Here is a 57,081-nt window from a genome sequence, read left to right as displayed (position 1 = left end):
CGGTGAGGTCCGGTGTCTCGAACGTACGGATTCGGGGTGTGCGGGGGCCATGAGGGGGGCTGCCGGATCGGGGCGGGGGAAAACCCCACCCCGGATCCGGGACGAGGCTCGGGGGTGCTCGTCCTCAGAGGGCGGACGGGCTGACGACGGCGCCCTCGCGGCAGATCAGCAGGAGGGCCCGGTCGTCGTTGACGTCCCTCGCGACCGCCTCGATGAGGTGCCAGGCGGCGCCGTGGAAGCCGCCGGCGACATAGCGGTCGGCTTCGCCGGTGAGGCGGTCGATGCCCTCGACGATGTCGCGCTCGGAGGTCTCGACGAGGCCGTCGGTGAAGAGCATGAGGACGTCACCCGGGCGCAGGGAGCCCTTGACGGGGTCGAACTGGGCGCCGTCGTACACACCGAGGAGCGGGCCCTCGGCCGTCTTCTCCTCCCAGCGGCCGGTGCCCGCGCTGAGCTGGAGGCCCGGCGGGTGGCCTGCGGAGAAGATCTCGTAGTCGCCGGAGTCCAGGTCGAGGACGAGGTGGATGGAGGTCGCGAAGCCCTCGTCCCAGTCCTGGCGCAGGAGGTAGCCGTTGGCGGCGGGCAGGAACGCGTGCGGGGGCAGCGAGCCGAGGAGACCGCCGAAGGCGCCGGACAGCAGCAGGGCGCGCGAGCCCGCGTCCATGCCCTTGCCCGACACGTCGGTGAGGACGACTTCGAGGGTGCGGCCGCCGTTGGTCCGGGCGGCCACCACGAAGTCACCGGAGAAGGACTGCCCGCCCGCGGGGCGCAGCGCCATCTCCCGGTGCCAGCCCAGCGGCAGTTTCGGCAGCTTGCTCTGGACCCGGATGCGTTCGCGCAGGTCGAAGAGCATGGTGCCGCCGCGCCGCCAGGGGACGCCCACCCGGCTGCGGAACTGGGCGATCAGCAGCCCGAAGAAGCCGCAGGCCGCGACCACCAGGACCACGCCCGGCGTGACCCGGGCCGGGCCCTCCGTGTACGGGCCGAGCTTCACCGACTCCACGATCAGCGCGGTCGCCGCGGCGGCGTAGAGACCGAGCAGGCTGGCGGGGCGCAGGAGCAGGCCGCCCGCGACGATCGGCAGGACCAGGGCGGAGGGCGCGCACCAGACGGAATTGACGAGCGTGGTGGCCGCGATCAGCGGAATCGTCAGCAGCAGACCGGCCAGTGCGATCCAGTCCGAGCCGTCCCCGCGGAAGTAGTCGACGGCGGATCTGCGCAGGCCGGTGCGGGCCCGGTGCCACTGCTTCTTCAACCGGGCCGTGAACGTCTCGGCCGCCGCGCGCCGCTCTCGTCCTGCTGCCATTGTTGGGGACCCTATCCATCGGACCAGGTGCTTGGCACGGGAGGTCCCACTTGTCCCCCGTCCGAGCGCTCAACTTCACAGAGAACCTCACGCAGGGCGCGCTCGGGCGGCCGTGGGGAAATTCCCTGGCTCGTACCGCATTGCCCTGGTAGGCATGGCGCATGGCGACTGAGTTGCGGGTTCTGCGGCAGGCCGACTGGAACGCTTGGTACGACATCCTGATCCGTGCTTTCGGCGGGGTGCCGGAACCGTCCGAGGAGCGCGAACTGTGGGATGCGCTCACAGAGTACGACCGTTCCCTGGGTGCCTGGGACGGCGATCAGTGCGTGGGCACCGCCGGCGCGTTCACGTTCAAGGTCACCGTGCCGGGCGGCGCCTCGGTGCCCGCGGCGGGCATCACGATGGTGAGCGTGTCGGGTACGCACCGGCGGCGCGGCCTGCTGACCGCGATGATGCGGCGCCAGTTGGACGACGTCCGCGGCTGGGGCGAGCCGCTGGCGGTGCTGACGGCGTCGGAGCCGGAGATCTACGGGCGGTTCGGGTACGGCATCGGGACGCACCAGCTCCATGCGGAGATCGACACGAGCCGCGTGCGACTGTCCGTGCCGCCCGGCACCGATGACGTACGTCTGCGGTACGCCGCCCCGGCGGACGTCCTGGACGCCTGCGAGGCGGTCTACGCGCGCGTGGTGCCGAGCCGCCCGGGCATGCTGGCGCGCCGGCCCGGCTGGGAGCGCTTGGGGGTGCTCGATCCGGAGAGCGGGCGGGACGGGGCCTCGCCGTTGCAGTGCGTGGTCGCCGAGCGGGGCACGGAGACGGTCGGTTACGCGCGGTTCCGGGTCAAGCCGGAGTGGGGGCCGGCCGGGCACAACGGGTCTGTGGTCGTTGAGGACTTGGAGGGCCTCGATCCGGCGGCGCGGGCCGCGCTGTGGCGGTTCCTCTTCGACCTGGACCTGACGTCCACGCTGCGCACGCGCGGCCGGCCCGCGGACGAGGGCCTGCTCCACATGGTGTCCGACATCCGCCGCTGCGCCGTGCGGATGAAGGACGGGCTGCACGTGCGTCTCGTCGAGGTCGGCGCCGCGCTGGAGGCTCGGACGTATCAGGCGCCGGTGGACGTCGTGTTCGAGGTGGAGGACGACTTCTGCCCCTGGAACGCGGGGCGTTGGCGGCTCACCGGGGACGCCAAGGGCGCGTCGTGCGTGCGGACCGAGGACGCGTCCGATCTGGCCCTGTCCGTACGGGAGTTGGGGTCGGCGTATCTCGGCGGCACGTCTCTCGTGGCGCTCGCGGCGGCCGGGCGGGTGCGGGAGCTGCGCCAGGGCGCGCTGGCGGAGGCGTCGTTGGCGTTCACCTCGGCGGTCGCGCCCTGGCTGCCGCACGGGTTCTAGACGGCCGGTCGGACAACTGGTCCCGGAGCTACGGGTTCCGGAGGCGGCGCCCGGTCACCGCTGCTGGCAGGACGGGCACCAGAAGAGGTTGCGGGCGGCGAGATCGGCGGTGCGGATCTCGCCGCCACAGATGTGGCAGGGCAGGTTCGCCCTGCGGTACACGTACACCTCGCCGCCGTGGTCGTCCTTGCGCGGCGGGCGGCCCATCGCCTCCGGCTCGTGCTCGGGGCGGACGGTGTCGATGCGGTTGTTGCGGACACCCTCGCGCATCAGGGCCACGAGGTCGGCCCAGATCGCGTCCCACTCGGCGCGGCTGATGTCCTTGCCCGCACGGTACGGGTCGATGCCGTGCCGGAAGAGGACCTCGGCGCGGTAGACGTTGCCGACGCCCGCGATGACCTTCTGGTCCATCAGCAGGGCGGCGATCGTCGTACGGCTGCGGGAGATCCGGTGGTACGCCGTCGCCGGGTCCGCGTCCGGGCGCAGCGGATCGGGGCCGAGGCGGGCGTGTATGGCCTGCTTCTCGGCGTCCGTGATCAGGGCGCAGGTGGTGGGGCCGCGCAGGTCGACGTATGCGGTGGGGTTCGCGAGGCGGAGGCGGACGGTGTCCGTGGGGGGCGGGGGCGGAGCCGCGCCGAAGTTCACCTTGCCGAAGAGGCCGAGGTGGATGTGGACCCAGTCGCTCTCGCGGAAGCCGAGGAAGAGGTGCTTGCCGTGGGCGTCGGCGGCGGCCAGTGGGGCGCCGTCCAGGAGGGCTGCGGCGTCCGCGAACTTGCCCTGCGGGCTGGTGACGCGGGTGGGTGTGCCGGTGAACCCGGCGGCGTAGTCCTTGGCCAGGCGGTGAATCGTGTGCCCCTCGGGCACGGGGTCCTCCTGTGCGGTTCGGTGGGCGGAGCGGACTTTTTTCGCCCCCTCCGCCCCTGCCCTTCCCGTTGTCCTGGGGGCTGCGCCCCCTCTCCCCCTGCATCGCGCTTCGCGCTCGTCCTCAAACGCCGGACGGGCTGAAACCCCCGCGGCTGGCGGAATCGGTCTCGAACGCCGGGCGCGGGCTACTGCGCCTGCTGCGGGTGGTGCGCCGGGATCGGCGGGAGGTCGCCTGTCGTCTCGTACGCCGCGAGCATGTCGATGCGGCGGATGTGGCGCTCGTCACCGGAGAACGGGGTGGCGAGGAAGGTCTCGACGAACTTGGTCGCCTCGTCCTCGGTGTGCATACGGGCGCCCACGGCGACGACGTTGGCGTTGTTGTGCTGGCGGCCGAGGGACGCGGTCTCCTCGCTCCAGGCGAGGGCGGCACGGACGCCCTTCACCTTGTTCGCGGCGATCTGCTCGCCGTTGCCGGAGCCGCCGATCACGATGCCCAGAGCCTCGGGATCGGCCGCCGTCCGCTCCGCGGCGCGGAGGCAGAACGGCGGGTAGTCGTCCTGGGCGTCATAGATGTGGGGCCCGCAGTCGACGGGCTCGTGGCCGGCGGCCTTGAGCCACTCGACGAGGTGGTTCTTGAGTTCGAGACCGGCATGATCGGAGCCGAGATACACGCGCATGGGATGAGTGTGACACGGCTGTTTCGGGGCAGCAGCGCCGGGGGCGCGAGGCGAAAACTCTGAGCAATCCTACAGAACCTCAGGAAAACCTCAAGTAACGATCTGGAATCAAAGGTTCACGAATTCCTTTGCCTCCGATTCACTGGTCCGACCCGTACGCCGCCCGTACGGGAGACCGCTCACCCGGCGCAAAGGAATCCCCTCATGACTTCGCAGCCGACCCCGACCAAAGCCGGGGAACCCGGCTCCGGTCTCCAGGCCGGACTCAAGAACCGTCACCTCTCGATGATCGCCATCGGCGGGGTGATCGGAGCCGGACTCTTCGTCGGTTCCAGCACCGGTATCGCCACCGCGGGCCCCGGCATCCTCCTTTCGTACGCCCTCGTCGGCACGCTCGTGGTGCTGGTGATGCGGATGCTCGGTGAGATGTCCGCCGCGAACCCGACCTCGGGCTCCTTCTCGGCACACGCCGACCGCGCGCTCGGCCGCTGGGCCGGGTTCTCCATCGGCTGGCTCTACTGGTTCTTCTGGGTCGTCGTACTCGCCGTGGAGGCGACCGCCGGCGCCAAGATCCTCGAAGGGTGGATCCCCGCCGTTCCCCAGTGGGGCTGGGCCCTCATCGTGATGATCGTCCTCACCGCCACCAACCTCGTCTCCGTCGGCTCCTACGGCGAGTTCGAGTTCTGGTTCGCCGGGATCAAGGTCGTGGCGATCGGCGCGTTCATCGTCATCGGCGGGCTCGCCATCTTCGGCGTGCTCCCGGGCGTCGACGCCGAGAAGGCCAGTTTCAGCAACCTGACGGACCACGGCGGCTTCCTCCCCAACGGCCCCGGCGCGATCCTCACCGGTGTGCTCCTGGTCGTCTTCTCCTTCATGGGCAGCGAGATCGCCACGCTCGCGGCAGGCGAGTCCGAGAACCCGCAGCGCGCCGTCACCAAGTCGACCAACAGCATCATCTGGCGCATCGGGATCTTCTACCTCGGCTCGATCCTCGTCGTGGTCTCGCTGCTGCCGTGGGACGACAAGGCGATCGCGAAGGACGGCTCGTACGTCGCCGCCCTCGGCTCCCTCGGCATCCCGCACGCCGACCAGATCATGAAGTTCATCGTGCTGACGTCCGTGCTGTCCTGTCTCAACTCCGGGCTCTACACGGCCTCCCGCATGGCCTTCTCGCTCGGGGAGCGCGGGGACGCGCCCAAGTCGTTCTCCAGGACCACCTCGCGGGGTGTGCCGATGGCCGCCATCCTCGCCTCGGTCGTCTTCGGCTTCGTCGCCGTCTTCCTCAACTACCTGTCCCCGGACAAGATCTTCCTCTTCCTCGTCAACTCCTCCGGTGCGGTGGCCCTGTTCGTGTGGCTGGTCATCTGCTTCTCGCAGCTGCGGATGCGGAAGATCATCCAGCGCGAGTCGCCGGAGAAGCTGATCGTGAAGATGTGGCTGTACCCGTATCTGACCTGGGCGACGGCCGCGCTGATCGTCTTCGTCCTCGGCTACATGCTGACCGACACCGAGGGCTCGAGCAGCGGCCGGACGACCGTCCTGCTGTCGCTGCTGGTCGCCGGGGTCGTGCTGGTGATCGCCTTCGTACGCCAGCGGTACGGCAGCGACCAGACGGCCGTGCAAGGCGATGCGGTCGCGCCGCGCGACGAGGTGCAGGCCGAGGTCGGCGCCTGAGCGGTGACCTGATGTGAGATGACCCGAGGGGCCCGGTGGCAGTCGCCGCCGGGCCCCTCGGCGCGTCACAGGGGCGTGAACGTCTTCTTGACCTGCTCGTAGACCGGAAGCGCGGTGGCCTCCGTGTCCGGGCGGTACCAGGTGCTGATCTCGTACGACGTGCTGCCGCTTCGGAAGCCCAGCAGGCGGGCGTGCCAGTACTTGCCCTTGGCCGTGACGTAGTACTCCCAGACGACCGCCGGAGCACCGCGGAACGTCGTGTTCTCCAGGCGGACCCGCTGGTAGTCGAGCCCCTTGCTGGTCTGGTTCCTCTCCTTTATCTGCCACTGCTCCAGCAGGTCACCGCTGGCCTCGTTCGCGTTGGCCAGGATCTCCTGCTTGCGGTCGGGCGAGGCGTAGTGCACCTCGACGGCGCTGACCATGTTCCGCGTCCAGCCCTTGGGCGGGACCCAGGCGTACATCCCGCCCTCCTTGCGCGATCCCGGCGGTGCACTGACCAGGGTGCTGGGCGGACGCGAGGTCCCTTCGACGGTGGGCGAGGGGGACCCCGAGCCGCCGGTCCGCCCGGTCGAGGCGGACGCCGACGAGCCCGAGGACGAGGAGGAGTTGTCCTTGTCGTCGGGCGATCCGCCCGTCGCGGCGATCACGACCCAGACGAGGGCTCCGGCGACGACCACTCCCCCGGCGGCGGCGAAGCCCCTGCGGCGCCGGCTCCCACGGGGGCCGGACGGCACGGCGGGGCCCAGGACGTCGTCCGGGGGGCGGGGCCGGGGCGACGACAGCAAGGGTTCGGTCGGCACGTCCGCCCTGGGGAGGGGGGAAGGCGTCTCGGAACGGACTTCGAGGCTCCGCTCAGGGGCGACCTCGGTGGACGCGTTGGCGGCCTCGGCGGGGGGTGCGACCACGCCTTCGGGGGTGGGGGCGTGGTGGTTGCTCTCGGGGGTGAAGGTGGGGATGGGCGCGGGATTCTGTTCGGAGGCAGGTGCTTCTGGTGCCGGTTCTTCGGTGACCGGTGGGTGCCACCAGGTCGGCGTGCGCTGAGGCGGTGCGGCGTCGTGTGCCGGTTCCGAGCGCCTCGGGTCCACGGCGCCGACCCGGCCGTTCGGGGTCGTGGGGGCCTCGGGAGGGGGCGGCGGCACGTGTTGTTGCCCGGGGAGGCGCGCGGCGCGTACGAGGGGGGCGTCCAGGAGGGCGGGAGTGGGGAACGGTTCGTGCTGCGCTCCTCCGGGCTCGGAATTCGGTGGTCCCAGGTACTCCGGTTCCGGTTCCGGCGCCGGTGGGGGCGGGGGTGTCGGCGTCGGTGGGGGCGCCGGGAACGCGATCGGCTCCAGGGCTGTGGCCACCTCCGGCAGGCCGGGGCGGGCCGCCGGTTCCTTCTCCAGCAGGGCGGCCAGGATGTCGTGCAGCTCGCCTGCCTCGGCCGGTAGTTCGGGCTCCTCGTACAGCACGGCGTGCAACGTCGCGAGCGTCGTGTCGCGGGAGAACGGGGAGCGTCCGCCGAGAGCCGCGCACAGGGTCGCGCCCAGGGACCAGACGTCGGACGGCGGGCCCTGCGGGCGGCCCGAGATCCGCTCCGGCGCCATGTAGTCGGGCGAGCCGACGAGCATGCCGACCATGGTGAGGGCCTTCGCGTCCTGGATCGCGGCGATGCCGAAGTCGGTGAGGACGACGCGGTGGCCGCCCCTTTCGACCAGGACGTTGCCCGGCTTGATGTCACGGTGCAGTACGCCCCCGGCGTGCACCTGGCGCAGCGCGGCGACGAGTCCGAGCCCGATGCGCGCCGCCTCACGGATGCCGAGCGGACCGTCCTCGATGACGACCTGTTCGAGCGAACGTCCGGCGACCAGCTCCATGACGATCCACAGCCGCTCGCCCTCGTCCACGACGTCGTACACCCGCACGACGTTGGGGTGGTCGATCCGGGCGGTGGCCCTGGCCTCGCGCAGCGTGCGTTCCCGGCGCGTGCGGGTGTCCTCCGGGTCCAGCCCGTCTATCCGCATTTCCTTGACGGCCACCTGGCGGTCGAGCATGTGATCGGTGGCTCGCCACACCCGTCCCATTCCCCCCTGACCGATGCTTTCGTCCAGCCGATAGCGACCCGTCACCAGTAATCCTGGAACACCGCCATGCGTACTTCCCGGCAATCCCCTGCACCCCCTCAACTGCCGTCACACCAGAAACACCTGATCGAATTTCACGTTGTACCAGCTCAGAAACACTTGGTCACACTTCATGCCGTACCAGCATAGTGCGGAGAAATCTTGTGGTACCTCTTCAAGTACTGCGAATTCAGGCGCAGTCCAGGGGGACGCAAGGGGGACGAACATGAGTTCTCGTCATACGACGGCCGTCGCGGGTTCACTGCTCGCGGCATCCTTCTCGATGGTGATGATCCTTCCCTTCACCGCCGCGGCGGATGACCAGGGACCGGGAAGCAGCAAGGGGGGAAAGGTCATTGACGAGGCACCGGACGGCGTCAAGCTGACCACTCTGCTGCCCGAGAAGATCTCGGTCGACAACGGTTCGAAGGAAACGTCGATCACCGCCACGGTAAAGAACGAAGGGACGAAGGACAGCGGAAAGATCAGGCTTGTCGTCGCCGGTTTCGACGGCCTGACGGTCAAGAGCGTCGAGGGCTGCTCCGCGATTGCGAAAAAGGATCTGCCCAAGGGCTCGAACAGCGCTTTCAGTTGTGACGTCGGAAACCTTGCGGCCGGCAAGTCGAAGTCGTACGACATCGGCGCGACCTTCGACCTGAGCAAGACCGGAAAGATCTGTCTTCCGGTCCAGGACAGTGACGGTAAGAAGACGTTCTGGCAGCAGGGCCCGGTTCCCTTCGGCACGAACAAGCCGACGCCGAACGCGCCCACCACACCGCTGCTGCTCGGCACGGACAACGAGCCGGTCGGCCCCGTCGGCGACGAACTGCCCAAGACCGGTGTCGGGAGCCGGCTCCTGCCGTTCGGCGCGGCCGGGGCGACGCTGATCTCCGCGGGAGCGGTGGGCCTGTGGTGGACCCGCCGGAACCCTCAGCAGAAGGCCTCGTAAGAGGTACGGCAGCCAGGCGACGCCTCCGCGGCTCTCACCGCGGGGGCGTCGCCGTGTGTGCGCCAGGCGGTGGCGCCCAGGCCGGGCGACAATGAAAAGCTGACGGGGGACGTCAGGTTTGGTGCGCAGGATGGGCGTCATGAACAGCATGGAGAACCTTGCGGAGAACGATCCCGAGAGCGCTGCCACGATTGTCCTGCGGCCCGGCGACAGCGGGTACGAGGAGGAACTCGCCGGGTTCCAGACCGGTTTCACGCAGCGGCCCGCAGCGGTCTTCGCCGCCTCGTCGACGGACGACGTGGCACGGGCGGTGGCATACGCGGCCGCCGAGGGCCTGCCCGTCGGCGTCCAGGCGACCGGGCACGGGCTGCCGGGCTCCGCGGAGGGCGGTGTCCTGATCACGACACGGCGGATGGACGGGGTCACGGTCGACGCCGAGGCCCGTACCGTCCGCGTCCAGGCGGGCGTCCGCTGGGGACAGGTCGTCGAGGCGGCGGCGCCCCACGGGCTCGCCCCGCTGAACGGTTCGGCGCCCGGCGTCGGCGCCGTCTCGTACACGCTGAGCGGCGGACTCGGCATCCTGGCCAGGGAGTTCGGGTACGCCGCCGACCATGTGCGCTCCCTCGACGTCGTCACCGCGGACGGGCGGCCTCGCCGGGTGACCCGGGAGTCGGACCCCGACCTGTACTGGGCGCTGCTCGGCGGCGGTCACAACTTCGGGGTCGTGACCGAGCTGGAGATCGGTCTGGTGCCGGTGGCCCGGCTGTACGGCGGATCGCTCGCCTTCGACGGGCGCGAGATCGACCCGGTGGATGTGCTCAGGGCGTACGAGCGCTGGACCCGGACCGTGCCGGACGGGCTGACCTCGTCGTTCGCGGCCGTGCCCTACCCTGACGCCCCCGGGATGCCGCCGCACCTGCGGGGCCGGTACGTCATCTCCGTGCGTGTCGCGTACACGGGCACTGCCGAGGAGGGCGAGCAACTCGTCGCCCCGCTGCGGAGGATCGGGCCCGCGCTCTCGGACTCGCTGCGCGAGATGCCGTACACCGAAAGCCACACCATCCACAGCGACCCGGACTTCCCGCACCCCTACTACGGCGACAGCGCGGTGCTGCGGGAACTGGACGTCGAGGCCGCGGCCCAGGTCCTCGCCCGGACCGGGCCGGACGCCCCGACCATGTGCGTCCTGCAGATCAACCACCTGGGCGGGGCGCTGGCGACCGAGGCGCCGAACTCCGTACCGCACCGTGAAGGGCGCTTCCTCGTACGGCTGTTGGCGATCATCTCCCCCGGTGCGGGCCAGGAGGGCCGGGAGGCGGCACGGGCGGTCCTGGACCCGGCGTTCGGGGTTCTCGCGCCGTGGACGATCGGGCGTGTGCTCAACTTCGCGTTCGGGGCCGGGGACCGCCCGGAAGGGCTGTACGACGCCGCGACGCACAAGAGGCTCGCCGGGCTGAAGTCGACGTACGACCCGGCGAACCTCTTTCGCAGGAACTACAACATCGCTTGAGCTGCGACGCGTGGCCTGAGCTGCGGCCTCGCGGCCGGCTCTCGCGCAGCTCTCGCCGTCGGTTCCAGCGGTCAGTTCTCGCGGTTGAGGAACTTCCAGGCGGTGGGCAGCACGCCCATCGCCAGGGCCGCCTTCAGCGCGTCGCCGATCAGGAACGGGGTGAGGCCCGCCGCGATCGCGGCGGACATCGAGAGGCCGGCGGCGGACGCCAGGTACGGGACGCCCACCGCGTAGATGATCGCCTCGCCCAGCAGCATCGTGCCCGCCGTGCGCAGCACCGAGCGGTCGGCGCCGCGGCGGGCCAGGGCGCCCACGGCGGCGGACGCGAGGACCATGCCGAGGATGTAGCCGAAGGAGACGGCGACACCCGAGGTGCCGTCGGCGAAGCACGGCACACCCGCGACGCCGGCCACCGCGTACAGCGCGAGCGCGAGGAAGCCGCGGCTCGTGCCGAGTGCGGTGCCGACGAGCAGGGCCGCGAAGGTCTGGCCCGTCACCGGTACCGGGGTGCCCGGGACGGGGACGGAGATCTGGGCGGCGAGCCCGGTGAGCGCGGCGCCGCCGACGACGAGGGCCACGTCCCTCACACGGGAGGCGGGGAGGAGGTCGGCGAGGACCTGGGCCGGGCGTGCGGATGCTGCGGCGGTGGCGGTGCTCATGGGGTCTCCGCGGGTGAGGGCAGTTCGGGACACGGTGACGCTATCCCAGGGCGGTTGAGGCGATCACCGTCAGCGCTCGACAAAGGGTGGATCGTGGGTGTGGTGGACTTCCGACAAAGGGTGGTGGATACATCCGGTGCGGCGTGACTTCGGTCACTGAGGTGGGGGCGGTTGTCCTGGGGGTGGCGGTGCGCTTCGGCTGTGGGGTTCCACCAAAGGCCTTTGGTCGCCTTCTCCGCCGAGGACTTGCCCCCTGGCCTGATCGGCCCTCCCCGCATACCCTTTCAGCCATGGTTGCCCAGGCCGAGAACCTCACGTCGCGTCGCTATGTCGACCTGCGACGGCAAGGTACGGCCACCTGTCTTCTCGGGTAGCGGCGGGCGGAGTTGATCCGGCTCGTCGCACTCAGCGGCGCAGTGTCGGACCCGCTCCCGAGGAAGACTCCCCATGTCCCGTACCGCGGCACCACTCCTTCCGTCCCCTCTCTCCCCTCCCGCTCCCCCGCCCGCCATCGTCCGGCGGGCCGCCGACTCTGCGCGGCGCCGCACCAGCGCGAGCCTCATCCTGCGGTCCGTGCTGGAGCACGGGCCGGTCGCGCGCAGTACCGTCGCCCGGTTGACCGGGCTGTCCGCGGCCTCGGTGACCGAGTACTGCGCACGCTTCGCCGAGCTCGGGCTGATCCGTGAGGCCGCCGCGCCCCGGCAGTCCAACGGGGTCGGCCGCCCGCATGTGCCCGTCGACCTGGACGACGGGCGGTTCGTGGTCGGCGGGGTGCACGTGGCGGTGCCGTACACCACTGTCGCGGTGCTCGATCTGCGCGGACGCGTGGTCGCCGAGCGGCGGCTGTCGCATGCCGGGCGCACCGATCCGGGCCAGGTGCTGGCGCGGGCCGCCGACGGCCTGAACTCGCTGCTGGCGGACGTCGCCGGCCGGCATACGGCGCTGGGTGTCGGGGTGGCCGCCGGGGGCTGGGTCGACCGGGACTCCGGGACCGTCGTTGAGCACCCCCTGCTGGGCTGGCGCGAGGTGCCGGTGCGCGACGTGCTCGGGGCGCGCACCGGGCTGCCGGTGCATGTGGACGGACATGCGCGGGCGTTGGTCGACGCGGAGCGGCTGTTCGGGCGGGCGCGGGGCAGCCGGAGCATGCTGCACCTCTTCGTCGGCAACGTGGTCGACGCCGCGTTCGCCACCCACGACGAGGTGCACCACGGCCCCCGCTCGCAGTCCGGGTCGATCGCCCATCTGCCGCTGGGGGCCGGTACGGAGCCGTGCGACTGCGGGCGCATCGGCTGCCTCCAGGTCGAGCTGAGCGAGCGGACGTTGTGCCGTCGGGCGCGGGAGGCGGGCGTCACCGACGGCGTGGACCCGATGGACGTGGTCGCCGCGGCGGCCGACGACGACCCCGTTGCCGTACGGCTGCTCGTGGAGCGGGCCCGGATGATCGGACGGGCGGCGGGGCTGCTGCTCGACGTGCTCAATCCCGACACCGTCGTCGTCACCGACATCGGGGTCGTCCACCGGGAGGACTGCCTCGCCGCCCTGCGCGCGGAGGTCGGGCCGGAGCGGGCCGCGTCCGTGTCTGCGACGAGTTTTCCGGACTCGGTGCTCGCGGTGGCGGGCGGCGCGGTGGCCCTGGACGTGCTCTACCGGGATCCGCTGGGTGCCGCGCCGGACATCTCCGGGCTCCTCACCTGAGCGGACTTAATTCAGAAACTCCGAATGTTGACAGGCCTTGCCGAAGACCGGGAACATCGTATTCATGCTGCTCACGAGTTGTCGCACCCTCTGTTGCTGACACGCTGACGCGCTGACCATCCGTCAGCGCCCCTGATGCATGGTGAGTACTTGCACGCGCCCGCTGCGCGCGTTTCCCTCGTGCACCTTTCACTGTCACCGTTTTCCTTTGGGGTTCCCGTACTTCCCTTTCGGGTCCCCCAATTCCCGCTTCCCGTTTGCCTTTTCCGGTTCCCCCTGCCCGGAAATTCCGCGCATTCCCGTCACCTGAGTTCACGGAGCTTCCCATGCCACCAGCGCACCCGTCCCTGTCCGGCGTCGACCGGCGACTGTTCCTCACCTCGCTGCTCGGCGCCACGGCCGCCGTCGCCGGGCTCAGCGGCTGCGCGGACAGCAGTGCCGCTGCCGGGACCAAGAGCGCCTCGACCGCGCCGCTGGCCGACAAGGTGCCCTCCGGTACGAGCCTGAAGATCTCCTCGTACCAAGGCGTGCAGCAGCTTCAGTTCAAGCTCGCCAAATTCGGTCGACTGCCTTTCACGGTGGCCGACTGGCCGAACATCGGCGCCGGTCCCGATGTCATCAACGCCTTCCGCGCAAAGTCCCTGGACGTCGCCAACAACGCGGGAATCCCGCCGATTCAGGCGCACTTCCAGGGATACGACGCGAAGATCGTCGCGATCAACGTCACCCGCAAGCCCAACTATCTCTTCGCCACCAAACCCGGCAGCGACATCCGCACCGTCGAGGACTTCAAGGGAAAGAAGCTCGCCTTCTCCCAGGGGCAGGCGCAGGGAGTCGTACTGCTGCGGGCGCTGAAGAAGGCCGGGCTGAAGTACGACGACGTGAACCTGGTGCCGCTGACCAGCAACCAGTTCCTCACCGCCCTCCAGGCCGGCCAGGTGGACATCGCCCCGCTCGCCAACCAGCAGGCACCGGCGTACCTGAAGCAGTACGAGTCCAAGGGCGCCCACGCCATCACCACCGACGTGGTCGACCTGCTCAACCTGCTGTGGGCGCCCGCCTCCGTGCTGGCCGACGAGGCGAAGGCCGCCGCGGTCGCCGCGTACATCCCGTACTGGGCGAAGGGCCAGGTCTGGCAGTACGAGCACCCGGACGTCTGGAACAGGGAGTTCTACGTCAAGACCCAGAACCTGACCCTCGCGCAGGCCGAGTCGATCACCGCGCTCGCCAACAAGCCGCTGTTCCCGCCGAGTTGGGCGGAGTCGATCAGGTGGGAGCAGGAGACCGCCGACCTGCTCGCCGAGGGCGGCTTCGTGAAGTCGTTCAAGGTCGGCTCGCTCTTCGACCACCGCTTCGAGGGCATCGCGGCGCAGTCCGTACCCGCCGAGTACCGGAGTTGACCGTCATGACCACCACCACCGCCGCGGCACCTGTGGTGACCGCAGAGAAGACCGGCCGGCAGGGGCGCCCCCGGCGACGCCGGAGCCTCTCCCCCGGCAGGCGCCTGCCCGCCTCCCGGCTGATCGGCCCCGCCCTCCTCGTCGCCCTGTGGGCCGCCGCCTCCGCCGCCGGGCGGCTGGACACCGCCGCGATACCCGCTCCCTGGACGGTCCTGCGGACCACGGGTCACCTGTGGACCGACGGCACCCTGCCCACCGATGTGCTGACCTCCCTGGAGCGGGCCGGATACGGCTTCGCCCTCGGCCTGACCGCCGGGGTGGCGCTCGCACTCACGGCCGGGCTCAGCCGCATCGGCGACGCCCTGATCGACGGGACGGTGCAGCTCAACCGGGCGATCCCGACGCTCGGTCTGATCCCGCTGTTCATCCTCTGGCTGGGCATCGGCGAGACGTTCAAGATCGCGATCATCGCCATCGTCGTCTACATCCCGATCTACCTCAACCTGCACGCGGCCCTGTCCGGCATCGACCACCGCTACGTCGAACTCGCCGAGGTCCAGGGGCTGTCGAGGGTCGCCTTCATCCGGCAGATCGTCATCCCGGGAGCCCTCCCGGGCTTCTTCGTCGGGCTGCGGCTCGGAGTGACCGGCTCCTGGCTGGGCCTGGTCGTCCTGGAGCAGATCAACGCCACCAGCGGACTCGGCTACATGATGTTCCAGGCCCAGAACTACGGCCGCAGCGACATCATCCTCGTCGGCCTGCTGATCTACGGCGTCTTCGGTCTGGCCTCCGACAGCGCGGTCCGCCTCATCGAACGGAGGGTGCTGTCGTGGCGACGCACGCTGAGCAGCTGACATCCACCAAGACCGGTCCGGCGGTCCAACTCCGGGGCCTCACCCGCTCGTTCGAGGGACGCACCGTCCTCGACGGCATCGACCTGGACCTCCCGGGCGGACAGTTCACCGCGCTGCTCGGGCACAGCGGATCCGGCAAGAGCACGCTACTGCGGGCCATCGCCGGCCTCGACCACGAGGTCGCCGGAAGCGGCCAACTCACCGCTCCCGAACGGGTGTCCGTCGTCTTCCAGGACTCGCGGCTGCTGCCCTGGCGGCGCGTCCTGCCCAATGTGCTGCTCGGCACGGAGGGCAAGGAGGCGGCGGAACGCGGCCGCGCCGCCCTCGCCGAGGTCGGTCTCGCCGGACGCGAACGGGCCTGGCCGAGCGAACTGTCCGGCGGCGAGGCCCAGCGCGCCGCCCTGGCCCGCTCCCTGGTCCGCGAACCCGAACTCCTGCTGGCCGACGAGCCGTTCGGGGCCCTGGACGCCCTCACCCGCATCCGGATGCACGGCCTGCTCCGGGAACTGTGGGAGCGCCACCGGCCCTCCGTCCTGCTCGTCACCCACGACGTGGACGAGGCGATCGTGCTCGCCGACCGGGTCCTCGTCCTCGATAACGGCCGTATCGGCCTCGACCTGACCATCGACCGCCCGCACCCGCGCTCGTACCGGGACCCGCTGCTCGGCGAATACCGCGAACGGCTGCTCGCCGCGTTGGGGGTTACCGAGGGCGTGGGGTGACCGTCCGCCGCCACAGTGACCGTCCGTCGCAGTGACCGTCCTGCGGGGGCTGCGCCCCCGTACCCCCGCTTCGGCCTGAACGGCCTCGTCCTCAAACGCCGGACGGGCTGACACCCGCCACCGGCACCGTGAGCAAAGGAACACCCCATGACCCCGCCACAGCGCCAACTCCATCTCAACGCCTTCCTGATGAGCACCGGCCACCACGAGGCGTCCTGGCGGCTCCCGGAGAGCGACCCGTACGCCCATGTGGAGCTGGACCACTACGTCCATCTCGCCCGGATCGCCGAACGAGGCACCTTCGACTCGCTGTTCCTCGCCGACGGGCCGCAGCTGTGGGGCAACGTCGCCCAGCGCCCGGCCGGCACCCTGGAGCCGCTCACGCTGCTCACCGCGCTGGCGACGGCGACCCGGCACATCGGCCTGATCGCCACCGCGTCCACCTCCTACAACTCCCCCTACAACCTGGCCCGCAAGTTCGCCTCGCTGGACATCATCAGCGGTGGCCGGGCCGGCTGGAACATCGTCACCACGGCCGGCGCCGAGGCCGCCCGCAACTTCGGCCTGGACGCCGAACCGGCCCACGCAGAGCGGTACTCCCGGGCCGCCGAGTTCCTCGACGTGGCCCTGAAGCTCTGGGACAGCTGGGAGGACGACGCGATCGTCGCCGACAAGGCCTCCGGCGTCTGGGGCGACGACGCGAAGATCCACCCGCCCCGGCACAAGGGGACGTACTTCAGTGTCGAGGGAGCCCTCAACGTCCCCCGCTCGCCCCAGGGTTACCCCCTGCTCGTGCAGGCGGGGTCGAGCGAGGACGGCAAGCTGTTCGCGGCCAGGTACGCGGAGGCGGTGTTCACCGCGCAGCAGACCCTCGCCGACGCGCAGGCCTTCTACGCCGACCTCAAGTCCCGTACGGCGGCGGCAGGCCGGGATCCCGGGCACATCAAGGTGCTGCCCGGCATCGTGCCGGTGATCGGGTCGACGGAGGCCGAGGCACGGGCGCACGAGCAGGTGCTGGAGGACCACATCGTGCACACGCACGGAGTGGCCCGCCTGGAAAGCCTGCTGCAACTGGAGCCCGGGACCCTGGAGTTGGACGCCCTACTCCCCGCCGACCTGCCGCCCGAGGACGCCATCGAGGGCGCCAAGAGCCGCTACACGCTCGTGGTGGAGCTGGCCCGGCGCGAGCGTCTCACCGTGCGGCAGCTCGTCGGCCGGCTCGGCGGCGGGCGCGGGCACCTCACCTTCGCCGGAACCCCCGAGCAGGTCGCCGACGCGATCGAGACCTGGTTCACGCAGGGCGCCGCCGACGGCTTCAACATCATGCCCGCGGTCCTGCCGTCCGGCCTGGACGCCTTCGTCGACCATGTCGTCCCGATCCTGCGCGCCCGCGGCCTGCTCCGCAGCGAGTACGGGCCGCGCCGGACCCTGCGGGACCGCTACGACCTCCCGCGCCCCGCCAACCAGTACGTCACCGCCGACCGCAACGACTCCGCCACCTCCGCCACCTCCCCCGCCCTCGTCTGAAAGGACCGTCCCATGAGCATCGAGATCCGCAAGGTCACCGCGAACATAGGCGCCCAGATCTCCGGCGTGGACATCTCCGAGCCCCTCGACGCGGAGACGGTCGCCGCCCTCCGTGAGGCGCTCAACGTCCACAAGGCCCTGGTCTTCGACGACGTGCACCTCGACGACGAGGGCCAGCAGGCCTTCGTCCGCCACTTCGGCGACGTCACCACCGCCCACCCGACCGTGCCCGCCGTCGACGGCGCCCCGAACGTGCTGCCCGTCGACAGCGAGCGCGGCCGCGCCGCCAACCACTGGCACACGGACGTCACCTTCGTCCTCAACCCGCCGCAGGCCAGCACCCTGCGCAGCATCACCCTGCCGCCGTACGGCGGCGAGACCCTGATCGCCAGCTCCGCGGCCGCCTACCGCGACCTGCCCGAGCCGCTGCGCGCCCTCGCCGACACCCTGTGGGCGGAGCACACCAACGACTACGACTACGCGGTCCCGCAGGAGTCGCTCGACGAGGAACAGGCCGCCGCGCGCGCCCAGTTCACCTCGATCACGTACCGCACGGTCCACCCGGTGGTCCGGGTGCACCCGCTGACCGGTGAGCGCGGGCTGTTCATCGGCGGGTTCGCGCAGCGGATCGTCGGCCTGTCGCCGGGCGAGTCCCGCAAGATCCTCGACCTGCTCCAGGCGTACGTCACCCGCCCGGAGAACGTCCTGCGCCACCGCTGGTCCCCGAACCAGCTCGTCCTGTTCGACAACCGCATCACCCAGCACTACGCCATCGACAACTACGACGGAGCGCCGCGCCGCCTGAACCGGGTCACCATCGCCGGTGACGTGCCGGTCGGCATCGAGGGCAAGGAGAGCCACTCGATCGAGGGCGACGCCTCGCACTACACGACGGTCGCCGCGACGACCCAGGCCGCGACCGAAGCGGGCATCCTGGCCGGGGCCGCCGCGGCCGCGTAACGGCGCCGGTACCCGCTCCCCACCCCGACGCGCCCCGCAACACCCGCAACACCCCGAAGGCCCTCGTGTCCGAGCACACGAGGGCCTTTTTGTTGCTAGGTTGTAGTTGCAAGTTATGTGCAATAAGAGGTCGGAGGGGACCCCCATGCCTGTCTACACGCTCCCTGAGCTGCCGTACGACTACTCCGCGCTCGCCCCCGTGATCAGCCCCGAGATCATCGAGCTGCACCACGACAAGCACCACGCGGCGTACGTGAAGGGGGCCAACGACACGCTGGAGCAGCTCGCCGAGGCGCGCGACAAGGAGTCGTGGGGCTCGGTCAACGGCCTGCAGAAGAGCCTGGCCTTCCACCTGTCCGGCCACATCCTGCACAGCATCTACTGGCAGAACATGACCGGCGCCGGAGGCGGCGAGCCCCTCGCGGCGGACGGCGTGGGCGACCTCGCGGACGCGATCACCGAGTCGTTCGGCTCGTACGGGGCCTTCAAGGCCCAGCTCTCCAAGGCCGCCGCGACCACCCAGGGCTCCGGCTGGGGCGTCCTCGCGCACGAGCCGCTCAGCGGCCGCCTGATCGTCGAGCAGGTCTACGACCACCAGGGCAACGTCGGCCAGGGCGCCACCCCGATCCTTGTCTTCGACGCCTGGGAGCACGCCTTCTACCTGCAGTACAGGAACCAGAAGGTCGACTTCGTCGAGGCCATGTGGCAGGTCGTGAACTGGCAGGACGTCGCCCGCCGCTACGCCGCCGCGAAGTCCCGCACGGACGTGTTGCTTCTCGCCCCCTGAGACCGGTATGAACGTCCTGCTCGTGATCGTCTTCTCACCCTTCACGTGGCAGGCGCAGAAAAGGAGAACCCCCGCGAGGACGTGACTCGCGGGGGTTTTCCCCTCCACGCGCGTCCACCGATCGGTGGACCCGAAGTTCAACCGAGCACCTCTGTCCGCCAACTGCCCTGGTCAACCAGGCTTTTGGGCATGAACTCACTCACTGTGCGCGTGGCGCGCTGGAGCGCTCGGCACCCCTGGCGGGCGATCGTCGGATGGCTCGCGTTCGTCGTGCTGTGCCTGGGCGTCGGCAGCGCCGTCGGCACCCACAGCGCGAAGACCGCCGACTACCGGGTCGGCGAGGCCGGCCGTGCCGAGACCCTGGCCGCCCAGGCCCACCTGGAGCGCAGGTCCACCGAGCAGGTGCTGATCTCCGCACGGTCGGGGGAACTCGACCGACGAGCCGCCGAGACCGCCGCGAAGGACCTCACCGCCCGTATGAAGCGGCTGCCCGACGTCGCCGGTGTCGCCGCACCAGTGCTGTCCAAGGACCACGACATCCTCATGGTCGAGGTGTCCATCAAGGGCGAGGAGCGGGAGGCCGACGCCAAGGTCCACGCGCTCGTCGCGCAGACCGAGGCCGTCCAGAAGGCCCACCCCCGGCTGCTGCTCCAGGAGACCGGAAGTGCCTCCACCAGCAAGGGAGTCGACGATCAGCGCGACAGCGATCTCGCGCTCTCGGAGAAGATCACCCTGCCGGTGACGCTGGTGACGCTGCTGCTGGCCTTCGGCTCGCTCACCATGGCCGCCGTTCCGTTGCTGCTCGCGCTGTCGTCGATCGCGGCGGCCGTCGGCCTGTCGATGGTGGCCTCCCATCTCTCCCCCGACACCGGGGTCGGCACGAACGTCATCCTGATGATCGGCCTCGCGGTCGGCGTCGACTACACGCTCTTCTACCTCAAGCGGGAACGCGAGGAGCGGGCCCGCGCGGGCGGCCGGCTGAGCTCCGAAGCACTGGTGGAGCTGGCGGCGGCGACCTCCGGCCGGGCGGTCGTGGTCTCCGGGCTCGCGGTCGTCGCCTCCACGGCCACGCTGTACCTCGCCTCCGACGTGATCTTCTCCTCGCTCGCCACCGGCACGATCGTGGTCGTCCTGGTCGCCGTGGCCAGCTCACTGACAGCGTTGCCCGCGCTGCTCGTCCTCCTCGGAAGGCGCGCCGAACGCAGGGCCGCACGGCGGGCCGCGCACGGAAAGCCCGTGCGCCGTCGGGACGTCGACAGCGGCGGCCGTATGTGGGGCGCGCTGCTGCGCCCCGCGAGCCGTCACCCGCTGGCCACCCTCTGCGTCTCGGTCCTCGCACTGCTCGCCCTCGTCGCCCCGCTGGCAGGGCTGAGAATCACCGAGATGAGCCGGGACACGCACTCCCGGGAGATCCCCGCCATGCGGGTGTACGACCGGCTCAACGAGGCCTTCCCCGAGCAGCGGGTGACGCACGAGGTCGTGGTCCGCGCGGATGCCGCACGCTCCGTCGAGGTCACCTCGGCGCTGCACAAGCTGGCTGAACTCGCCGACGCCGACCGGCTGTTCGTCGCGGGGGCGTCGAGGATCCGGACTTCCGCCGACCACCGGACCGGTGTGCTGGAGCTGCGGGTCCCGCACCTCGGCAACTCGGACGAGGCGTACGACTCCCTCGACCACCTCCGCGACACCTACCTGCCCGCCACCGTCGGCCGGATCGACGGCGCCGAGTACGGCGTCAGCGGTGACGTCGCCCGGTACGCCGACTATCCCGCCCACCAGAACAGCAAACTCCCGCTGGTCCTCGGGGCGTTGCTCCTGGTCACGTTCGCGATGACTGTGTTCGCCTTCCGCTCCGTGGTGCTGGGCCTGATCGGTGTCGTACTGAACCTGCTGTCCGCGGCGGCCGCGCTGGGGCTGCTCGTCCTCGTCTTCCAGGGAACGTGGGCCGAGGGGCTGCTGGACTTCCACTCCACCGGGTCGATCGGCTCACGCGTGCCGCTCTTCCTCTTCGTGATCCTCTTCGGACTCTCGATGGACTACCAGGTGTTCGTGGTGAGCCGGATCAGGGAGGCCGTGCTCGCCGGAGTGCCGACGCGGCAGGCCGTGCTCGACGGGATCCGCCGGTCGGCCAGTGTCGTGACCAGCGCGGCCGTCGTCATGACGACCGTCTTCACGAGCTTCGTCTTCCTGCACATCATCGAGATGAAGCAGATCGGCTTCGTGCTCGCGGCGGCCGTGCTTCTCGACGCGTTCGTCGTGCGGATCATGATCCTGCCGTCGGCGATGCTGCTGCTCGGCGAGGCGAGCTGGTGGCCCGGGCGCGGAGCGGGCCGGCCGGCGGTACGGATGGATCAAGCCGCCCCCGAGCTGCCTGTGGTCGACGTACGTTGATCGGTATGACTGCTCTCGCCGGGCCGGGCGCCGACGCCTTCTGGGCCACGTCACTGCGCCGTTGGAACACGGTGTGCTGGGTGCTGTTCGCCGCCATGGCGGTCGGGCTCGTCGCGATGGACCGGCCGGGCGGGAGCAAGTACGCGGCGCTCGCCCTGCTCGGCAGTGTGGTGCTCTGCTACGCCGTCCTGGACCGCTTCCCCGGCAACCGGGTCGTACGGCCGCACGGCTACCTCACGGTGCTGGTCCTCGCACTCGGCGGGCTCGCGTACCTGCGCAGCAACTACGCGGCGCTGTTCATGGTGACGCTGCCGCACTACTGGATGTTCGGGCGGACACCGAGGGTCTCGATGGGGTTCCTGGGGCTCGCCACCGCCGGAACACTGGCCGGGAGCGTGCTGCGGCAGGACGGCTGGACGGTGGAGTTCTTCAGCGAGACCCTCGTCTCCACGGTGATCGTCGTCGCCGTGGGGGTGCTGATCGGGCTCTGGGCGCACTCGGTCGTCGCGCAGAGCGCCGAACGCGCCGAGCTGATCGTCGAGTTGGAGCGCACGCAGGCGCAGCTGTCCGAGGCGCACCAGCGGCAGGGGGCGGCGGACGAGCGGGAGCGGATGGCGCGGGAGATCCACGACACGCTCGCCCAGGGCTTCGCCTCGATCATCGTGCTCGCGGAGGCTGCCCGGTCTGGTGTCACGGCGGATCCGGCGCGAAGTGCCCAGCAGTTGCGGTCGATCGAGTCGACGGCACGCGAAAACCTGGCCGAGGCACGGGAGTTGGTCGGCTCGGGACGACAGCCCGGCCCCGGCCGGCTGGCGGCCGGGTCGGTGGCGCAGACCCTGCGCCGGATCCTGGACCGCTTCGCGGAGGACACCGGGCTGAGCGTGGACGCGGATCTGGAGGACCTCGTGTGCGACCAGCAGACCCGGATCGCGCTGCTGCGCTGCACCCAGGAGTCGCTGGCCAATGTCCGCAAGCACGCCCGCGCGTCGACGGTCGGTGTGGTGCTGGTCTGCCGGCCGTACGGCGTGGAGCTGGAGATCACCGATGACGGGACCGGGTTCGTGGTGGAGGAGTCGACGGGCTTCGGGCTCGACGGGATGCGCAAACGGCTGGCGGAGCTGGGCGGGAGGCTGACGGTGACGAGTTCGCTGGGCGACGGGACACGGGTGCTTGCGCTGATCCCCATCGAGAGCATGGAGAGCGCGGAGACCGGGGGCGCGGCATGAGCGGCGGAGGGCTTCGTATCGTCGTGGTGGACGACCACACCGTCATGCGGGCCGGGGTGGTCGCCCTGCTCTCCGCCGGCAGCGGCATCGAGGTCGTCGGCGAGGCGGGCGACGGGCGCGCGGCACTCGACCTCGTCGAGCGGTACGACCCCGATGTCGCCCTGGTCGACCTGCGGATGCCGGTGCTCGACGGGGTCGCCACCACCACCGAGATCGTCGCCCGTTTCCCGCGCACACGGGTGCTGATCCTGACGACGTACGACACGGACGCGGAGATCGAGCGCGGTGTGGAGGCCGGGGCCATCGGCTACCTCCTCAAGGACACCACGCGGGAGCAGCTGGTCGACGCCATCCACGCGGCGGCGCGCGGCGAGACGGTGCTCGCGCCCCGGGTCGCCGAGAGGCTGGTCGCCAGGATGCGGCAGCCCGTCCAGGTGCCGCTGACGGCCCGCGAGGCGGATGTGCTGAACGCGGTGGCCGACGGTCTGACCAATGCGGAGATCGGGCGCCGTCTCGTCATCGCCGAGGCCACGGTGAAGACCCATCTGCTGCGCCTGTTCGCCAAGCTCGACGTGAACGACCGGACGAGGGCGGTGGTGGTGGCCATGGAGAGGGGGCTGCTGCGACGGCCCTGACCCGCCTACCCGCAGGGCACGTTGAGCGACAGCAGGGCCGTGCTCGCGTCCTCCATGCGCACCTCACTGACCGCGGCGTTGCGCAACTGCGGGAAGACCCGGCGGTACTCGCCCAGCGGGATGGACAGCAGGGAGCACAGGACCAGGCGCAGCAGGGTGTTGTGGGCGACGACCAGGACGCGTTCGCCGGCGTGGGCGGTCGCGATGCGGCGCAACGCGTTCGCGCCCCGGGTCGCGGCGGTGCGCGGGTCCTCCGCCTCCGGGAAGGGGTACGACACCGGGTCCTTGCGGAACGCCTCGGCCCGCTCGGGGTGTTCTGCGGCGAACTCGGCGAGGGTGCGTCCCTCCAGGACCCCGAAGTCGCATTCGCGCAGGGCGGGTTCGCGGTGCGGGGTGAGGCCGAGGGCCCGGCAGGCGGGGTCGGCGGTGGCGACGGCGCGGGAGACGGTGGACGTCCAGATCGCGTCGACAGGGTGGGCTGCCGCCCAGAGGCCGAGGGCTTGCGCCTGGGCTCGGCCCTCGTCGGTGAGCGGGACGTCGCTCACCCCGGCGTAGCGGTTCTCGGCGTGCCAGATCGTGCGGCCGTGCCGGGCCAGCAGCAGTGTCGTCGTCATGACTGGGCAGTATCCAGGTCGAGGCGGGCCCGTGCGTGCGCGGCGACCGGCGTGGGCAGCCAGCCGCGCCGCTCCAGTTCGTCGACCAGCCGGGCGTAGGGGCCGGCGAAGAGCGCGGTGCGGGCCGGGCGCGGTTCGACGAGGGTGCGGATGCGGACCATGCGCTCGGCGGCGTCGGCGAGCGTGGCTGCGGCGCCCATTCCGTATGCGGCCAACGCGGCCATCCCCAGGGCGGGTTCGGTCTGCTCGGGTACGCGGGCGGGGCGGCCGAGGATGTCGGCGCGCAGCCGGTTCCAGTACGCGCTGCGGGCGGCGCCGCCGGTGAAGGTGAGGGTGCCGTCCATGGGGGCGCCGAGGGCGTGCAGGGAGTCGAGGCAGAGGCGTTCGGTGTAGCCGACGCCCTGCAGCAGGGCGGCCCACAGGTCGGCGTCGGAGGCGGGGGTGCCGAGGACGAAGGCGGTGGCGTCCGGCGCGAGGAAGGGAAAACGTTCGCCGGGTGAGGCGAGGGGGTAGGCGAGGACGGACGCGGGCTCGAAGGCGACGGCCGCTGAGTCCATGACGGCGGGCGTGGCGTCCGGGAAGTGCGCCGTGAGCGCGCCCGCTCCGACGCTGGACGCACCGCCGGGCAGCCAACTTCCGTCAGGCGCCCGGTGGTTGTAGACGACGCCCGTCGCGTCCCGGACCGGCTTTGACGCGGCGCCCTTGAGGACCAGGGTCGTGCCGAGCACCGAGTTCCAGGAGCCCTCGCGCAGCGCGCCCGAGGCGATCTGGGCGGCGCAGCCGTCGGTCATCCCGGCGATCACGGGGGTGCCGGCGGGGATGCCGGTGGCTTCGGCGGCGGCCGCGCAGACCTCGCCGATCCGGCTGCCCGGGCGGACGACCTCCGGCAGCAGTCCGTCGGGGAGGTCAAGCCGGGAGAGGGCCTCGCCCGGCCAGGTGTCGTGCTCGACGTCGTAGCCGGTCTTGAGGGCGTGGCTGGAGTCGGTCGGTGCGGGTCCGCCGGTGAGCCGGTGCACGATCGCGTCGGGCTGGTGGGCCAGCCGCAGGCCCCGCGCCCCGCCGTACTCCCCGACCAGCCAGAGCGCCTTCGGCAGCCCCCAGCCGTTCTGCACCAGGAGCCCGGCGTCCCGGGCCCGCCCGGCCTCCGGGGCCGCGCGCCCGTCGTCGTACATCAGGCCGGGGCTCACCGGCCGGCCCGAGCCGTCCGTCAACAGCACGGTCCCGGAGGTGCCGCACACCGCGAGTGCGCCGATCCGCAGGTCGGATCGCGCGCCGAGGGCGGCCCGGGCCGCGGCGCACACCGCCCGCCACCACTCCTCGGGGTCCTGTTCGTGCCGTACGCCGTCCCGGTGCCCGGTCAGCGGGGCCGAGCCGCTGCCGAGGAGCGTGCCCTCGCCCGCGACGAGCAGCACGCGGACGCTCTGCGTGCCCAGGTCGATCCCCAGCCACGCCTCGCCGCCCTCATACCCCATCAGACCTCCCGCACATATCTACCAAGACTGTGAACTTCTCACTCTGCCCTGAGATTTTCTGTTGCGCGAGGGATTGACGGCCAACTTCCGCCGTTACACCCTCTGTTAACGAGTCGACTCAACGTGTTAACCCCGACCGGACCGATGATGGAGGTCACGGATGGACATGCACGTGCACGACCGCCGACGCTTCCTCGCGCTCACCGCGGCGAGCGCCGCCGCCCCGCTGCTGACCGCCTGCGGCGCCGGGTTCGGTGGGGACGACAAGAAGAACGACGGTTCCGCCGCCGAGGATGTGAACGGTTCCTTCGACTGGAAGCGGGAGAAGGGCAGGACGGTCAAGGCGCTGCTGAACAAGCACCCCTACACGGACGCGCTGATCGCCGACCTCAAGGCGTTCACCGAGAAGACCGGCATCAAGGTCGAGTACGACGTCTTCCCCGAGGACAACTACTTCGACAAGCTCACCGTGGACCTCTCCAGCGGGCGTGCCTCCTACGACGTGTTCATGCTCGGCGCGTACATGGTGTGGCAGTACGGGCCGCCGGGCTGGCTGGAGGATCTCGGCCCGTGGATGCGCAACTCCTCGGCCACGAGCCAGGAATGGGACCAGGCGGACTTCTTCCCCAACCTCCTCCAGGCCGACCAGTGGTCGCTGAAGGCGGGCGCGCCGCTCGGCCGGGGCGGACAGTACGCGCTGCCGTGGGGCTGGGAGACGAACGTCGTCGCCTACAACACGGAGGTGTTCAAGAAGCTCGGCCTCAAGCCCGCGGAGAGCTTCGACGAACTGCGCGAACTCGCCGGGACCATCAAGCGCAAGGCCCCCGGCGCGGGCTTCGACGGGATGTACGGCATCGCGGTGCGCGGCTCGCGCAGCTGGGCGACGATCCACCCGGGCTTCATGACGATGTACGCCCGCAACGGACTGCACGACTTCACGGTCGCCGACGGCAAGCTGAAGCCCGCCATGAACACCCCGGAGGCCATCGCGTTCCAGCAGGACTGGGCCGACATGGTCAAGAAGGGCGGGCCGCCGTCCTGGACGTCGTACACCTGGTACCAGTGCTCCAGCGACCTCGGCGCGAAGAAGGCCGGGATGCTCTTCGACGCCGACACGGCCGCGTACTTCCAGGCGGTGAAGGGCGCGAGTCCGGCCTCCGGGAAGATCGCCTTCCATCCGGGGCCGAAGGGGCCGGGCGGGTCGCTGGCCACCAACATGTGGATCTGGTCGCTCGGGATGAACTCCCGGAGCAAGAAGAAGAGCGCCGCCTGGCTGTTCCTCCAGTGGGCGACCGGCAAGGAGCACCTGCGCAAGGGCGCGCTGACGTACAACCACATCGACCCGGTGCGGAAGTCGATCGCCCAGGACGGCGCGTACAAGGACAAGATGCGGCACCTGGAGGGGTTCATCGACACCTTCGAGGCGGTCGTCGACCAGACGAAGATCCAGTTCACACCGCAGAGCCAGTTCTTCGACGCGACGACGAGCTGGGCGGCCTCGCTCCAGGAGATCTACGGCGGCAAGAACGCCAAATCCGTGCTGAACGGGCTGGCGAGTGACCTGGCTCCCAAGGTGGGTTGACGCGGATGGCCGCGGACGCCCCACGCACGACCTCGCTGCCGGAGACCGACCACGGGGCGGCCTCACGCGAGGAGGGCACGCGGCGGGTACGGGCCGTCCCGGCCTGGCGGCGCGGTCTGCGCCCGTACCTGCTGATCGTGCCCGCACTGCTCCTCACCGGCGGGATCCTCTACCCCTTCGGACTCGGCCTGTACTACACACTGTTCGACTTCTCGGCGAGCAAGCCGCAGCCGGACATGGTGGGCTTCGAGAACTACCGGACCGTGTTCACCCAGCGCGCCTTCTGGGACTCGGCGTGGGTGACGGTGCTGTACGCGGTCGGGGCGGCGGCGTTCGAGACGGTCCTCGGAGTCGCGGTGGCCCTGCTGCTGCACCGCTCCTCACTCGTCGGCCGGGTGCTGGAGAAGATCCTGATCCTGCCGCTGATGATCGCCCCGGTGATCGCCGCGATCATCTGGAAGCTGATGCTGCAGCCTTCGGTGGGCGTGGTGAACCATCTGCTGAAACCCTTCGGCCTGGGGGGAGTTCAGTGGACGGACACCCCGACGGGCGCGCTGCTGTCGTCGATCGCGGTCGACGTGTGGGTCTACACGCCGTTCGTGGCGATCCTCGCGCTGGCCGGTCTGCGGTCGCTGCCCACCTCCCCCTTCGAGGCGGCGGCCGTGGACGGCGCGGGCTGGTGGTACACCTTCCGGCGGCTGACCCTGCCGATGCTGTGGCCGTACGTGCTGGTCGCGGTGATCTTCCGGTTCATGGACTCGCTGAAGGTGTTCGACATCATCTACGCCCTGACCGAGGGCGGGCCCGGCGACTCGACCGTCGTCCTGCAGATCCGGGCGTACCTGGAGGCGATCCGCTTCCAGCGCTACAGCTTCGGCATCAGCTACACGATCGTGCTGTGGGCCGTGGTGTACCTGGCCGCGATGGTGCTCGTTCGCCATCTGGGCAAGATCCAGCGGAAGGCCGCGGAGGTGTCCAAGTGAAGGTGAAGAAGCGTCTGTTGGGCTGGCTGGCGGATGCCGCGCTCATCCTCTACTTCGTCTTCGCGCTCTTCCCGATCGCCTGGATGGTGATCCTTTCGCTGAAGCCCGCCAACCAGCTCTTCAGCACCTACTTCTCGTTCACGCCGACCCTCGGCTCGTACCGGACGGTGCTCGGCGACAGCGAGGGCATCCCGTTCGTGCGGTTCTTCGTCAACAGCCTGGTGGTGTCGGTGGGCGCGGTGGCGCTCTCGCTCGTGGTCGGGCTCCCGGCGGCGTACGCGTCGGCGCGCTGGCGGTTCAAGGGCTCCGAGAACCTGATGTTCACACTGCTGTCGTTCCGCTTCGCACCCGAACTCACCGTGATCATCCCGCTGTTCGTGCTCTACCAGAAGCTCGGCCTCTTCGACACGTACGTCGGCATGGTGTGGGTGCTGCAACTCGTCACGCTCCCGCTGATCGTGTGGATCATGCGGTCGTACTTCGCCGATCTGACCCCGGAGCTCGAGCAGGCGGCCCTCCTCGACGGCTACACCCGCAAACAGGCGTTCTTCAAGGTCGCCCTGCCGCTGGTCAAGCCGGGCATCGCGGCCGTGTCACTGCTGGCGTTCATCTTCGCCTGGAACAACTTCGTCTTCCCGCTGATCCTCACCTCGAACGAGGCCCAGACCGTGACCGTGGGCGCGCTGTCCTTCCTCGGCGGCGACCGCCCCAAGTACAACCTCACGGCCGCCGCCGCGCTGATCTCCGTCGTACCGCCGCTGCTCCTTGCGCTGACCATCCAGCGGTATCTGGTGCGCGGGCTGTCGTTCGGGGCGGTGAAGTCGTGATCAGACTGCAGGGGATCCGGAAGGCCTACGGCAGGGCCACCGCCCTCGACGGGCTCGAACTCGACGTGCGCGAGGGCGAGTTCTTCTGTCTGCTCGGGCCCTCCGGCGCGGGCAAGACCACCACCCTGAAGACCGTCGCCGGACTCGAACAGCCGGATGCCGGGACGGTCGAGCTCGGCGGCGCCGACATGACCGGTGTGGAGCCGTACGACCGGGGCGTGGCCATGTGCTTCGAGAGCTACGCCCTCTACCCGCACCGCTCCGCCTACGACAACCTCGCCTCCCCGTTGCGCTCGCCGCGGCACCGGGTGCCGGCCGCCGAGGCCCGCGACCGGATTGCGGCGATTGCCGAACTCCTCGGTATCGGCGGCCTGTTGGACCGCCCGGTCGGGCAGCTGTCCAACGGTCAGCGGCAGCGTGTCGCACTCGGCCGGGTGCTGGTGCGGCCCGCGCGCGCCTTTCTCCTCGACGAGCCGCTCTCCCATCTCGACGCCAAGCTGCGCCAGCAGATGCGCGCCGAGCTGAAGGCGATCGGCGCCGTCCAGAACACGACCACGCTCTACGTCACGCACGACTCGGTCGAGGCGCTGGCGCTCGGCGACCGGATCGGCGTGATCCGGGGCGGGCGGATCGTGCAGACCGGCACGCGGGAGGAGATCTGGTACCAGCCCTGCGACACGGAGGTGGCGCGGGCGTTCGGGCGCCCGCGGATCAATCTGCTGCCGGGCACGGTGACGGACGCGCACGGCTTCCGTTCGGCGGACGGGGCTGTCGAGCTGCCGGTCGGCGCGGCGGCGGCCCCGGGCACCGAGGTGCTCGTCGGCGTGCGGCCCCGGGACCTCACGATCGGCGAGGGCCCCGTCGAACTCACCGGCACCGTGTACGTCACCGAGGTGCTCGGCCGGGCGGTCGAGGTCACCGTCCGGCTCGGCGGGCTGCACGTCTCGCTCGTCGCGCCGCGCGCGGATGCGGCGGGACTGCGTCCCGACGACCCGGTACGGCTGAGCGTCCGGCCTGAGAACCTGCTGCTGTTCGAGGCCGACCGGCCGGAGCGCCCAGGACGACGGATCGGGAAGAGCGCACGATGAGCAGCAGCAGCAACAGCGGTGGTGGCAGCGGTGGGGCACAGCAGGGGCCCGCGGCCCGGCAGTCCGCCATGGCCGAGCGGGTCCTGGCCGACGGTTCGGCGACCGCGGCCGAGCTGGCCGAGCGCTTCGGAGTGAGCCTGATGACCATCCACCGCGACCTCGACGAGCTCGAACGGCAGGGAATCGTCAGGAAGTTCAGGGGCGGGGTCACCGCGCAGCCGTCCGGTGTCTTCGAGTCGAACGTGCAGTACCGGCTGAAGACCATGCGGCCGCAGAAGGCCGCCGTCGCCGAGCACGCGATGAAGCTGATAGAGCCCGGCATGGCGATCCTCCTCGACGACTCGACGTCGACCCTGGAGATCGCGCGCAGGCTCCGGCTCGGCGAGATCACCCCGCTCACGGTCGTCACCAACTTCCTGGAGGCGATCAACCTGCTCGCCGACCAGCGGGGCATCCACCTGATGGCGCTCGGCGGCGACTACGACCCGCTGCACTCCTCCTTCCTCGGGGTGTCGTGCGTGGAGGCGGTGCAGTCGCTGCGCGTGGACGTCTGTTTCGCGTCGACCTCGGCGGTGCTCGGCGGGCACGCCTACCACCAGGAGCAGCACATCGTCTCCGTGAAGCGGGCGATGCTCGACTCGGCGGCCCGCAACGTCCTGCTGCTGGACCACACCAAGCTCAGCCGGGTCGCCCTGCACCGGGTGGCCCCGCTGTCCCGCTTCGACCTCGTCCTCGTCGACGACGGGGCGTCGGCGGAGGCGTTGCGCGACCTGGATGAACACAAGGTCCGTTACGAGGTGTGCACGACGAAGTCGGGCAGTGAGTGAAGGAAGCCGTGAAGGAGGGCGATGACCGCACTGGAGCTTCGTGAGCTGCGCAAGACCTACCGGTCGCGGGGACGGCCCGCCGTGGACGCCGTACGCGGACTCGATCTGGAGCTGCGCTCCGGCGAGCTGCTGGGGCTGCTCGGCCCGTCCGGCTGCGGCAAGTCGACGACCCTGCGCATGATCGCCGGCCTGGAGACGGTGACCGGCGGCGACATCCTGGTGGGCGGGGCATCCGTCGTCGGGCGGCCCGCGCAGCAGCGGAACATCGGCGTCGCCTTCGAGAACTACGCTCTGTATCCGCCGCTGAACGTCGCCGAGAACCTGGCGTTCGGGCTGAAGGCCAGGAGGCGGGGGGCGCGCGGGTCGCGTACGGAGGTCGCCCGCAGGGTCGCCGAGATGGCCGAACGGGTCGCGCTCACCGACCTGCTGGACGCCCGGCCCGCGGGCCTGTCCAGCGGCCAGAAGCAGCGAGTGGCCCTGGCCCGCGCGCTGATCCGCGAGCCGGACGTACTGCTGCTCGACGAGCCGCTGTCCCATCTCGACGCGGCGCAGCGCGACACCACGCGCCGCGAACTCAAGCGCATCCAGCGGGACTTGGGGCACACCACGATTCTGGTCACGCACGACCAGGAGGAGGCTCTGTCGCTCGCGGACCGGATCGCGGTGATGAAGGACGGGGTGATCCAGCAGCTCGGCACGCCCTACGAGATCTACGACTCCCCCGCCAACGTGTTCGTCGCGGACTTCGTCGGCGAGCCCGCGATCAATCTGCTGCCGGGCATCGCGGCCGACGACGGGCAAGTACGGCTGTCGGGCACGGTGCACCTCGCGCTGCCGGTGCCCGTGGCGAGGGGCCGCGAGATCGTGGTCGGGATCCGGCCGGAGGACCTGCGTCTCACGGAGGGCTCCGGCGAACGCGGACTGCCCGCCCGGGTCGTGGCCCATGAGCCCCTGCTGGAGTCGGGAATCGCCACCCTCGCCCTCGAAGGCGTCGAACGGCCACTGGTCGTGCTCACCGACCCTGAGGTGCGGCTCGCGAGCGACGAACGGGTGCGGGTGGCCGCCGACCCCGCGCTCACCCATGTCTTCGACGCCGAGACAGGAGAGTCCCTGCGATGACCGAAGGTGCGATGACCGGAGCTGCGGTTTCCGGGGCCGCGATGACCGAAGTCCTGCGTGTCGTGGCCGCCGGCGACCACTTCGTGCTGCCGAGGCTGATCGCGGAGGCGGTCACCGACGCGCTGCCCCGCGAGTCCGGCCGGGGTGTGCTGATCCGTGAACTGACCCTGGGCTGGCCCCTGGAGCCGTTCGGCCCGGTGGCCGAGGTGACCGAGGCCAGCGACGTCGAGGAGGAGTTGATCGAGGCCCTGGCGGACGAGAGGGAAGTTCTCGTCACCCAGATGGGACCGGTCACCGCACGCGTCCTGGAGGCCTCACCGGCGCTGCGCCTGGTCGTCGTCTGCCGGGGCGGCCCGGTCAACGTGAACCTGGACGCGGCCAAGTCCCGTGACGTACGGGTGTGTTACGCGCCGGGGCGGAACGCCGCCGCCACCGCGGAGTTCACCGTCGGCCTGCTGCTGGCCGCCCTGCGCCGCATTCCGCAGGCCCATGAACTCCTTGTGCGACAAGGGAGTTGGGAGGGCGCGAGTTACTACACCTACGAGCACAGCGGCCTGGAACTGGAGGACCTGCCGGTGGGCCTGGTCGGCTACGGCGCGGTCGGCAGCAGAGTCGCCCGTGTGCTGTGTGCCTTCGGCGCGCGGGTGATGGTCTACGACCCCTACGTGCGCGGTGAGGTGCACGGCCTGCGCGTCTCCTCACTCGACGAACTCCTGCGCCGGTCCCGGGTGATCACCCTGCATGCCCGGCTCACGCCCGAGACGCGTGGCCTGATCGGTGCCCGCGAGCTCGCGCTGCTGCCGCCCGGCGCGGTAGTGGTGAACGTGGCGCGCGGCCCGCTGCTCGACGAGGGCGCGCTGTGCGACGCGCTGGAGAGCGGCCGGCTGTCGGCTGCGGCGCTCGACACGTACGAACGGGAGCCGGTACCCGCCGGCTCGCGGCTGTTCGGCCTCGCCGAGCGCGTGGTGCTGACCCCGCACCTGGGCGGGGCCAGCCGGGCCGTGGCCGAGAAGGCGGCGGCGATCGCGGCCGCGGAGGTGGGCCGATGGGCGCGTGGGGAGCCGCTGGCGCACTGCCTGACGTGAGGGTCCTACGAGCGCCGTCGAGGTGAGGAGATCGGGCATGTACGTCGGGATCGATGTGGGCACGTCCGTGGTGAAGGCCGCCGCATTCGACGACGCGGGGCGCCAACTCGCCGTCGAGGCACGGCCGGTGGGCCTCACCATCCGGGACGGCTTCGTCGAGCAGGACATGGAGGAGGTGTACGCCGCGGTCGTCGCCGTCCTCTCCGCGCTGACCGCCGCCGTACCCGGCCCCGTCGAGCTGGCGGGGCTGACCGGGCAGGGTGACGGGGTGTGGCTGGTCGACGCGGCGGGGCGTCCGGTGCGGTCCGCCGTCTCCTGGATGGACGGCCGGGCCCATGAACTGCTCGACCAGTGGCTGGCGGACGGCACGTTCGAGACGGTCTTCCGGCGCACCGGAAACGCCATGTTCCCCGGCTGCCCCGGCCCGCTGCTGGCCTGGCTGGAGCAGCACGACCCCGCGTCCCTCGACGCCGCCACCACCGCGCTGTACTGCAAGGACATGGTCTTCCAGCGGCTGACCGGCGTCCGGGCCACCGATGTGTCGGACGCGTCGATGCCGTTCCTCGACCCGAGGACGCGGGCGTACGACAACCGGGTCGTGGAGCTGCTCGGCCTCACCCACCGGCGCGGGCTCCTCGCGCCGGTCAGCGACCCCGTCGCCACCGGGCAGACGCTCGGCGAGGGCCCGCCGCCGGGGCTTCCCGCGGGCACGCCGGTCAGCAACGGCCCGTACGACCTGCCGGCCTGCGCGCTCGGCGCCGGGCTCACCGAACCCGGCGACGGGCTGCTGATCGTCGGGACCTGTCTGGCCAGCCTGGTGGGCACGACGGACCTCGACCTGACGGGCGAACCGGCCGGCCTGTACATCTCCACCGACCGGGTCGGGTACTGGCTGCGCGCCATGCCCGCGATGGTCGGCACCGCCGCGCTCGACTGGGTGCTGTCGACCACCGGCGTCCAGCACGACGAGGTGGACGCCCTGCTGGAGGCGACTCCGCCCGGCGCGCACGGTGTCCGTGTCCTGCCGTACTTCGCCCCCTCCGGCGAGCGCGCCCCCTTCGTGGAACCGCGACTGCGCGCCGAACTCACCGGTGTCTGCCTGGAGTCCACCCGCGGCGACCTGATCCGCGCCACCTGCGAAGGCATCGGCTATGCGGCCCGCCACTGTCTGGAGGCGGCGGGGCTGACGGGGACCCTGGCGGTCTGCGGCGGCGGCACCCGCAGTACCGCCTGGATGCAGCTGCTGTCCGACGTACTGGGGCGGCCTCTGCGGGTCGTGGAGGGTGAGGTCGGCGCGCGCGGCGCGGTCCTCGCCGCCGCCGCGCGGCTCGGGGTCACCCTCGACACGGCCGCCTGGACCGAGCCGACGGTCGTCATCCCGCCCGACCCGGCGCGGGCCGCGTACTACGCCAAGGCGTACGAGGACCACTTGTCCCGCCTGGCCGAGGCCAGGACCCGCGCCCGCCACTGACGTCTTCGCCCCCTCCGCCCCTGCCCGTCCCGTACCTGGGGGCTGCCGCCCCCAGACCCCCGCAATCGGCCTGAACGGCCTCGTCCTCAAACGCCGGACGGGCTGAACAGCGCCTCCGGCCACCTCCGAAGGGAAGTCGTATGACCACGCGTCCGAGACGGAGAAGCCTGCTGCTCGCGGCCGCCGGGACGGCCGTGGCCGCCTCCGCGCCCGCCGAGGCCACGGCCGGGCCCCGCCCCACCCCCGTGGTCATCGGCCACCGCGGCGCCGCCGGCTGGCGGCCCGAGCACACGGCGGCGGCGTACACCTACGGCGTGCAGACGGGCGCCGACTGGATCGAGCCGGACCTCGTGCCCACCAAGGACCACGTCCTGGTGGTCCGGCACGAGAACGAGATCTCCCAGACCACCGACGTCGCCGCACACGCCGAGTTCGCCGGGCGCAGGACGACGAAGACGGTGGACGGGAAGCCGGTCACCGGCTGGTTCACCGAGGACTTCACGCTCGCCGAGCTGAAGACCCTGCGGGCGGTCGAGCGCCTCCCGCTGGTCCGCAACCGCAACACCGTCTTCGACGGCCGCCTCGAAGTGCTCACCTTCCAGGAGGTCGTGGACCTGGCCCGCCGCCTCTCGAAGACGTACGGCCGCACGGTCGCCGTCTTCCCGGAGACCAAGCACCCCACCTACTTCCGCTCCCTCGGCCTGGAGCTGGAGCCCGAACTGGCCCGTCTGATCCGGCGCAACCGGCTCGGCGCCCGCGAGTGCGTGGTGCAGTCCTTCGAGCCGACGAGCCTCAAGCGGATCGCCGCCGAGCGGCTGCGGGTCCCGCTGTGGCAGGCCCTGGGCACCACCGGCGGGCCCTACGACCTGGTCTCGTCCGGCGACCCGACGACGTACCGGGACATGATGACCCCGGCGGGCCTGGCGAGGATCGCCGCGTACGCGCAGTGGATCGGCCCCGACAAGTCCTCGCTCGTGCCGGTGGGCGCGGACGGCCGCCTCGGCACCCCCACCGCGCTGCTCGCCGACGCCCACGCGGCGGGCCTGAAGGTCGGCCCGTACACCTACCGCTGCGAGAACCAGTTCCTGCCGGCGGACTTCCGGCGCGGGACGGGACCGAACGACTTCGGTGACGCTTTCGCCGAGTACTCCCTCTATTACGGGCTCGGGGTGGATGCTGTCGTGACGGATTTCCCGGATCTGGCAGTGATCGCGCGGAGGGGCTCGTGACCAAGTACCTGGACTGCCCGACCTGTGGCGGCATGCACGACTTCCGCCTGCTGAACGACGCCGAGAAGGCGGCCGTCAGGGCGACCAAGCGGTTCACCTACGTGCACGATCTCTGGCGCTGCACCGTCCGGGGGTGCGTACGGTTCCAGCGCTGGGACAAGAAGAACGAGGGCGGCCTCCTCCCCGAGGAGTTCCGGGAGAAGGCCGCCGAGTCGTGACGCGTGACCCGTCTCGCGCCGGGTGACCTACAGGTTGCTGAAGTCCGGCCCCGCCGTCCGCGTCCGCTTGATCTCGTAGAAGCCCGGCACGGAGGCGACGAGCAGCGTGCCGTCCCACAGCTTGGCGGCTTCCTCGCCCTTGGGGGCCGGGGTGACGACCGGGCCGAAGAAGGCGATCTGCTCGCCGTCGGCGCCCGGCACCGCGATCACCGGAGTGCCGACGTCCTGGCCGACCTTCTCGATGCCCTCCTTGTGGGAGGCGCGCAGCTCGGCGTCGAACTCGAAGTCATCCTGGTCGGCGTAGTCGATCAGGCCGGCGGGGAGGCCGACCTCGTCGAGCGCGGCGGCTATCGCTTCCTTCGTGGGGCCCTGGCCCTCGTTGTGGAAGCGGGTGCCGAGCGCGGTGTAGAGCGGACCGAGGATGTCGGAGCCGTGCTTCTGCCAGGCCGCGGTGACGACACGGACGGGCGCCCAGGCCTTGGTGGTCAGCAGCTCGCGGTACTCCTCGGGCAGTTCGTCCAGCTTGGGCTCGTTCAGGACGGCCAGGCTCATGATGTGCCAGCGGACCTCGATGTCCCGGACCTTCTCCACTTCCAGGACCCAGCGCGAGGTCATCCAGGCCCAGGGGCACAGCGGGTCGAACCAGAAGTCGACAGGGGTCTTCTCGGACACAGCGGACATGGCTCTCCTCGGAAGGCGGTGTTTCACGGGGCAACACCGACGGGCGCCCACCCCATTCCCGGTGTCCGGTGTCAGGTGCACATGGCAGGATCGGTGCTGTTCAGCCGTACCCGTGACCAGACACACACGCCACAAGGGAGTGCCGCCCGTGCCCGGTGAGAATCTGTCCCGCGACGAGGCCCGGGAGCGGGCCGCCCTGCTGTCCGTCGACGGGTACGAGGTATCCCTCGACCTGCGGTCCGCGGTCGGGGACGCGCAGAGCGAGCCGCGGACGTTCCGCTCCGTGACCACGATCCGCTTCCGGTGCGCCGATCCGGGGGCCACGAGCTTCGCCGACCTGATCGCGCCGAGTGTGACGGCGGTCTCACTCAACGGCAAGGACCTCGACCCGGGCAGCGTCTTCGACGGGACGAGGATCGAGCTGGCGGAGCTGGCCGCCGAGAACGAACTCGTCGTCGACGCCCAGTGCGCGTACTCCCGCACCGGCGAGGGCATGCACCGCTTCGTCGACCCGGAGGACGGCGAGGTGTACCTGTACACGCAGTACGAGCCCGCCGACTCCCGGCGGGTGTTCGCGGGCTTCGAGCAGCCGGACCTGAAGGCCCCCTACCGCTTCGAGGTCCGGGCGCCCGAGGGCTGGACGGCGTGGAGCAACGGCGTCGGCGAACTGGTCGACGGGGTGTGGGAGTTCGCCGAGACGAAGCCGATCTCGACGTACATCACCGCCATCGCCGCCGGCCCGTACCACTATGTGACGGACTCCTACGAGCGGGTCTTCGAGGACGGTACGCGGCTGGAGATCCCGCTCGGCGCGATGTGCCGCAAGGGGCTCGCCCGGCACTTCGACGCGGACGACGTCTTCCTCGTCACCAAGCAGGGGCTGGATTTCTTCCACGACCACTTCGACTACCCGTACCCGTTCGGGAAGTACGACCAGGCGTTCGTGCCAGAGTACAACCTCGGCGCGATGGAGAACCCCGGACTGGTCACGTTCCGCGAGGAGTTCATCTTCCGCGGCAAGGTGACGCAGGCCGCGTACGAGCGCCGCGCCAACGTCGTCCTGCACGAGATGGCGCACATGTGGTTCGGCGACCTGGTGACCATGGTGTGGTGGGACGACCTGTGGCTGAAGGAGTCCTTCGCCGACTTCATGGGCACGTTCTCGATGGCCGAGGCGACCCGCTTCACCAACGGCTGGGTCACCTTCGCCAACAACCGCAAGGCCTGGGCGTACCGCGCCGACCAGCTCCCCTCCACACACCCGATCACGGCCGACATCCGTGACCTGGAGGACGCGAAGCTCAACTTCGACGGCATCACGTACGCCAAGGGTGCCGCCGTTCTGAAGCAGTTGGTGGCGTATGTCGGCCGGGACGCCTTCCTTGAGGGTGCGCGCCGCTACTTCAAGCAGAACGCGTACGGCAACACGCGCCTGGGCGACCTGCTGTCGGTCCTGGAGGAGACGAGCGGGCGCGACATGACGGCCTGGTCGCGGGCCTGGCTCCAGACGGCGGGCGTCAACTCCCTCACGCCGCAGGTGATCCTGAACTCCGAGGGCCGCATCACCGAGCTGGCCGTGCTGCAGGAGGCGGCGGAGTCCCACCCCGAACTGCGGCCGCACCGGGTGGCGGTGGGCCTGTACCGGCGCTCGCCCGAGGGCGCCCTCGAGCGGTACGCGCGCGCCGAGGTGGACGTCGAAGGACCGCGCACCGTCGTCGGTGAACTGGCCGGAGCGGACGCCCCCGAACTGGTGCTGGTCAACGACGACGACCTGACGTACTGCAAGATCCGCTTCGACGAGAACTCGCTCGCCACGCTGCGGGACCAACTCGGCGACCTCACCGACCCGTTGTCGCGCGCCCTGTGCTGGTCGGCGCTGTGGAACCTCACGCGCGACGCGCTGATGCCCGCCCGCGACTTCGTCGACCTCGTCCTGCGCTTCGCGGGCCGCGAGTCCGACATCGGCGTCCTGCAGATGCTGCACGCCTGGGCGAACTCGGCGCTCACCCACTACGCGCAGCCGCAGTGGCGCGAGACGGGCGGGCGCCTGCTCGCGGAGGGCGCGCTGCGGGAGCTGCGGCTCGCCGAGCCGGGCAGCCAGCACCAGCTGACCTGGGCGCGCTTCTTCGCGGCGGTCGCGTCGAGCGAGGCCGATCTCCAGCTCCTCCAGGGCCTGTTGGAGGGAACGGCCAAGATCGACGGTCTGGAGGTGGACCAGGAGCTGCGCTGGTCGTTCCTGGAGCCGCTGGCCGCGCACGGTGCCGCGGACGAGACCGTTCTCGGGGCCGAGCTGGCCCGCGACGACACGGCGTCCGGCAAGCGTCACCAGGTGCGCTGCCTCGCCGCCCGCCCCTCGGCGGCGGTCAAGGCGCAGGCGTGGGCGTCGGTCGTGGAGTCCGACGCCCTCTCCAACGCCCTGGTCGAGGCCACGATCGCGGGCTTCGCCCAGTCCTCGCACCGCGAGCTGACCGCGCCGTACGCCCCGAAGTACTTCGAGGCGATCGAGCGCGTGTGGGCCGACCGCTCCATCCAGATCGCCATGGACGTGGTGAAGGGTATTTTCCCCTCCCTCCAGGACTCACCGGAGACCCTGGACGCCACGGACAGCTGGCTGACCGCCCACGAGGACGCGCCGCCGGCCCTGCGCCGGCTGGTCCTGGAGGCCCGGGACGACCTGGCGCGAACGCTGCGGGCGCAGGCCTGCGACGGGGCCGCCGCCGGCTGACACGAGCATGGCAGCCATGGCCAAGGATTGAGCCTGCCGTCACCGTTACGAAATTCAGGCAAACGGAACCGTAACCCCTGGTCCCACCCGAACGGACCAGGGGTTTTCCCTGCCTACTCGGCAACCGAACACCCGTCCTTTAGCGCCATCTTGTCCAGATTTGTCGACAGGCGTGTAACAGCGGTTAGGACGCCGATCCGTAGCGGGAAACCCCGGGTCATGAACCACAACACCCCGCTCTCCCCGCTCTCCCCCCGCCCCCTGCGTCACCTCTCCGACGTCCAGCGCCGCGTCCTGACCACGGGCCAGCTGCGTGAGCACGGCGTGACGGCCGCCGAGACGAACGAGCAGTGCCGCCCCGGCGGCGCCTGGCAGCAGCTCCTGCCGGGGGTCTTCCTGCTCCACCCGGGCCCGCCCACCTCGGAGGAGCGGCTGCACGCGGTCCTGCTGTACGCGGCCCGCGGCCCGGTGCGCGAGCTGTCGACGGCGATCCCTGCGCAGCCCGGCTCGGAGGAGGCACACGCGCCGCTGCGCTACACCGACGCGGTGGTCACGGGTCTTGCCGCCCTCGCGCTGCACGGCTTCGCGTCCGCGCCGCCGCTGCTCTCGCTCGACCGGATCGACGTCCTGGTCCCCCGGCTGCGCCGGCTGCGCTCGACGGGCTGCGCCCAGGTGATCCGCACGGCCGCGCTGCCCGCGCCCGACCTCGTCGCGGGCGTCCCGGTCGCCCCGGTCCCGCGCGCCGTGGCGGACGCGGTGGCCGAGCTGACGGACGCGAACGCGGTACGGCGGCTGCTGACCGAGGCCGTACGCGGAGGGCACTGCGAACCCGCCGCGGTGGTACGGGAGTTGACCCAGGCCAAGCTTCTGAACCGCCCGCACGTGGTGGACGCCGTCGACTCCCTCATCGCCGAGGGCCGCGCGATCGCGGAGGACCGCCTGTACCGGATGGTCCAGGAACACGGCCTGCCCGACCCGGTCTGGAACGTGGACCTCCGGCTCCCCGGCGGCCCTCACCTCGGCGGCCTCGACGCCTACTGGCCCGACCAGGCCGTCGCCGTCGAGCTGGACACCCGCGCCCCCCGCCAGGACGAGGACGCCATGTGGTCCGAGTACGCCCGCAAACGCGAGGTCCTCGAACGTCTCGGCATCACCGTCGTGTACATCACCCCGAAGAAGCTCCGGGAATCCCTCGACCAGCAGGCCACCGTCGTCCGCACCGCCCTGATGGCGTCGAACGAACGCGACCCGGCCGCCTATGTCGTGGTGCTGCCGCGGTAGTGACGGACCGAGCCCGCACCAGGAGGGGAGAGGAGGGGCCACCGGGGTGCCGGGGGCCCCTCCTCGTATGTGTCCGCAGGCAGGGCCGGATGTCTACTCGGTCCCGCAGAACTCCGCCTCGATCACCGCCCCCGCGTCCCCCGACCAGTCGCCGTTGAAGTTGAAGGCGAGGGAGTGGCGGCCGTCGGGGGTGGTCGCGGCTGCCGAGGAGGAGCCGTGGATGCCGCCGTCGTGGCCCCAGAGGTGGGTGCCGCAGGAGAGGGTGATGTCGGCGATGCCCAGGCCGTAGCGGTTGGCGGAGCCCTCGATCCTGATGGTGGTCTTCATCTCCTTGAGCTGCTTCTTCGGCAGGAGCTTGCCGCGCAGGAGGGCCGAGTAGAAGCGGTTCAGGTCGGCGGAGTCAGAGATCACCTCGCCGGCGGAGGAGGCGAGGGAGGGGTTGAGTTTCGTGACGTCGTACGTCGGACCCGTCGCCGTCTCGGCGAGCTTGGAGTAGGCCCGGCTGCTGGGCTGCGGGACCGTGACCCGGGTGCCGGGGAGCGAGGTCGCGCTCAGGTGGAGCGGTTCGATGATGCGGTGGCGGATCTCCGTCGCGTAGGAGTGGCCCGTCACGCTCTTGATGACCATGCCCGCCAGTACGTAGTTCGTGTTCGAGTAGCTCCACGACGTGCCGGGTGCGAAGAGCGGCTTGTGGGACATGGCGATCCCCACCAGCTGCTTCGGGGTCTTCGTGTCGTAGCGGTGCTTGAAGAAGCCGTCCTTCAGGAAGTACGTGCGGCCGAAGGTGTCGTCCGCCGTGTAGTTGAAGATCCCCGACGTGTGGTTGAGGAGCTGGCGCACGGTGATCTTCCGTCCGTCGTGGCCGTGGCCGTGGACCACGCCCGGCAGCCACTTGTCCACGGTGTCGTCCAGCGACAGCCTGCCCTCCGCCTCCAGTTGGAGCAGGACGGTGGAGACGAACGTCTTCGTGATGCTGCCGACCCGGTAACGGTCGTCGGCACTGCGCGGCTTGCCCGTCTTGAGGCTGCCCACGCCCGACGTCGCCTTCCAGGTGCCGTGCGCGTCCTTGGCCTGGAGCGCGACACCCGGGACGCCGTCCTTCACGGCCGCGTCCATGGCCGCCCGGGTGGCGCCGTGGTCCCCTCCCGCGGGCGCCGCGGTCGCGGGTCCTGCCAGTGTCGCCGCCAGCGCCACCGCGGTGACCGCCGCCAGCGCCGTACCCACTCCCGAAACCGGTCCTCTGCGCACCGACATGTCTTCCCCCTCCGTCGAGCTTCGTGGTCGCGGGGAAGGACCGGGGCGGGGTGCGCAAAGGTTGCCTGTGATACCGCAGTTGAGCGGGATTCAGCCCTTCTTCAGGACCAGCTCGGTGTTGCGGTCCACCGCCGAGCCCGTCAGGTCCGTCCTCGCCCCGGGGGCGTTGAAGGACAGTTCGCGGTAGAGCGCCGCCAGGCCCGTCTGGGTGAGGTCGGCGTAATCCGTGCGGTGCGGGGCGCCGGACTCGATGAGGGTGGTGAAGAGGGAGAGTGTGCCGTCGTGGTTGTCCACCAGCTCGATGACACGGGCGAGTTGGGGGAAGTCGACGTGCGAGGCGGTGGAGACCTCCCAGAAGGGGTGGCGGCCCGCGCCCTGGTGGGCGACGATCTCGTTGCGGTGGGTGTGGCCGTTCACCCAGGCCAGGACGTTGCGGTGGTTGCCGAGAAGAGCGACCAGCTCGGCGCCGTCGTGCCGCCGTTCGCGCGGGTGCGCCGGGTCGGTGCGCGGGTTCTGCATCGACTTGCTGGTGTGGTGACTGAAAACGATGACGTACGAGTCGTTGTTCTCGCTCAGCGTCCGCTCCAGCCACTTCAGCTGGGCCGTGCCGATGGAGCCCGCGTAGTGGCCGCCCGGGTCGGTGGTGTCCAGGCTGATGCCGAGGACGTCCTCGGCGATGCGGAAGGTGTAGTACTGCGTGTTCGCCGCGAGGTTCGCCGACGAGTAGCCGTGCCCGATGGGGCCGGGGCCGGTGTTCGCGGGGTCGAGGTGCGCCCGGAGGTATTCGGCGGGCGTGAACGGGGCGCGCCGCTCGTCCGGGGTGACCGAGCGCAGGTCGCGGGTGTGCGCCTTCAGCATGTCCCTGAACTGGACGCCCTTGGGGTCCTTGCCGTCCTTGATGGCCTTCAGCAGGGTCTTGCTGGTCGCGGCGGGCAGCGACATCAGCTTCTTGCCGCCGGTCGCGAAGTCGGTGAGGTAGGAGTCGCCGTGCGCGTAGCAGCCCAGGGGCAGCGCGTCGTGGTTGCCGACGGTGGAGTACCAGGGCAGACCGAGGCCGGGGCTTCGCACTTCGCGGATCGCGGCCTCCAGGAAGCCCTGGATACGCGGGAAGCCGAGCTGCTTGTCGGCGTCGCGGAGGGCGGCGTCGGGCTGCCAGTAGAGCTTGAGGTCGCTGTTCTGGACGCCCTCGTAGTGGCGCGGGTCACCGGAGTTGGGGGTGATGCGGCCACCGCTCATGACCTTCAGGAACCAGTCCAGTTCCGTCTTGGAGTTGTTGTCCGTGTTGTCGCCGGTGGTCATGACGAAGTGGAGCGGGGAGCCGGTGACGGGCGCTCCCCGCAGGGTGTTGACGCGCTCGACGAGCGAGACGGCGCCCGCGACGGACAGGGTCTCCTGCGGCCGCCAGGCACTCGCGGACTGGGACCGCAGGAACTCCAGGCGCAGCGGGTGCTGGGTGTCGACCAGGTGCAGGTCGGTGAACTGCACGAAGGCGGCGAGCGCGGTGCGCCGTGCGGCGCGGCCCGAGTGCGGCGTGGCGAGCTCGCCGCGCACGACGCGCTTCCAGGCGGGGCCGTCGCCGAGCCTGCGGTAGCCGGAGCTGCCGCGGGGCGTGGCGACCGAGGACAGCGTGGTGCCGCGGGTGTAGGGGGCCAGCGGCGCGGCGGGCGCCTGGCGGGACACGGCGATGGGTGCCTCCTGCGCGGCGGCAGGAGCGTGTCCGGTGGCGGCGTGGGCCGCGGAGTCGGGCCGCAGGGCGAAGCCGACGCCCGCGGAGAGGGACACCGCTCCGGTGGCGGCCAGCACGGTGCGGCGGTTGACGGCGGCGGGTACGGCGGAAGCTGCGGCGGTGGCGACAGAGCGTATGCGCGGCATGGCGCGATCTCCCCGAGTACGAACGCGTCGGCGGTGGTCGCGGGGAGTGCGTTGCGCGGACTCCCCGCTCACACTGGATCGTTGGCACCGGGGATGACCTGGACGTTAACTGAGCAGCAACGGGCAACGCCGATCACCGTACGTGGATCTTGGACTACCCTGCGCGGCCATGGAGCCCTCTCCGAACGGCCGGAAGCCGGTCACTCCGCGTTCATCTGCCGGGGTACTCCACCTGTTCCAAGGGGGGTTTTCCCGCTTCTCAGCTCTAGTCGACGGGGTTCTCCCGCTCCTCCGCCCGGGTCGCCGTCCGGCCCAGGGCCGGGCGCTGTCGCCACAGCTCCAGGCCGACGTCGACGAGTCCGACGCGCTGCAGCGCGGGCACCTCGTCGAGGGGGTGCCAGGCCGCCATGTCCGTGGAGCCGTTCGTCTCGTGGCGCAGGTCGCCGCCGGTGATCCGGGTCTCGTAGACGATCCTGAGGCCCTGGAAGTCGGCGGCGGTGCCGAGCCGGCGTGGGTAGCGGCGCCGGGTGGAGTCGATGCCGAGGAGGGTGAGCGGCTCGACGGTGTAGCCGGTCTCCTCCTCGGCCTCGCGGATGACGGTGTCGTACGGGTCCTCGCCGTGGTCCATGCCGCCGCCGGGCAGCGTCCACCGCTTGGTGCCGTCGCCGGCGACCCAGCGGGCCAGCAGCATCTGTCCGTCCCGTACGCATACGGCGTAGGCCGCCACCCTCAACTCCTTGTGCATGCCCAGACGTTACGACAGGGCGGGGTTGGCCGGTGAGTACTCGGGCGGTCCCCAGCGCAGCGGACTCGCGCCCGGGGCATCCACGACCCCCTCGACGGTGAAGCGCACCGTCCGCTCCCCTTCCCCGTCGAACTCCGTCCGCGCCCGGCCCGTGAGCTGGAGCACCGCCCCCGACGTCCAGTCCAGGAAGAGCAGGCCGCAGCGCGCGTCGGCCGTCAGGTTGCCGAGGGTGAGGTACATGGAGTTGCCGGGATAGTCACGCCAGTTCAGCTCGCGCGGGGAAGTGACGTGCACGAAGCCTGGGTTGCCGCCCCGGTGGCTGGCGTCGGCGCCGTGCGCGTGCACGGTGGCGATGAAGAAGGTGTCGGCGCTCTCGATGAACTCCCGCTGCGAGGAGGTGAGTTCGCTGCCGTGCCGGGGCGCCACGGCAGCCCGCTCGACCGTCTCGTACGTCTCTCTGCGCTGCAGGTATTTCGGGCAGTTGGAGAACACCTGGTCGGCGTCGATCGCGAGGCCGCGGGCAGTGGGGGTGGACCGGCCGTTCAGGCGCATACGGCGGCGGGTGCGCGGGTCGAGTTCGATGGTGCCGACCGCCGTGCCCGCGATGGCGAGGGCGGCGGTGAGCGGGTCGCCCTCGCGGGGGCCGCCCCGGACGGAGATCCGGTGCGGTCCCGTCGCCCGCACGAACCCGGGTTCGCCGGTGAGCAGCGAGGCCCAGACCGCCCCGGTGTCCGGGTCTGCGGCGCCGATGACCAGCATCGGCTGGAGTTCGAGGAAGGCGGCGGCCACCGGGCGGATGCCCTGCCCGATGGAGCGCCCCACGTGATCGGCGAGGTCGCGGACCCCGACCCGGTCCTGCACGGCCCGCGAGCCGGAGTGATAAGTCACCGCTCCTCCTAGAAGAAACCGCAGGTCGGAGCCGACTCCGACGGCGCTGTCGCACCCTCGACGCCGCTCGGCGTGTAGATCTCCAGCCGGGTGCCGTCGGGGTCGTGGAAGAAGATGCCGCCGGACGCCGATCCCTCGCGGTGGGCGACCACACCCTCGTACGCGAACTCCACCCCCTGGCCGCGCAGGGCCTCCTCGTACGCCCGCACCCGCTCGACCGTGTCGACCTCCAGGGCCAGGTGATGCAGGCCCGCGCGCCCCTTGTCGTACGCGCCCTGCGCCTGCTGCCAGAGGGTGAGCACGAGCTGTCCGTCGGTGCCGAGGAACGCGTACCTGCGGCCCTCCTCCTTGCCCTCGCCCATCACCTCGAAGCCGAGGACGTCGCGGTAGAAGGCGAGCGAGCGGTCGAGGTCGGTGACATTGAGGCCGATGTGGCCGGTGCGCAGGGTCATGACAGTCCCCATCCGTTCCGTCGGCGGCAGCCCTTGATGGCTAACCCCTGAAAATGAGATTAGAGGTTAGAATCGAAGAATACAACCGCTCACGTACTCTTGACCGGTTAGCACGGAAGGGAGCCCCACATGTCCGCCGCCCACGACCCGCGCCCGCTCACCGGTGAGCCGCTCGCGCTCGACCTGATGAACACCCGGTGGATGCACGAAGGTGCGGTGCAGGATCTGCTGACGGACACGGACGGGCTGGCGGTATGGCTGGCGGCCAACGGGCTCGACTTCCCCGCCGACGAGGCGGTCCTTCGCCATGTGCACCAAGCGCGCGACGCGCTCAGAAGCGCGGTGGACGGCTCACTCACCGAGGGCGCCGAGCGCGTCGACGCCGTGCTCGCACACGGGCGCATCCGGGCCACCCTGAGCACAGAGGGGCCGGGCGAGCAGCCCGAGTTCAGCAACCCCTCCTGGGGTCCCGCATGGCTCGCCGCCCGCAACTACCTGGAGCTCCTGAGCACCGCCCCCGACCGCATCCGCCGCTGCGCGCACGGCTCGTGCATCCTGCACTTCTTCGACACGTCGAGGAACGGCACACGCCGCTGGTGCTCGATGGCGGCGTGCGGCAACCGCGCGAAGGCGTCCCGCCACTACGCGCGAACGAAAGAGAGTTAAGTCGACACAAAGGGATATCCCTACCGACCGATATGTCCATCGATAGCGGGCTATCACTGGCGTGACGTATGGCGGAAGTACGCCATGGCTTCATCTCGCCTCGGTCAACTCTCCCCAAACATCTGCCCCTTAGGCAAAGCTGAGCGGTCATCCGGGTTCACATACCGGACTGACGTGATCGCGTTCCGTGACATCAGCGGAACCGGTCACTCCACGCTCGTTCCTTTACCTACAAGGGATGCTGATGACCCCCGAACCTCAGCGCGCTCCGATCTCGGGCGCGAGACGCGCGGCCCGCATAGCCGTGGCCGCGGGCCTGGTGGCCGCGCTCTCCGCGGCCGGGCCGATACCCATGGCCTTCTCCGCGGACACGGACACCACTCCGGCCGACCCCGCCGTCAAGTCCGCGAGCGCCAAGCTCGGTTCGGACGACGCCGACCTCCTGGCACAGGCCAAGACGGACGGCGCCAAGAACGTCACGATGATGATCGCCACCGCTCCCGGGCAGACCGAGCAGGTCGCCAAGGAACTGGACGCGGTCAAGGGCGGCTCGGTGGGCCGGGCCTACGACAAGCTCGGCTACGTCCGCGCGACCGTGCCCACGGGCAAGGCCGACTCGGCCATCGCCGCCGCCGAGAAGCTGTCCTCCGTGCACGGCATCGACCTGCGCCAGGAGATAGCCCTCGACGACCCCACCCCGAGCGCCGACACGGCCAAGGGCGCCAAGGAGCAGGCCACTTCGGCAGCCACGTACCCGGCGCCGAACGAGAAGACCCCCGCCGTCAACCCGTACAACCCGTCCTTCGAGACGGGCGCCGTCGACTTCGTGAGGAAGAACACGAAGGCGGACGGCCGGGGCGTCACCATCGGCATCCTCGACTCCGGCGTGGACCTCGGCCACCCGGCACTGCAGAAGACCACCACCGGCGAGCGCAAGATCGTCGACTGGGTGACCTCGACCGACCCGATCCTGGACAGCGACGCCACCTGGCGTCCGCAGGTCACCCCGGTGTCCGGGCCCACCTTCACCTACAGCGGCAAGACCTGGACGGCGCCCGCGGGCTCGTACCAGGTCAGCACCTTCAAGGAGTCCGCCACCACGGGCGGCGACGCCAAGGGTGACGCGAACCGCGACGGTGACACCACCGACTCGTGGGGCCTGCTGTACGACCCGGCGGCCGGCACCGTCCGCGTCGACCTGAACAACAACAACGACTTCACCGACGACACACCGATGAAGCCGTACAAGGACGGCTACCAGGTCGGCTACTTCGGCACCGACAACCCGTCGACCGACGTCGTCGAGCGCCAGCCGTTCGTCGTGCAGATCCGCAAGGACGTCCCGATGGACCCCTACGGCGGCGACTGGGTCGGCCAGAAGCGCGACTTCGTCAACATCGGCGTCATCGAGTCCGAGCACGGCACGCACGTCGCGGGCATCACCTCCGCGAACGGCCTGTTCGGCGGCAAGATGAACGGTGCCGCGCCGGGCGCGAAGATCGTCTCCTCGCGCGCCTGCACCTGGACCGGCGGCTGCACCAACGTCGCGCTCACCGAGGGCATGATCGACCTCGTCACCAACCGCGGTGTCGACATCGTCAACATGTCCATCGGCGGTCTGCCCGCGCTGAACGACGGCAACAACGCGCGCGCCGAGCTCTACACCCGCCTCATCGACACCTACGGCGTCCAGCTGGTGATCTCCGCGGGCAACTCCGGCCCCGGTGCCAACACCATCGGCGACCCCGGCCTGGCCGACAAGGTCATCTCGGTCGGCGCGGCCATCTCCAAGCAGACCTGGGCGTCCAACTACGGCTCGCAGGTGAAGAAGCCGTACGCGATGCTGCCCTTCTCCTCGCGCGGCCCGCGTGAGGACGGCGGCTTCACCCCGACGCTGACCGCGCCCGGCGCCTCGATCAACTCCACCCAGACCTGGCTGCCGGGCTCCCCGGTCGCCGAGTCGGGTTACACGCTGCCGGCCGGCTACTCGATGCTCCAGGGCACCTCGATGGCCTCGCCGCAGGCCGCGGGCGCCTCCGCGCTGCTGCTGAGCGCCGCCAAGCAGCGGCACATCGCCCTCACCCCGGCCGTCCTGCGCACCGCGCTGTCCTCGACCGCCCACCACATCGACGGTGTGCAGGCGTACGAGGAGGGTGCCGGCCTCATCGACATCGTGGACGCCTGGGACGCCATCAAGGACGGCGCCACCGCCCACGACGCAGTGCCCAATAACTACGTCGTCAAGGCGCCGGTCGACACCGCGATCGACGGCGCGCTGAAGACGCCGGGCTTCGGCACCGGCCTCTACGACCGCGAGGGCGGCCTCAAGGCGGGCCAGAAGAAGACGTACGACGTCACGATCACCCGTACGTCCGGTCCGGACAAGGCCGTTCGCCACGATCTGCACCTCGCGAACAACAAGGCCGGCACCTTCAGGATCGTGGGCAAGGGCGAGGTGACGCTGCCGCTGAACAAGCCGGTGACCGTCAAGGTCCAGGCCGCCCCCGAGTCCGCGGGCATCAAGAGCGCGATCCTTGAGGTCGACGACCCGGCGACCGAGGGTGTCGACAAGCAGATCCTCACCACCGTCGTGGTCTCCACGCCGGTCAGGTACACGTTCTCCGCGTCGGGTTCGGTGCAGCGCAACAGCACCCGCTCGTACTTCGTGACGGTCCCCGCGGGCGCCAAGTCCCTGGAGGTCGCCATCGGCGGCCTGGCCGACAAGAGCCAGACCCGCTTCATCGGGATCCACCCGTACGGCGTTCCGGTCGAGGACACCGGCACCCCGTACTGCTACAGCAACTACCCGAACACCAACGGCTGCAAGCCCGACGTGCGCGCCTACACGGACCCGCAGGCCGGCGTGTGGGAGATCGAGGTCGAGTCGCGCCGTACGTCGCCGCTGCTCGACAACCCGTACAAGCTGAACGTCGAGGTGCTCGGCGCCGCGTTCGACCCGGCGGTCGTGACCGTTCCCGAGGCGAAGGTCGGCACCCCGGCCGCCGCCTCCTGGAAGGTGACGAACAACTTCGCCGCGCTGGACGGCACGCTGAAGGGCGGCCCGCTCGGTTCCTCGAAGAACGCGCGGCCGACCATCACCGAGGGCGTCACGCAGACCACCACGGTCGACGTGCCCGCGGGCGCCAAGTCGCTGAACGTCGCCATCGGCAACGTCTCGGACGCGGCCGCCGACCTCGACCTGACGGTGTACAACGCCGCGGGCACCCAGGTCGGGCAGTCCGCGGACGGCGACTCGGAGGAGGCGGTCTCCATCGCCTCGCCCGCCGCCGGTACGTACACCATCGAGGTCGTGGGCTACTCGGTCCCGTCGGGCTCGACGGCGTACGACTACCAGGACGTGTTCTTCTCGTCCACGCTCGGCCAGGTCACGGTCGACGAGTCGACGCCGGTCAAGCTCGCCACGGGCGGCACGGCGACGGTCTCCGGCTCGGTCACCGCCGCGGCCGCGGCGCCCGAGGGCCGGGAGTTCTTCGGCCAGGTCCAGCTGGTGAACGCGCGCGGCACGGTCGCGGGCCTCGGCAGCGTGAAGATCGAGAAGGTCACCCCGTAGTTCCTGCGGTGATCGGGGCGGGCGTCCGGGAACGGGCGCCCGCCCTTTCTCATGCGTGCCTGGACTTCCTTGCCGTTACTGGCACTTGATGCCCTTCGACTCGGGCAGCGCGTCGAGGATCGACTGCCGTTCGCGGGCGATGGGTTTCTCGCCCACGGTCCAGTGATCCGGGCCGGGAGCGTCGCGCATGATGGTGATCAGCGCGTGCTGGCCCTTGCGCAAGGGTGGCTGGAGCTCGTCGGCCACCACGAAGTTGACCTCGCCCGAGCCCTTCGCCGGCTTGTAGTAATGGCTGACGTCCAGGGTGACCCGGCTTTCGTCGTCGCCCGCCATCGGCTCGACTTCGGCGACAGTGCCCTCGACGACGAGCCGCGCGCAGGCGAGGTAGCCCGGGACGCCCACCGAGGCGCCTTTCGCGTCGCCGCTGCTGCTGTCCGCCTTGCTGCCGGCGTCGTCCGCCCCGCTCATGGCGTTGCTTCCGCCGGTCTGGGACAGCAGCCAGCCCATGCCGACGAGCGCCGCGGTGACACAGACCGCCACGAGCGCGCCCATGGCGAGGGCTAGGGGACGGCGGCCGCGCGTCCTCGGGGCGCCTGCCGGTCGGCGCGCCCGCCGCCTCGGTACCCGTACCGGTCCGGCCTCCTCCACCGGCTCCGCCAGCGCGTCCCCGAGAAGCGCCAGCTGCTCCCGCAGCAGCGCCACGTCCGCCACCGCCGCACGATGCTCGGTGGCGAACTCCGGGTCGTCGTGGGCTCCTTCGGGCAGCGGTTCGTCCGTGATCGCGGCCAGCAGCGCGTCCAGTGCCGCACTGTTCTCGTGTTCGGCCACGTCACACCACCTCGTCCTCGTGCAGGCGTTCGCGCAGTGCGCGGACCGCCGTGTGCAGCCTGCTCTTGACCGTGCCCTCCGGTATGCCGAGCTCCTCGGCGATCCCGCGCACCGGCAGGTCGGCGTAGAAGCGCAGCACGAGGACCTGGCGCTGGGCGTCGGGCAGCTCGTCCAGTCCCTGGGCGACAGCGAGCTGGAGCACGCTGGACTCCTCGCCGGAGGGGTGCGCCGGCTGGCGCAGCGAGGCCAGCCGCTCGCCGAGGCGCTCCTGGCGGCGTTTGGCCCGGTGCCAGTCCATCGCGAGGTTCGAGGCGACGACCGCCGCCCACGCGGACACGTCGCGCGGCGCCTCGTCGCCCTTCGCCGCCCGCTCCAGCAGCCGCAGCCTGACCTGCTGCACTCCGTCCGCCAGGTCGGTCTGGGGCATCCCGCCGAGCGCCAGCACCGCCCGCACCCGGCGTTCCTGGGCCGCGTCCAGGGGATCGTCCACCCCCGGGGTGTCCCCCTGGCCACGGCGCGCCTTTCTGCGCAGCACAGCCACCCCTCTCCTCGCCGCGTTTCCTTTACGACGCAGGACCGGGCGGAAACGTTCGCCGTAACGTACGTCACACCCCGGGGATGTCCTGTCCCACTCCTCGGGCTCCACGCCGAAAGGATTGGACAGGTGGGCCCGGGTGAGACGCATGATGGAAGAACCGAGCCAGGTAAAACGCAGGTATAGGGAGTCGCCGTGAAGGTCGGAATCGTCGGAGCCACCGGTCAGGTCGGCACGGTCATGCGCAGCATCCTCGTCGAGCGGAAGTTCCCGGTCGACGAGCTGCGCCTGTTCGCCTCGGCCCGCTCGGCGGGGACGGTCCTCGACGGTGTGACGGTGGAGGACGCCACCACGGCCGACTTCTCGGGCCTGGACATCGTGCTGTTCTCGGCGGGCGGCGCCACGTCGAAGGCGCTGGCCGAAAAGGTCGCCTCGCAGGGCGCGGTCGTGATCGACAACTCCTCCGCCTGGCGCCGCGACCCGGACGTGCCCCTGGTGGTGTCCGAGGTGAACCCGCACGCGATCGCCGACCGCCCCAAGGGCATCATCGCGAACCCGAACTGCACGACGATGGCCGCGATGCCGGTGCTGAAGCCGCTGCACGCGGAGGCGGGCCTCGAAGCGCTGGTCGTCGCCACCTACCAGGCCGTCTCCGGCTCTGGCCTCGCGGGCGTCGAGGAGCTCTTCGAGCAGATCAAGAAGGTCGGCGACGATGCGCCGAAGCTGACGCACGACGGTTCGGCGGCGGAGTTCCCCGCGCCGAACAAGTACGTCGCACCGATCGCGTACAACGTGCTTCCGCTGGCGGGCTCCATCGTGGACGACGGGCTGAACGAGACCGACGAGGAGCAGAAGCTCCGCAACGAGTCCCGCAAGATCCTGGAGATCCCGGCCCTCAAGGTCTCCGGCACCTGTGTCCGCGTCCCCGTGTTCACCGGTCACTCCCTGCAGGTCAACGCCCGCTTCGCGCGTCCGCTGAGCCCCGAGCGCGCGACCGAGATCCTCGCCGGGGCCGAGGGCGTCGTCGTCACGGACGTCCCGACCCCGCTCACGGCCGCCGGCCGCGACGAGTCCTTCGTCGGGCGCATCCGCCGCGACGAGACCGTCGAGAACGGTCTCGCCCTCTTCGTCTCGGACGACAACCTCCGCAAGGGCGCGGCGCTGAACGCGGTGCAGATCGCGGAGCTCGTCGCCAAGGAGCTGAAGGGCTAGGGGGTGTTTTAAAAGTCCCGCACAGCACCCACGGCGCCCAGGACCTTCAAAGCACCCCTAGGCGCTGGTTGCCCGGGGCCCCGCGCCCCTGCGCACCTCGAACTGGAAGCAGCCGTACTCGACGGCTCTGACGTGCACCAGGGCGACCTCCGGGTCGGCGAAGGCTTCCGCGAGGGCAGCGTCGAACCCGTCGGCGGCCGTCTCCGGTATTTCCAGGAGGCGGCCGCCGACTATGTGTCCCTCCGCGTTGTAGCGGCGCAGCGTGCGCAGGGCGCCGGGACGGCTGAAGGGGTAGTCGTCGGGGTCGGCGTCGGGCCCCTCGCACGGGTCGGCATGGATGAAGACCGGACCCTGCTCGTCGTACGCGCCCGGCTTGGCCCAGGTCTCGGCCGCCCAGCGGCGCAGCGGGGCGTACGAGACGAGGGCGATCTCGTCGCCGGCCTGGGCGGGTCGCAGGCAGCAGCGGAGCGGGCCGCCGCTCTCCGTGGCCGTGTACGCAACGCAGGGGCGGCCCGCGTCATCGGTGTCGCGAAGCTCCTTGAGAGCCGCCGGCGGGATCGGGAGTGCGGTGTGGTTGGTCATGGCTCCAGGCTCCTTCCGGCGGGTCGGCATTTCCGGCGGTATTCGGACGTCGCGTTCGACCGGGCCTGGTCGTTGCTCAGCCCTGGGCGGAGGCGGCCCGGGCGCGCTCCGGGTAGCGGGCGGTGAAGGAGGCGGCGACCGCGAAGCCGGCCACCTGGACGGGGATGGACACTCCGCTGCCGAGGTCGCCCGCGTACACGGCGGCCAGCGCTGCGGCGGTCACCGTGAAGGAGGCCGCCCAGAAGGCGGTGATCACCACGTTGATCCTGCGGAAGAGCGGGGTGTCCCAGACCTCGCGCGGGGCCTGCTTGCGGGCTATGCCGGTGGTGAAGGGGCGGCCCACGGCGAGCGTGGCCCAGGCGGTCACCGCCAGCCAGCCGAAGGAGAACGTGCCGCTGTAGTCCTGCAGACCACTGTCGGGGCGGGCGAAGGCGAAGGCGGTCAGGGCCGCGAAGTAGACGACGGTGCTGATCTCAAGGATCTTCGCACCGGCGGCCTCGCCCGCCTGGTGGTCCTTGAAGAGCAGCCAGGCACCGAGCGCGAGCCCCGTCAGCGCACCCCACTGCCAGCCGGCGGACGAGACGACGGCGAAGGCGATCCACGGGATGAAGCCGCGCAGGTAGTTCATGAGGGAGCTCCTAGATCAGGTCGGGCCGGGCCCGGCTGCACATTCCAAGTTCGACATGTCAAAATTAGAAGGTCCTGCATTGACGTGTCAAGAGTGGAAGGTAAAGTGGAGCCCATGAGTCTTCGCCATGCGGTTCTCGGGCTGCTCGCCGAAAAGCCGGCCAGCGGCTACGACCTGATGAAACTGTTCGAGTCCTCGCTGTCCAACGCCTGGCCCGCGACGCAGAGCCAGGTGTACGGGGAGCTGGGCAAGCTCACCGACGCCGGACTCATCGAGGTGGCCTCGGAAGGCCCTCGCGGGCGCAAGGAGTACGCCCTCACCGAGCCCGGCCTCACCGAGCTGCGGCACTGGCTCACCGATGTCGAGCCCACCCGGGTCAGACGCAGCGACGTCCTGCTGCGGGTCTTCTTCCTCGGTGTGCTCACCCCGCTGGAGGCCAAGGCCTACCTGGCCACCGAGGCCGCCCGCGCCGAGCGCCAGCACACGGGGCTCAGGGAGCTGGAGGCGTCGATCGACTGGGGCGACGACCCGATTTCGGTGCACGGGCGCCTCGCGCTGGAGTACGGGCTGCGGATCAGCGCCGCCCAGAAGGAGTGGGCCGACTGGGCCGCCGGGCAGCTGGAGACCCGCTGAGTGCGCCCGGGGCATAACCCCCTGCTCCGTGCTGCCCCGACATGGAAGGATGGCGCAACCGTCACATAACGAGGAGATGACAGGGTGCCTGGCACAAACCTGACCCGCGAAGAGGCACAGCAGCGGGCGAAGCTGCTCACCGTTGACTCGTACGAGATCGATCTCGACCTCTCCGGCGCGCAGGAGGGCGGCACCTACAGGTCCGTGACCACGGTGCGCTTCGACTCCGCCGAGACCGGCGCGGAGTCCTTCATCGACCTGGTGGCCCCGACCGTCCACGAGGTGACCCTGAACGGCGACCAGCTCCCGGTCGCCGAGGTCTTCAAGGACTCGCGGATCGCCCTTCCGGGGCTGCTGGAGGGCCGCAACGTCCTGCGTGTCGTGGCCGACGCCGCGTACACCAACACCGGCGAGGGGCTGCACCGGTTCGTCGACCCGGTCGACGAACAGGCGTATCTGTACACGCAGTTCGAGGTGCCCGACGCCCGCCGCGTCTTCGCGTCCTTCGAGCAGCCCGACCTGAAGGCCACCTTCCAGTTCACCGTCAAGGCGCCCACGGGGTGGACGGTGGTCTCGAACTCGCCGACGCCGGAGCCCAAGGACGACGTCTGGACGTTCGAGCCGACGCCGCGGATCTCGTCGTACATCACGGCGCTGATCGTCGGCCCGTACCACTCGGTGCACAGCGTGTACGAGAAGGACGGCCAGAGCGTGCCGCTGGGCATCTACTGCCGGCCCTCGCTCGCCGAGTTCCTGGACTCGGACGCGATCTTCGAGGTCACCCGGCAGGGCTTCGAGTGGTTCCAGGAGAAGTTCGACTACGCGTACCCGTTCGCCAAGTACGACCAGCTGTTCGTGCCGGAGTTCAACGCGGGCGCGATGGAGAACGCGGGCGCGGTGACCATCCGCGACCAGTACGTCTTCCGTTCGAAGGTCACGGACGCCGCGTACGAGGTGCGTGCGGAGACGATCCTGCACGAGCTGGCCCACATGTGGTTCGGCGACCTGGTGACCATGGAGTGGTGGAACGACCTCTGGCTGAACGAGTCGTTCGCCACGTACACCTCCATCGCCTGTCAGGCGTACGCGCCGAACTCGCGCTGGCCGCACTCGTGGACCACCTTCGCCAACTCCATGAAGACGTGGGCCTACCGGCAGGACCAGCTGCCGTCCACGCACCCGATCATGGCGGAGATCCGCGACCTGGACGACGTGCTCGTCAACTTCGACGGCATCACGTACGCCAAGGGCGCGAGCGTGCTCAAGCAGCTCGTCGCCTACGTCGGCATGGACGAGTTCTTCCGGGGCGTGCAGGCGTACTTCAAGGCGCACGCGTTCGGCAACACGCGCCTGTCCGACCTGCTGGGCGCGCTGGAGGAGACCTCCGGTCGCGACCTGACGACGTGGTCGCAGAAGTGGCTGCAGACGGCCGGCATCAATATCCTGCGCCCGGAGGTCACGACGGACGCGAACGGGGTCATCACCTCCTTCGCGATCCGCCAGGAGGCCCCCGCGCTGCCCACCGGCGCGAAGGGCGAGCCGACCCTGCGCCCGCACCGCATCGCTGTCGGCCTGTACGACCTCGACGACGACAGCGGCAAGCTGGTCCGCGACGACCGCATCGAGCTGGACGTCGACGGCGATCTGACGGCCGTACCGGAGCTGATCGGCAAGCGCCGCCCGGCCGTGTTCCTGCTCAACGACGACGACCTGTCGTACGCGAAGGTCCGTCTCGACGAGGACTCCCTCGCGTTCGTCACCGAGCACCTCGGCGACTTCGAGTCCTCGCTGCCGCGCGCCCTGTGCTGGGCGTCGGCGTGGGACATGACGCGCGACGCGGAACTCGCGACCCGCGACTACCTCTCGCTCGTCCTGTCCGGCATCGGCAAGGAGTCCGACATCGGTGTGGTGCAGTCGCTGCACCGCCAGGTGAAGCTGGCGATCGAGCTGTACGCCGACCCGACCGCGCGCGAGGCGCTGCTGAACCGCTGGACGGACGCCACGCTGGCCCACCTGCACTCGGCCGCCCCGGCCTCGGACCACCAGCTGGCCTGGGCACGCGCCTTCGCCGCCACGGCCCGTACGCCGGAGCAGCTGGACCTCCTGGAGAGCCTGCTGGAGGGCCGGGAGACCATCGAGGGCCTGGCCGTGGACACGGAGCTGCGCTGGGCGTTCGTGCAGCGGCTCGCCGCGGTCGGACGTTTCGACGAGGCGGAGATCGCCGCCGAGTACGAGCGCGACAGGACGGCGGCCGGTGAGCGCCACGCGGCGACCGCGCGGGCCGCCCGGCCGACGGAGGAGGCGAAGGCGGAGGCGTGGGCCTCGGTCGTCGAGTCCGACAAGCTGCCGAACGCCCTGCAGGAGGCGGTGATCGGCGGCTTCGTCCAGACCGGCCAGCGCGAGCTGCTCGCCCCGTACACGGACAAGTTCTTCGAGGTCGTCAAGGACATCTGGGACTCCCGCTCGCACGAGATCGCCCAGCAGATCGCCATCGGTCTCTACCCGGCGGTCCAGGTCTCCGCGGACACCCTCGCGAAGACCGACGCGTGGCTGGCCTCGGCCGAGCCCAGCGCGGCGCTGCGCCGGCTGATCTCGGAGTCCCGCTCGGGCGTGGAGCGGGCACTGAAGGCACAGGCGGCGGACGCGGCCGCGTAGTCGTCCCTACGGCCATGGGGGCGGGAGGGAGG

The 57,081-nt window shown here is 70.6% G+C and carries 48 protein-coding genes; 31 read left to right on the top strand and 17 right to left on the bottom strand.

The genetic code is table 11. The features are described from left to right. Positions 1-124: 124 nt before the first annotated feature. A complete protein-coding gene (locus tag ACN6LB_RS07860; RefSeq protein WP_356146564.1) occupies positions 125-1,306 on the bottom strand; it encodes a PP2C family protein-serine/threonine phosphatase in 1,182 nt (393 codons plus the stop codon). Between the two features lie 161 nt (positions 1,307-1,467). On the opposite strand from ACN6LB_RS07860, the gene ACN6LB_RS07855 reads away from it, so the two are divergent. Beyond that, the gene (locus ACN6LB_RS07855; RefSeq protein ID WP_445025146.1) at positions 1,468-2,697 is read left to right on the top strand and encodes a GNAT family N-acetyltransferase; all 1,230 of its coding nucleotides are present in this window, start codon (positions 1,468-1,470) and stop codon (positions 2,695-2,697) included. A 54-nt stretch (positions 2,698-2,751) separates the two neighbouring features. Here ACN6LB_RS07855 and ACN6LB_RS07850 read toward each other — a convergent pair whose 3' ends face one another. Further along, a complete protein-coding gene (locus tag ACN6LB_RS07850) occupies positions 2,752-3,561 on the bottom strand; it encodes an Fpg/Nei family DNA glycosylase (protein WP_445025145.1) in 810 nt (269 codons plus the stop codon). A 185-nt stretch (positions 3,562-3,746) separates the two neighbouring features. Continuing rightward, positions 3,747-4,238, bottom strand: a complete 492-nt coding sequence (locus ACN6LB_RS07845) for a ribose-5-phosphate isomerase (RefSeq protein ID WP_356146577.1) — start codon at positions 4,236-4,238, stop codon at positions 3,747-3,749. Between the two features lie 204 nt (positions 4,239-4,442). Between ACN6LB_RS07845 and ACN6LB_RS07840 the strand changes: the two genes are divergently transcribed. Continuing rightward, positions 4,443-5,912 carry an amino acid permease gene (locus ACN6LB_RS07840; protein ID WP_445025144.1) on the top strand — a complete coding sequence of 490 codons (1,470 nt, stop codon included), beginning with the start codon at positions 4,443-4,445 and terminating at the stop codon, positions 5,910-5,912. Between the two features lie 65 nt (positions 5,913-5,977). Here the strand turns inward: ACN6LB_RS07840 and ACN6LB_RS07835 are convergent, their stop codons facing one another. Further along, positions 5,978-8,017, bottom strand: coding sequence for a protein kinase domain-containing protein (locus ACN6LB_RS07835; protein ID WP_445025143.1), 2,040 nt, complete (start codon positions 8,015-8,017; stop codon positions 5,978-5,980). Between the two features lie 220 nt (positions 8,018-8,237). On the opposite strand from ACN6LB_RS07835, the gene ACN6LB_RS07830 reads away from it, so the two are divergent. Both ACN6LB_RS07830 and ACN6LB_RS07825 read left to right on the top strand, forming a co-directional pair. Further along, a complete protein-coding gene (locus ACN6LB_RS07830; protein WP_445025142.1) occupies positions 8,238-8,960 on the top strand; it encodes an LPXTG cell wall anchor domain-containing protein in 723 nt (240 codons plus the stop codon). Between the two features lie 139 nt (positions 8,961-9,099). Next, positions 9,100-10,470: an FAD-binding oxidoreductase gene (locus ACN6LB_RS07825; protein ID WP_445025141.1), complete on the top strand. Its 1,371-nt coding sequence runs from the start codon at positions 9,100-9,102 to the stop codon at positions 10,468-10,470. 71 nt (positions 10,471-10,541) lie between these two features. Here ACN6LB_RS07825 and ACN6LB_RS07820 read toward each other — a convergent pair whose 3' ends face one another. Beyond that, positions 10,542-11,129 (bottom strand): biotin transporter BioY, encoded by a 588-nt coding sequence (locus ACN6LB_RS07820; RefSeq protein WP_445025140.1) that lies wholly within the window; start codon positions 11,127-11,129, stop codon positions 10,542-10,544. Positions 11,130-11,576: 447 nt separating this feature from the next. Between ACN6LB_RS07820 and ACN6LB_RS07815 the strand changes: the two genes are divergently transcribed. From ACN6LB_RS07815 to ACN6LB_RS07770, 10 genes are all read left to right on the top strand, one after another. Further along, complete coding sequence (locus tag ACN6LB_RS07815; RefSeq protein WP_445025139.1) at positions 11,577-12,824, top strand: ROK family protein; 1,248 nt, start codon at positions 11,577-11,579, stop codon at positions 12,822-12,824. Positions 12,825-13,150: 326 nt separating this feature from the next. After that, complete coding sequence (locus ACN6LB_RS07810; protein WP_445025138.1) at positions 13,151-14,224, top strand: ABC transporter substrate-binding protein; 1,074 nt, start codon at positions 13,151-13,153, stop codon at positions 14,222-14,224. 5 nt (positions 14,225-14,229) lie between these two features. Beyond that, a complete protein-coding gene (locus ACN6LB_RS07805; protein WP_356138494.1) occupies positions 14,230-15,078 on the top strand; it encodes an ABC transporter permease in 849 nt (282 codons plus the stop codon). Then, positions 15,054-15,800, top strand: a complete 747-nt coding sequence (locus ACN6LB_RS07800; protein ID WP_445025137.1) for an ABC transporter ATP-binding protein — start codon at positions 15,054-15,056, stop codon at positions 15,798-15,800. Before ACN6LB_RS07805 ends, ACN6LB_RS07800 begins: the two co-directional genes overlap by 25 nt. Before the next feature lie 147 nt (positions 15,801-15,947). Then, a complete protein-coding gene (locus ACN6LB_RS07795; RefSeq protein WP_445025136.1) occupies positions 15,948-17,327 on the top strand; it encodes an LLM class flavin-dependent oxidoreductase in 1,380 nt (459 codons plus the stop codon). Between the two features lie 12 nt (positions 17,328-17,339). Beyond that, positions 17,340-18,287: a TauD/TfdA dioxygenase family protein gene (locus ACN6LB_RS07790; RefSeq protein ID WP_445025135.1), complete on the top strand. Its 948-nt coding sequence runs from the start codon at positions 17,340-17,342 to the stop codon at positions 18,285-18,287. 145 nt (positions 18,288-18,432) lie between these two features. Then, positions 18,433-19,074 carry a superoxide dismutase gene (locus ACN6LB_RS07785; protein ID WP_445025134.1) on the top strand — a complete coding sequence of 214 codons (642 nt, stop codon included), beginning with the start codon at positions 18,433-18,435 and terminating at the stop codon, positions 19,072-19,074. Positions 19,075-19,263: 189 nt separating this feature from the next. Then, entirely contained in the window at positions 19,264-21,465 is a 2,202-nt protein-coding gene (locus ACN6LB_RS07780) for an MMPL family transporter (protein ID WP_445025133.1), read from the top strand. Positions 21,466-21,470: 5 nt separating this feature from the next. After that, positions 21,471-22,691, top strand: a complete 1,221-nt coding sequence (locus ACN6LB_RS07775) for a sensor histidine kinase (RefSeq protein WP_445025132.1) — start codon at positions 21,471-21,473, stop codon at positions 22,689-22,691. Further along, positions 22,688-23,326, top strand: a complete 639-nt coding sequence (locus ACN6LB_RS07770; RefSeq protein WP_445025131.1) for a response regulator — start codon at positions 22,688-22,690, stop codon at positions 23,324-23,326. Before ACN6LB_RS07775 ends, ACN6LB_RS07770 begins: the two co-directional genes overlap by 4 nt. A 5-nt stretch (positions 23,327-23,331) precedes the next feature. Here the strand turns inward: ACN6LB_RS07770 and ACN6LB_RS07765 are convergent, their stop codons facing one another. Next, positions 23,332-23,940, bottom strand: coding sequence for a histidine phosphatase family protein (locus tag ACN6LB_RS07765; protein ID WP_445025130.1), 609 nt, complete (start codon positions 23,938-23,940; stop codon positions 23,332-23,334). Beyond that, on the bottom strand, positions 23,937-25,412 hold the full coding sequence (locus ACN6LB_RS07760) for an FGGY-family carbohydrate kinase (protein ID WP_445025129.1): 1,476 nt from the start codon (positions 25,410-25,412) through the stop codon (positions 23,937-23,939). Before ACN6LB_RS07760 ends, ACN6LB_RS07765 begins: the two co-directional genes overlap by 4 nt. 160 nt (positions 25,413-25,572) lie before the next feature. On the opposite strand from ACN6LB_RS07760, the gene ACN6LB_RS07755 reads away from it, so the two are divergent. From ACN6LB_RS07755 to ACN6LB_RS07710, 10 genes are all read left to right on the top strand, one after another. Next, positions 25,573-26,994: an ABC transporter substrate-binding protein gene (locus ACN6LB_RS07755; RefSeq protein WP_445025128.1), complete on the top strand. Its 1,422-nt coding sequence runs from the start codon at positions 25,573-25,575 to the stop codon at positions 26,992-26,994. A 5-nt stretch (positions 26,995-26,999) separates the two neighbouring features. Further along, positions 27,000-27,977, top strand: coding sequence for a carbohydrate ABC transporter permease (locus ACN6LB_RS07750; RefSeq protein ID WP_356138520.1), 978 nt, complete (start codon positions 27,000-27,002; stop codon positions 27,975-27,977). Beyond that, positions 27,974-28,804: a carbohydrate ABC transporter permease gene (locus tag ACN6LB_RS07745; protein WP_356138522.1), complete on the top strand. Its 831-nt coding sequence runs from the start codon at positions 27,974-27,976 to the stop codon at positions 28,802-28,804. The genes ACN6LB_RS07750 and ACN6LB_RS07745 overlap by 4 nt, the downstream gene beginning before the upstream one ends. Further along, complete coding sequence (locus tag ACN6LB_RS07740; protein ID WP_445025127.1) at positions 28,801-29,892, top strand: ABC transporter ATP-binding protein; 1,092 nt, start codon at positions 28,801-28,803, stop codon at positions 29,890-29,892. The genes ACN6LB_RS07745 and ACN6LB_RS07740 overlap by 4 nt, the downstream gene beginning before the upstream one ends. Beyond that, a complete protein-coding gene (locus tag ACN6LB_RS07735) occupies positions 29,889-30,719 on the top strand; it encodes a DeoR/GlpR family DNA-binding transcription regulator (protein WP_445025126.1) in 831 nt (276 codons plus the stop codon). Before ACN6LB_RS07740 ends, ACN6LB_RS07735 begins: the two co-directional genes overlap by 4 nt. A gap of 21 nt (positions 30,720-30,740) precedes the next feature. Further along, on the top strand, positions 30,741-31,838 hold the full coding sequence (locus ACN6LB_RS07730) for an ABC transporter ATP-binding protein (protein ID WP_445025125.1): 1,098 nt from the start codon (positions 30,741-30,743) through the stop codon (positions 31,836-31,838). A gap of 41 nt (positions 31,839-31,879) precedes the next feature. After that, positions 31,880-32,923 (top strand): 2-hydroxyacid dehydrogenase, encoded by a 1,044-nt coding sequence (locus ACN6LB_RS07725; protein ID WP_356138588.1) that lies wholly within the window; start codon positions 31,880-31,882, stop codon positions 32,921-32,923. A gap of 37 nt (positions 32,924-32,960) precedes the next feature. Further along, positions 32,961-34,394 carry an FGGY family carbohydrate kinase gene (locus ACN6LB_RS07720; protein ID WP_445025124.1) on the top strand — a complete coding sequence of 478 codons (1,434 nt, stop codon included), beginning with the start codon at positions 32,961-32,963 and terminating at the stop codon, positions 34,392-34,394. A 140-nt stretch (positions 34,395-34,534) separates the two neighbouring features. Beyond that, positions 34,535-35,623 (top strand): glycerophosphodiester phosphodiesterase, encoded by a 1,089-nt coding sequence (locus ACN6LB_RS07715; protein ID WP_445025123.1) that lies wholly within the window; start codon positions 34,535-34,537, stop codon positions 35,621-35,623. Then, complete coding sequence (locus tag ACN6LB_RS07710) at positions 35,620-35,841, top strand: hypothetical protein (RefSeq protein WP_356138534.1); 222 nt, start codon at positions 35,620-35,622, stop codon at positions 35,839-35,841. Before ACN6LB_RS07715 ends, ACN6LB_RS07710 begins: the two co-directional genes overlap by 4 nt. A 27-nt stretch (positions 35,842-35,868) precedes the next feature. Here the strand turns inward: ACN6LB_RS07710 and ACN6LB_RS07705 are convergent, their stop codons facing one another. Further along, positions 35,869-36,522 (bottom strand): mycothiol-dependent nitroreductase Rv2466c family protein, encoded by a 654-nt coding sequence (locus ACN6LB_RS07705; protein ID WP_445025122.1) that lies wholly within the window; start codon positions 36,520-36,522, stop codon positions 35,869-35,871. 148 nt (positions 36,523-36,670) lie between these two features. On the opposite strand from ACN6LB_RS07705, the gene pepN (ACN6LB_RS07700) reads away from it, so the two are divergent. Both pepN (ACN6LB_RS07700) and ACN6LB_RS07695 read left to right on the top strand, forming a co-directional pair. Then, positions 36,671-39,247 (top strand): aminopeptidase N, encoded by a 2,577-nt coding sequence (gene pepN / locus ACN6LB_RS07700; RefSeq protein ID WP_445025121.1) that lies wholly within the window; start codon positions 36,671-36,673, stop codon positions 39,245-39,247. Between the two features lie 219 nt (positions 39,248-39,466). Beyond that, positions 39,467-40,528, top strand: coding sequence for a hypothetical protein (locus ACN6LB_RS07695; protein WP_445025120.1), 1,062 nt, complete (start codon positions 39,467-39,469; stop codon positions 40,526-40,528). Between the two features lie 93 nt (positions 40,529-40,621). On the opposite strand, the gene ACN6LB_RS07690 is transcribed toward ACN6LB_RS07695, so the two are convergent. From ACN6LB_RS07690 to ACN6LB_RS07670, 5 genes are all read right to left on the bottom strand, one after another. After that, positions 40,622-41,782: a serine hydrolase domain-containing protein gene (locus tag ACN6LB_RS07690; protein WP_445025119.1), complete on the bottom strand. Its 1,161-nt coding sequence runs from the start codon at positions 41,780-41,782 to the stop codon at positions 40,622-40,624. Between the two features lie 90 nt (positions 41,783-41,872). Beyond that, positions 41,873-43,654, bottom strand: a complete 1,782-nt coding sequence (locus ACN6LB_RS07685) for a TIGR03767 family metallophosphoesterase (RefSeq protein ID WP_445025118.1) — start codon at positions 43,652-43,654, stop codon at positions 41,873-41,875. Positions 43,655-43,919: 265 nt separating this feature from the next. Next, on the bottom strand, positions 43,920-44,399 hold the full coding sequence (locus tag ACN6LB_RS07680) for an NUDIX hydrolase (protein WP_356138546.1): 480 nt from the start codon (positions 44,397-44,399) through the stop codon (positions 43,920-43,922). A gap of 9 nt (positions 44,400-44,408) precedes the next feature. After that, entirely contained in the window at positions 44,409-45,287 is an 879-nt protein-coding gene (locus ACN6LB_RS07675; RefSeq protein WP_445025117.1) for a pyridoxamine 5'-phosphate oxidase family protein, read from the bottom strand. 8 nt (positions 45,288-45,295) lie between these two features. Next, entirely contained in the window at positions 45,296-45,739 is a 444-nt protein-coding gene (locus ACN6LB_RS07670; RefSeq protein ID WP_445025116.1) for a VOC family protein, read from the bottom strand. Positions 45,740-45,868: 129 nt separating this feature from the next. On the opposite strand from ACN6LB_RS07670, the gene ACN6LB_RS07665 reads away from it, so the two are divergent. After that, the gene (locus ACN6LB_RS07665) at positions 45,869-46,405 is read left to right on the top strand and encodes a CGNR zinc finger domain-containing protein (RefSeq protein WP_445025115.1); all 537 of its coding nucleotides are present in this window, start codon (positions 45,869-45,871) and stop codon (positions 46,403-46,405) included. A gap of 244 nt (positions 46,406-46,649) precedes the next feature. Continuing rightward, the gene (locus ACN6LB_RS07660; protein WP_445025114.1) at positions 46,650-49,976 is read left to right on the top strand and encodes a S8 family serine peptidase; all 3,327 of its coding nucleotides are present in this window, start codon (positions 46,650-46,652) and stop codon (positions 49,974-49,976) included. A 75-nt stretch (positions 49,977-50,051) separates the two neighbouring features. Here ACN6LB_RS07660 and ACN6LB_RS07655 read toward each other — a convergent pair whose 3' ends face one another. Together ACN6LB_RS07655 and ACN6LB_RS07650 are read right to left on the bottom strand one after the other, a co-directional pair. Further along, entirely contained in the window at positions 50,052-50,804 is a 753-nt protein-coding gene (locus tag ACN6LB_RS07655; RefSeq protein WP_445025113.1) for a hypothetical protein, read from the bottom strand. Between the two features lies 1 nt (position 50,805). After that, positions 50,806-51,345 (bottom strand): sigma-70 family RNA polymerase sigma factor, encoded by a 540-nt coding sequence (locus ACN6LB_RS07650; RefSeq protein WP_445025112.1) that lies wholly within the window; start codon positions 51,343-51,345, stop codon positions 50,806-50,808. A 189-nt stretch (positions 51,346-51,534) separates the two neighbouring features. Here ACN6LB_RS07650 and ACN6LB_RS07645 point away from each other — a divergent pair, with 189 nt between their 5' ends. Further along, positions 51,535-52,551, top strand: a complete 1,017-nt coding sequence (locus ACN6LB_RS07645; RefSeq protein ID WP_445025111.1) for an aspartate-semialdehyde dehydrogenase — start codon at positions 51,535-51,537, stop codon at positions 52,549-52,551. A 57-nt stretch (positions 52,552-52,608) separates the two neighbouring features. Here the strand turns inward: ACN6LB_RS07645 and ACN6LB_RS07640 are convergent, their stop codons facing one another. Beyond that, on the bottom strand, positions 52,609-53,133 hold the full coding sequence (locus tag ACN6LB_RS07640) for a DUF1203 domain-containing protein (RefSeq protein ID WP_445025110.1): 525 nt from the start codon (positions 53,131-53,133) through the stop codon (positions 52,609-52,611). 76 nt (positions 53,134-53,209) lie between these two features. Next, positions 53,210-53,761 (bottom strand): hypothetical protein, encoded by a 552-nt coding sequence (locus tag ACN6LB_RS07635; protein ID WP_445025109.1) that lies wholly within the window; start codon positions 53,759-53,761, stop codon positions 53,210-53,212. Positions 53,762-53,875: 114 nt separating this feature from the next. Here ACN6LB_RS07635 and ACN6LB_RS07630 point away from each other — a divergent pair, with 114 nt between their 5' ends. Together ACN6LB_RS07630 and pepN (ACN6LB_RS07625) are read left to right on the top strand one after the other, a co-directional pair. After that, entirely contained in the window at positions 53,876-54,394 is a 519-nt protein-coding gene (locus tag ACN6LB_RS07630; protein ID WP_356138566.1) for a PadR family transcriptional regulator, read from the top strand. Between the two features lie 84 nt (positions 54,395-54,478). Further along, a complete protein-coding gene (pepN, locus tag ACN6LB_RS07625; protein WP_445025108.1) occupies positions 54,479-57,049 on the top strand; it encodes an aminopeptidase N in 2,571 nt (856 codons plus the stop codon). Positions 57,050-57,081: the final 32 nt, after the last annotated feature.

The sequence above is a fragment of the Streptomyces sp. SAS_270 genome (assembly GCF_052543295.1).
The sequence above is the reverse complement of the archived record's forward strand: the minus strand, read 5'-3'. Positions and strand labels throughout refer to the sequence as shown.

Excerpts from the sequence above, each read along its gene's own strand:
- ACN6LB_RS07860 (WP_356146564.1), bottom strand. The coding sequence starts at position 1,306 with ATGGCAGCAGGACGAGAGCGGCGCGCGGCGGCCGAGACGTTCACGGCC.
- ACN6LB_RS07855 (WP_445025146.1), top strand. The coding sequence starts at position 1,468 with ATGGCGACTGAGTTGCGGGTTCTGCGGCAGGCCGACTGGAACGCTTGG.
- ACN6LB_RS07845 (WP_356146577.1), bottom strand. The coding sequence starts at position 4,238 with ATGCGCGTGTATCTCGGCTCCGATCATGCCGGTCTCGAACTCAAGAAC.
- ACN6LB_RS07840 (WP_445025144.1), top strand. The coding sequence starts at position 4,443 with ATGACTTCGCAGCCGACCCCGACCAAAGCCGGGGAACCCGGCTCCGGT.
- ACN6LB_RS07830 (WP_445025142.1), top strand. The coding sequence starts at position 8,238 with ATGAGTTCTCGTCATACGACGGCCGTCGCGGGTTCACTGCTCGCGGCA.
- ACN6LB_RS07825 (WP_445025141.1), top strand. The coding sequence starts at position 9,100 with ATGAACAGCATGGAGAACCTTGCGGAGAACGATCCCGAGAGCGCTGCC.
- ACN6LB_RS07820 (WP_445025140.1), bottom strand. The coding sequence starts at position 11,129 with ATGAGCACCGCCACCGCCGCAGCATCCGCACGCCCGGCCCAGGTCCTC.
- ACN6LB_RS07815 (WP_445025139.1), top strand. The coding sequence starts at position 11,577 with ATGTCCCGTACCGCGGCACCACTCCTTCCGTCCCCTCTCTCCCCTCCC.
- ACN6LB_RS07810 (WP_445025138.1), top strand. The coding sequence starts at position 13,151 with ATGCCACCAGCGCACCCGTCCCTGTCCGGCGTCGACCGGCGACTGTTC.
- ACN6LB_RS07805 (WP_356138494.1), top strand. The coding sequence starts at position 14,230 with ATGACCACCACCACCGCCGCGGCACCTGTGGTGACCGCAGAGAAGACC.
- ACN6LB_RS07795 (WP_445025136.1), top strand. The coding sequence starts at position 15,948 with ATGACCCCGCCACAGCGCCAACTCCATCTCAACGCCTTCCTGATGAGC.
- ACN6LB_RS07790 (WP_445025135.1), top strand. The coding sequence starts at position 17,340 with ATGAGCATCGAGATCCGCAAGGTCACCGCGAACATAGGCGCCCAGATC.
- ACN6LB_RS07785 (WP_445025134.1), top strand. The coding sequence starts at position 18,433 with ATGCCTGTCTACACGCTCCCTGAGCTGCCGTACGACTACTCCGCGCTC.
- ACN6LB_RS07780 (WP_445025133.1), top strand. The coding sequence starts at position 19,264 with ATGAACTCACTCACTGTGCGCGTGGCGCGCTGGAGCGCTCGGCACCCC.
- ACN6LB_RS07775 (WP_445025132.1), top strand. The coding sequence starts at position 21,471 with ATGACTGCTCTCGCCGGGCCGGGCGCCGACGCCTTCTGGGCCACGTCA.
- ACN6LB_RS07770 (WP_445025131.1), top strand. The coding sequence starts at position 22,688 with ATGAGCGGCGGAGGGCTTCGTATCGTCGTGGTGGACGACCACACCGTC.
- ACN6LB_RS07765 (WP_445025130.1), bottom strand. The coding sequence starts at position 23,940 with ATGACGACGACACTGCTGCTGGCCCGGCACGGCCGCACGATCTGGCAC.
- ACN6LB_RS07760 (WP_445025129.1), bottom strand. The coding sequence starts at position 25,412 with ATGGGGTATGAGGGCGGCGAGGCGTGGCTGGGGATCGACCTGGGCACG.
- ACN6LB_RS07755 (WP_445025128.1), top strand. The coding sequence starts at position 25,573 with ATGGACATGCACGTGCACGACCGCCGACGCTTCCTCGCGCTCACCGCG.
- ACN6LB_RS07750 (WP_356138520.1), top strand. The coding sequence starts at position 27,000 with ATGGCCGCGGACGCCCCACGCACGACCTCGCTGCCGGAGACCGACCAC.
- ACN6LB_RS07735 (WP_445025126.1), top strand. The coding sequence starts at position 29,889 with ATGAGCAGCAGCAGCAACAGCGGTGGTGGCAGCGGTGGGGCACAGCAG.
- ACN6LB_RS07730 (WP_445025125.1), top strand. The coding sequence starts at position 30,741 with ATGACCGCACTGGAGCTTCGTGAGCTGCGCAAGACCTACCGGTCGCGG.
- ACN6LB_RS07725 (WP_356138588.1), top strand. The coding sequence starts at position 31,880 with ATGACCGAAGTCCTGCGTGTCGTGGCCGCCGGCGACCACTTCGTGCTG.
- ACN6LB_RS07720 (WP_445025124.1), top strand. The coding sequence starts at position 32,961 with ATGTACGTCGGGATCGATGTGGGCACGTCCGTGGTGAAGGCCGCCGCA.
- ACN6LB_RS07715 (WP_445025123.1), top strand. The coding sequence starts at position 34,535 with ATGACCACGCGTCCGAGACGGAGAAGCCTGCTGCTCGCGGCCGCCGGG.
- ACN6LB_RS07705 (WP_445025122.1), bottom strand. The coding sequence starts at position 36,522 with ATGTCCGCTGTGTCCGAGAAGACCCCTGTCGACTTCTGGTTCGACCCG.
- ACN6LB_RS07695 (WP_445025120.1), top strand. The coding sequence starts at position 39,467 with ATGAACCACAACACCCCGCTCTCCCCGCTCTCCCCCCGCCCCCTGCGT.
- ACN6LB_RS07690 (WP_445025119.1), bottom strand. The coding sequence starts at position 41,782 with ATGTCGGTGCGCAGAGGACCGGTTTCGGGAGTGGGTACGGCGCTGGCG.
- ACN6LB_RS07685 (WP_445025118.1), bottom strand. The coding sequence starts at position 43,654 with ATGCCGCGCATACGCTCTGTCGCCACCGCCGCAGCTTCCGCCGTACCC.
- ACN6LB_RS07680 (WP_356138546.1), bottom strand. The coding sequence starts at position 44,399 with ATGCACAAGGAGTTGAGGGTGGCGGCCTACGCCGTATGCGTACGGGAC.
- ACN6LB_RS07670 (WP_445025116.1), bottom strand. The coding sequence starts at position 45,739 with ATGACCCTGCGCACCGGCCACATCGGCCTCAATGTCACCGACCTCGAC.
- ACN6LB_RS07665 (WP_445025115.1), top strand. The coding sequence starts at position 45,869 with ATGTCCGCCGCCCACGACCCGCGCCCGCTCACCGGTGAGCCGCTCGCG.
- ACN6LB_RS07660 (WP_445025114.1), top strand. The coding sequence starts at position 46,650 with ATGACCCCCGAACCTCAGCGCGCTCCGATCTCGGGCGCGAGACGCGCG.
- ACN6LB_RS07640 (WP_445025110.1), bottom strand. The coding sequence starts at position 53,133 with ATGACCAACCACACCGCACTCCCGATCCCGCCGGCGGCTCTCAAGGAG.
- ACN6LB_RS07635 (WP_445025109.1), bottom strand. The coding sequence starts at position 53,761 with ATGAACTACCTGCGCGGCTTCATCCCGTGGATCGCCTTCGCCGTCGTC.
- ACN6LB_RS07630 (WP_356138566.1), top strand. The coding sequence starts at position 53,876 with ATGAGTCTTCGCCATGCGGTTCTCGGGCTGCTCGCCGAAAAGCCGGCC.